At 58.0% G+C, this 55,833-nt stretch carries 57 protein-coding genes (1 of these 57 cut by a window edge); 36 read left to right on the top strand and 21 right to left on the bottom strand.

The features are described from left to right. Positions 1-43 precede the first annotated feature (43 nt). The 3 genes from rnhB (at position 44) to AC2FH9_RS14275 (ending at position 3,399) form a co-directional block, all read left to right on the top strand. Positions 44-661: a ribonuclease HII gene (rnhB, locus tag AC2FH9_RS14265; protein ID WP_496677845.1), complete on the top strand. Its 618-nt coding sequence runs from the start codon at positions 44-46 to the stop codon at positions 659-661. 106 nt (positions 662-767) lie between these two features. After that, entirely contained in the window at positions 768-1,871 is a 1,104-nt protein-coding gene (locus tag AC2FH9_RS14270) for a site-specific DNA-methyltransferase (protein WP_142637139.1), read from the top strand. 145 nt (positions 1,872-2,016) lie between these two features. Further along, positions 2,017-3,399, top strand: coding sequence for an adenylate/guanylate cyclase domain-containing protein (locus AC2FH9_RS14275; RefSeq protein ID WP_496871976.1), 1,383 nt, complete (start codon positions 2,017-2,019; stop codon positions 3,397-3,399). An 84-nt stretch (positions 3,400-3,483) separates the two neighbouring features. On the opposite strand, the gene AC2FH9_RS14280 is transcribed toward AC2FH9_RS14275, so the two are convergent. Continuing rightward, complete coding sequence (locus AC2FH9_RS14280; RefSeq protein ID WP_496871977.1) at positions 3,484-4,620, bottom strand: alkane 1-monooxygenase; 1,137 nt, start codon at positions 4,618-4,620, stop codon at positions 3,484-3,486. Between the two features lie 58 nt (positions 4,621-4,678). Further along, positions 4,679-5,734: an A/G-specific adenine glycosylase gene (mutY, locus tag AC2FH9_RS14285; protein ID WP_496871978.1), complete on the bottom strand. Its 1,056-nt coding sequence runs from the start codon at positions 5,732-5,734 to the stop codon at positions 4,679-4,681. An 81-nt stretch (positions 5,735-5,815) separates the two neighbouring features. Between mutY and AC2FH9_RS14290 the strand changes: the two genes are divergently transcribed. After that, complete coding sequence (locus AC2FH9_RS14290) at positions 5,816-6,322, top strand: DUF721 domain-containing protein (RefSeq protein WP_496871980.1); 507 nt, start codon at positions 5,816-5,818, stop codon at positions 6,320-6,322. A 14-nt stretch (positions 6,323-6,336) separates the two neighbouring features. Next, positions 6,337-6,999, top strand: coding sequence for a DsbA family protein (locus AC2FH9_RS14295; RefSeq protein ID WP_496677840.1), 663 nt, complete (start codon positions 6,337-6,339; stop codon positions 6,997-6,999). Between the two features lie 36 nt (positions 7,000-7,035). Here AC2FH9_RS14295 and lpxK read toward each other — a convergent pair whose 3' ends face one another. The 4 genes from lpxK to AC2FH9_RS14315 are packed head-to-tail and all read right to left on the bottom strand — an operon-like array spanning position 7,036 to position 11,386. After that, on the bottom strand, positions 7,036-8,034 hold the full coding sequence (gene lpxK, locus AC2FH9_RS14300) for a tetraacyldisaccharide 4'-kinase (RefSeq protein ID WP_496871982.1): 999 nt from the start codon (positions 8,032-8,034) through the stop codon (positions 7,036-7,038). After that, the gene (locus tag AC2FH9_RS14305) at positions 8,021-9,256 is read right to left on the bottom strand and encodes a 3-deoxy-D-manno-octulosonic acid transferase (protein ID WP_496871984.1); all 1,236 of its coding nucleotides are present in this window, start codon (positions 9,254-9,256) and stop codon (positions 8,021-8,023) included. Before AC2FH9_RS14305 ends, lpxK begins: the two co-directional genes overlap by 14 nt. Continuing rightward, positions 9,253-10,053 carry an inositol monophosphatase family protein gene (locus AC2FH9_RS14310; protein WP_496871986.1) on the bottom strand — a complete coding sequence of 267 codons (801 nt, stop codon included), beginning with the start codon at positions 10,051-10,053 and terminating at the stop codon, positions 9,253-9,255. The genes AC2FH9_RS14305 and AC2FH9_RS14310 overlap by 4 nt, the downstream gene beginning before the upstream one ends. Then, positions 10,040-11,386 (bottom strand): TldD/PmbA family protein, encoded by a 1,347-nt coding sequence (locus AC2FH9_RS14315; RefSeq protein WP_496871988.1) that lies wholly within the window; start codon positions 11,384-11,386, stop codon positions 10,040-10,042. The genes AC2FH9_RS14310 and AC2FH9_RS14315 overlap by 14 nt, the downstream gene beginning before the upstream one ends. A gap of 164 nt (positions 11,387-11,550) precedes the next feature. On the opposite strand from AC2FH9_RS14315, the gene AC2FH9_RS14320 reads away from it, so the two are divergent. Beyond that, positions 11,551-12,285 carry an FkbM family methyltransferase gene (locus tag AC2FH9_RS14320; RefSeq protein WP_496870303.1) on the top strand — a complete coding sequence of 245 codons (735 nt, stop codon included), beginning with the start codon at positions 11,551-11,553 and terminating at the stop codon, positions 12,283-12,285. 35 nt (positions 12,286-12,320) lie between these two features. Here the strand turns inward: AC2FH9_RS14320 and AC2FH9_RS14325 are convergent, their stop codons facing one another. Beyond that, positions 12,321-13,850: a DUF2125 domain-containing protein gene (locus AC2FH9_RS14325; protein WP_496871989.1), complete on the bottom strand. Its 1,530-nt coding sequence runs from the start codon at positions 13,848-13,850 to the stop codon at positions 12,321-12,323. 139 nt (positions 13,851-13,989) lie between these two features. On the opposite strand from AC2FH9_RS14325, the gene AC2FH9_RS14330 reads away from it, so the two are divergent. The 3 genes from AC2FH9_RS14330 to AC2FH9_RS14340 are packed head-to-tail and all read left to right on the top strand — an operon-like array spanning position 13,990 to position 16,072. Next, positions 13,990-14,733 (top strand): SDR family oxidoreductase, encoded by a 744-nt coding sequence (locus tag AC2FH9_RS14330; protein WP_496750434.1) that lies wholly within the window; start codon positions 13,990-13,992, stop codon positions 14,731-14,733. Continuing rightward, positions 14,730-15,338 (top strand): enoyl-CoA hydratase/isomerase family protein, encoded by a 609-nt coding sequence (locus AC2FH9_RS14335; protein WP_496750353.1) that lies wholly within the window; start codon positions 14,730-14,732, stop codon positions 15,336-15,338. The genes AC2FH9_RS14330 and AC2FH9_RS14335 overlap by 4 nt, the downstream gene beginning before the upstream one ends. Next, on the top strand, positions 15,335-16,072 hold the full coding sequence (locus AC2FH9_RS14340) for a VOC family protein (RefSeq protein ID WP_496750354.1): 738 nt from the start codon (positions 15,335-15,337) through the stop codon (positions 16,070-16,072). The genes AC2FH9_RS14335 and AC2FH9_RS14340 overlap by 4 nt, the downstream gene beginning before the upstream one ends. Here the strand turns inward: AC2FH9_RS14340 and AC2FH9_RS14345 are convergent, their stop codons facing one another. Then, a complete protein-coding gene (locus AC2FH9_RS14345) occupies positions 16,073-16,369 on the bottom strand; it encodes an HNH endonuclease (RefSeq protein WP_496750355.1) in 297 nt (98 codons plus the stop codon). A gap of 47 nt (positions 16,370-16,416) precedes the next feature. Here AC2FH9_RS14345 and AC2FH9_RS14350 point away from each other — a divergent pair, with 47 nt between their 5' ends. After that, positions 16,417-17,589: a TIGR03862 family flavoprotein gene (locus AC2FH9_RS14350; protein ID WP_496871990.1), complete on the top strand. Its 1,173-nt coding sequence runs from the start codon at positions 16,417-16,419 to the stop codon at positions 17,587-17,589. On the opposite strand, the gene holA is transcribed toward AC2FH9_RS14350, so the two are convergent. The 4 genes from holA to AC2FH9_RS14370 form a co-directional block, all read right to left on the bottom strand. Continuing rightward, a complete protein-coding gene (holA, locus tag AC2FH9_RS14355; protein ID WP_496750357.1) occupies positions 17,586-18,614 on the bottom strand; it encodes a DNA polymerase III subunit delta in 1,029 nt (342 codons plus the stop codon). The genes AC2FH9_RS14350 and holA overlap by 4 nt on opposite strands. Beyond that, complete coding sequence (gene lptE, locus AC2FH9_RS14360) at positions 18,611-19,114, bottom strand: LPS assembly lipoprotein LptE (protein ID WP_496697588.1); 504 nt, start codon at positions 19,112-19,114, stop codon at positions 18,611-18,613. The genes holA and lptE overlap by 4 nt, the downstream gene beginning before the upstream one ends. Then, positions 19,101-21,638 carry a leucine--tRNA ligase gene (leuS, locus tag AC2FH9_RS14365; protein WP_496871993.1) on the bottom strand — a complete coding sequence of 846 codons (2,538 nt, stop codon included), beginning with the start codon at positions 21,636-21,638 and terminating at the stop codon, positions 19,101-19,103. Before leuS ends, lptE begins: the two co-directional genes overlap by 14 nt. 71 nt (positions 21,639-21,709) lie before the next feature. After that, positions 21,710-22,198 carry a DUF3576 domain-containing protein gene (locus AC2FH9_RS14370; protein ID WP_142637277.1) on the bottom strand — a complete coding sequence of 163 codons (489 nt, stop codon included), beginning with the start codon at positions 22,196-22,198 and terminating at the stop codon, positions 21,710-21,712. A gap of 283 nt (positions 22,199-22,481) precedes the next feature. Between AC2FH9_RS14370 and AC2FH9_RS14375 the strand changes: the two genes are divergently transcribed. Then, positions 22,482-23,519: a porin gene (locus tag AC2FH9_RS14375; RefSeq protein ID WP_496692521.1), complete on the top strand. Its 1,038-nt coding sequence runs from the start codon at positions 22,482-22,484 to the stop codon at positions 23,517-23,519. A 102-nt stretch (positions 23,520-23,621) separates the two neighbouring features. After that, entirely contained in the window at positions 23,622-24,281 is a 660-nt protein-coding gene (locus tag AC2FH9_RS14380) for a YggS family pyridoxal phosphate-dependent enzyme (RefSeq protein ID WP_496871995.1), read from the top strand. Here the strand turns inward: AC2FH9_RS14380 and AC2FH9_RS14385 are convergent. Both AC2FH9_RS14385 and ribA read right to left on the bottom strand, forming a co-directional pair. Beyond that, positions 24,265-24,765, bottom strand: coding sequence for a L,D-transpeptidase family protein (locus tag AC2FH9_RS14385; RefSeq protein WP_496694165.1), 501 nt, complete (start codon positions 24,763-24,765; stop codon positions 24,265-24,267). The two genes, AC2FH9_RS14380 and AC2FH9_RS14385, sit on opposite strands and share 17 nt — an antisense overlap. Next, complete coding sequence (gene ribA, locus AC2FH9_RS14390; protein WP_496871996.1) at positions 24,762-25,856, bottom strand: GTP cyclohydrolase II; 1,095 nt, start codon at positions 25,854-25,856, stop codon at positions 24,762-24,764. The genes AC2FH9_RS14385 and ribA overlap by 4 nt, the downstream gene beginning before the upstream one ends. Before the next feature lie 163 nt (positions 25,857-26,019). Between ribA and AC2FH9_RS14395 the strand changes: the two genes are divergently transcribed. From AC2FH9_RS14395 to AC2FH9_RS14420, 6 genes are all read left to right on the top strand, one after another. After that, complete coding sequence (locus AC2FH9_RS14395) at positions 26,020-26,706, top strand: response regulator transcription factor (protein ID WP_142637092.1); 687 nt, start codon at positions 26,020-26,022, stop codon at positions 26,704-26,706. 228 nt (positions 26,707-26,934) lie between these two features. Continuing rightward, positions 26,935-27,327: a GFA family protein gene (locus AC2FH9_RS14400; protein ID WP_271949675.1), complete on the top strand. Its 393-nt coding sequence runs from the start codon at positions 26,935-26,937 to the stop codon at positions 27,325-27,327. 71 nt (positions 27,328-27,398) lie between these two features. Then, entirely contained in the window at positions 27,399-28,187 is a 789-nt protein-coding gene (locus AC2FH9_RS14405) for an exodeoxyribonuclease III (RefSeq protein ID WP_496871998.1), read from the top strand. Positions 28,188-28,262: 75 nt separating this feature from the next. Next, positions 28,263-29,177 (top strand): thioredoxin, encoded by a 915-nt coding sequence (gene trxA, locus AC2FH9_RS14410; RefSeq protein WP_496872000.1) that lies wholly within the window; start codon positions 28,263-28,265, stop codon positions 29,175-29,177. A gap of 27 nt (positions 29,178-29,204) precedes the next feature. Then, complete coding sequence (locus tag AC2FH9_RS14415) at positions 29,205-29,846, top strand: LON peptidase substrate-binding domain-containing protein (protein ID WP_496689925.1); 642 nt, start codon at positions 29,205-29,207, stop codon at positions 29,844-29,846. Next, positions 29,843-30,028, top strand: a complete 186-nt coding sequence (locus tag AC2FH9_RS14420; protein ID WP_142637084.1) for a Trm112 family protein — start codon at positions 29,843-29,845, stop codon at positions 30,026-30,028. Before AC2FH9_RS14415 ends, AC2FH9_RS14420 begins: the two co-directional genes overlap by 4 nt. On the opposite strand, the gene AC2FH9_RS14425 is transcribed toward AC2FH9_RS14420, so the two are convergent. Then, positions 30,025-31,251, bottom strand: coding sequence for an FAD-dependent monooxygenase (locus AC2FH9_RS14425; protein ID WP_496872050.1), 1,227 nt, complete (start codon positions 31,249-31,251; stop codon positions 30,025-30,027). The two genes, AC2FH9_RS14420 and AC2FH9_RS14425, sit on opposite strands and share 4 nt — an antisense overlap. A gap of 89 nt (positions 31,252-31,340) precedes the next feature. Between AC2FH9_RS14425 and AC2FH9_RS14430 the strand changes: the two genes are divergently transcribed. The 4 genes from AC2FH9_RS14430 to AC2FH9_RS14445 all read left to right on the top strand — a co-directional run bounded on the left by AC2FH9_RS14430 (position 31,341) and on the right by AC2FH9_RS14445 (position 37,497). Continuing rightward, entirely contained in the window at positions 31,341-32,669 is a 1,329-nt protein-coding gene (locus AC2FH9_RS14430; RefSeq protein ID WP_496697603.1) for an amidase, read from the top strand. Positions 32,670-32,776: 107 nt separating this feature from the next. Further along, positions 32,777-33,958 carry an aminotransferase class I/II-fold pyridoxal phosphate-dependent enzyme gene (locus AC2FH9_RS14435; protein WP_496750366.1) on the top strand — a complete coding sequence of 394 codons (1,182 nt, stop codon included), beginning with the start codon at positions 32,777-32,779 and terminating at the stop codon, positions 33,956-33,958. Positions 33,959-33,972: 14 nt separating this feature from the next. Beyond that, positions 33,973-36,861 (top strand): DNA translocase FtsK, encoded by a 2,889-nt coding sequence (locus tag AC2FH9_RS14440; protein WP_496872004.1) that lies wholly within the window; start codon positions 33,973-33,975, stop codon positions 36,859-36,861. A gap of 39 nt (positions 36,862-36,900) precedes the next feature. Then, positions 36,901-37,497, top strand: coding sequence for a LolA family protein (locus tag AC2FH9_RS14445; RefSeq protein WP_496872005.1), 597 nt, complete (start codon positions 36,901-36,903; stop codon positions 37,495-37,497). Between the two features lie 12 nt (positions 37,498-37,509). On the opposite strand, the gene AC2FH9_RS14450 is transcribed toward AC2FH9_RS14445, so the two are convergent. Beyond that, positions 37,510-38,091, bottom strand: coding sequence for a transglycosylase SLT domain-containing protein (locus AC2FH9_RS14450; RefSeq protein ID WP_282021966.1), 582 nt, complete (start codon positions 38,089-38,091; stop codon positions 37,510-37,512). Positions 38,092-38,151: 60 nt separating this feature from the next. After that, entirely contained in the window at positions 38,152-39,033 is an 882-nt protein-coding gene (locus AC2FH9_RS14455; RefSeq protein WP_496750372.1) for an AEC family transporter, read from the bottom strand. A gap of 80 nt (positions 39,034-39,113) precedes the next feature. Between AC2FH9_RS14455 and hspQ the strand changes: the two genes are divergently transcribed. Further along, a complete protein-coding gene (gene hspQ / locus AC2FH9_RS14460; RefSeq protein WP_142637073.1) occupies positions 39,114-39,440 on the top strand; it encodes a heat shock protein HspQ in 327 nt (108 codons plus the stop codon). 34 nt (positions 39,441-39,474) lie between these two features. Here hspQ and AC2FH9_RS14465 read toward each other — a convergent pair whose 3' ends face one another. The 3 genes from AC2FH9_RS14465 to AC2FH9_RS14475 all read right to left on the bottom strand — a co-directional run bounded on the left by AC2FH9_RS14465 (position 39,475) and on the right by AC2FH9_RS14475 (position 42,076). Then, entirely contained in the window at positions 39,475-41,052 is a 1,578-nt protein-coding gene (locus AC2FH9_RS14465; protein ID WP_496872006.1) for a gamma-glutamyltransferase family protein, read from the bottom strand. 212 nt (positions 41,053-41,264) lie between these two features. Then, positions 41,265-41,705: an ATP-binding protein gene (locus AC2FH9_RS14470; protein WP_496692511.1), complete on the bottom strand. Its 441-nt coding sequence runs from the start codon at positions 41,703-41,705 to the stop codon at positions 41,265-41,267. Between the two features lie 32 nt (positions 41,706-41,737). Beyond that, a complete protein-coding gene (locus AC2FH9_RS14475; RefSeq protein WP_142637067.1) occupies positions 41,738-42,076 on the bottom strand; it encodes an STAS domain-containing protein in 339 nt (112 codons plus the stop codon). Positions 42,077-42,176: 100 nt separating this feature from the next. On the opposite strand from AC2FH9_RS14475, the gene AC2FH9_RS14480 reads away from it, so the two are divergent. From AC2FH9_RS14480 to AC2FH9_RS14490, 3 genes are all read left to right on the top strand, one after another. Continuing rightward, entirely contained in the window at positions 42,177-43,349 is a 1,173-nt protein-coding gene (locus tag AC2FH9_RS14480) for a thiolase family protein (RefSeq protein WP_496872008.1), read from the top strand. A gap of 73 nt (positions 43,350-43,422) precedes the next feature. Next, on the top strand, positions 43,423-43,878 hold the full coding sequence (locus AC2FH9_RS14485) for a GAF domain-containing protein (protein WP_496692509.1): 456 nt from the start codon (positions 43,423-43,425) through the stop codon (positions 43,876-43,878). A 69-nt stretch (positions 43,879-43,947) separates the two neighbouring features. Beyond that, positions 43,948-44,472: a GNAT family N-acetyltransferase gene (locus AC2FH9_RS14490; protein WP_496872009.1), complete on the top strand. Its 525-nt coding sequence runs from the start codon at positions 43,948-43,950 to the stop codon at positions 44,470-44,472. A 39-nt stretch (positions 44,473-44,511) separates the two neighbouring features. On the opposite strand, the gene AC2FH9_RS14495 is transcribed toward AC2FH9_RS14490, so the two are convergent. Beyond that, positions 44,512-44,793, bottom strand: a complete 282-nt coding sequence (locus AC2FH9_RS14495) for a DUF1294 domain-containing protein (protein WP_496702681.1) — start codon at positions 44,791-44,793, stop codon at positions 44,512-44,514. A 117-nt stretch (positions 44,794-44,910) separates the two neighbouring features. On the opposite strand from AC2FH9_RS14495, the gene AC2FH9_RS14500 reads away from it, so the two are divergent. The 10 genes from AC2FH9_RS14500 to rarD all read left to right on the top strand — a co-directional run. After that, complete coding sequence (locus AC2FH9_RS14500) at positions 44,911-45,480, top strand: helix-turn-helix domain-containing protein (RefSeq protein WP_281973073.1); 570 nt, start codon at positions 44,911-44,913, stop codon at positions 45,478-45,480. Next, a complete protein-coding gene (locus tag AC2FH9_RS14505; protein WP_281973074.1) occupies positions 45,480-46,103 on the top strand; it encodes a LysE family translocator in 624 nt (207 codons plus the stop codon). Before AC2FH9_RS14500 ends, AC2FH9_RS14505 begins: the two co-directional genes overlap by 1 nt. Positions 46,104-46,108: 5 nt before the next feature. Continuing rightward, on the top strand, positions 46,109-46,489 hold the full coding sequence (locus tag AC2FH9_RS14510; RefSeq protein WP_496697623.1) for a GFA family protein: 381 nt from the start codon (positions 46,109-46,111) through the stop codon (positions 46,487-46,489). A 15-nt stretch (positions 46,490-46,504) separates the two neighbouring features. Next, on the top strand, positions 46,505-48,955 hold the full coding sequence (locus AC2FH9_RS14515; RefSeq protein ID WP_496872012.1) for a GcvT family protein: 2,451 nt from the start codon (positions 46,505-46,507) through the stop codon (positions 48,953-48,955). A gap of 19 nt (positions 48,956-48,974) precedes the next feature. Continuing rightward, positions 48,975-49,451, top strand: a complete 477-nt coding sequence (locus AC2FH9_RS14520) for a cupin domain-containing protein (protein ID WP_281973075.1) — start codon at positions 48,975-48,977, stop codon at positions 49,449-49,451. A 2-nt stretch (positions 49,452-49,453) separates the two neighbouring features. Continuing rightward, a complete protein-coding gene (locus tag AC2FH9_RS14525) occupies positions 49,454-50,506 on the top strand; it encodes an alcohol dehydrogenase family protein (protein ID WP_496872015.1) in 1,053 nt (350 codons plus the stop codon). A 12-nt stretch (positions 50,507-50,518) separates the two neighbouring features. Continuing rightward, positions 50,519-51,409 carry a homocysteine S-methyltransferase family protein gene (locus tag AC2FH9_RS14530; RefSeq protein WP_496872016.1) on the top strand — a complete coding sequence of 297 codons (891 nt, stop codon included), beginning with the start codon at positions 50,519-50,521 and terminating at the stop codon, positions 51,407-51,409. 11 nt (positions 51,410-51,420) lie between these two features. Beyond that, positions 51,421-52,395, top strand: a complete 975-nt coding sequence (locus tag AC2FH9_RS14535; RefSeq protein ID WP_496703330.1) for a GlxA family transcriptional regulator — start codon at positions 51,421-51,423, stop codon at positions 52,393-52,395. Positions 52,396-52,484: 89 nt separating this feature from the next. Then, the gene (locus AC2FH9_RS14540) at positions 52,485-54,938 is read left to right on the top strand and encodes a GcvT family protein (protein ID WP_496750395.1); all 2,454 of its coding nucleotides are present in this window, start codon (positions 52,485-52,487) and stop codon (positions 54,936-54,938) included. 143 nt (positions 54,939-55,081) lie between these two features. Next, positions 55,082-55,833 carry the 5' portion of an EamA family transporter RarD gene (gene rarD, locus AC2FH9_RS14545; RefSeq protein ID WP_496697633.1) on the top strand. The gene runs 151 nt beyond the window's last position, so 752 of the gene's 903 nt are visible here — the first part of the coding sequence; the start codon lies at positions 55,082-55,084; its stop codon lies off the right edge, out of view.

Genomic DNA, 55,833 nt, shown 5'->3' on the forward strand with positions numbered 1-55,833 from the left:
CTTTTTTCTTGCGCAATGGGGGAAAACAGGATTTTCCCAAAACATGACCACACCAGATTATGAGATTGAAAAAGCCGCGCTTGCGCAGGGATATCTGCGGATTGCCGGCGTCGATGAGGTTGGGCGGGGGCCGCTGGCCGGTCCTGTTGTGGCTGCTGCAGTGATCCTGAATCCTGCGGAAATTCCCCAAGGTCTGAACGATTCAAAGAAACTCTCGGCCAAGCGCCGGGCCGCATTGGATACTGCCCTGCGTGGCTGCGCCGAATTCGCGGTGGCCGAGGCTTCGGTGGCCGAGATTGATGAGCACAACATCTTGCGTGCCTCGCATCTGGCGATGGAGCGCGCGGTGGCGGCGCTGGATCCCCCCCCGGATTATCTGTTGATCGACGGAAATATGATTCCGCGCGGACTGGCCATTCCGGCGCAGGCAGTGGTCAAAGGCGATGCCCATTCCGTGTCGATCGCCGCAGCTTCGATCCTTGCCAAAAACTGGCGCGATCAACTGATGGTGGATTTGGCGCAACAGCATCCGGGATACGGCTGGGAGACAAATGCCGGTTATCCGTCAAAACAACACAAGGATGCGCTGCGAAATCTTGGTGTGACCCCTCACCATAGAGTTTCGTTCAAGCCCGTCCACAATATGTTGTATCAAGAGTAAATCGTAAGCCGCTGATTCAAAAAAGAAATTGACGGCGAATCGTCTTTGACTCATCCTTGTCTCAACCAAATGAGCGCATAAGCGCCGTGGAACTTGAGGCAGCGATATGACAACGACCACCAAAAAGGGCGCGACAGCGCTCCCTGTAAACACGATCCTATCCGGGGACTGCATCGAAGTGATGAACAGTCTGCCCGAGGCATCGGTTGACCTGATTTTTGCCGATCCCCCATATAATCTGCAGTTGAAAGGGCAACTGCACCGCCCCGATAACAGCCAAGTGGATGCAGTCGATGATCACTGGGACCAGTTTTCCAGCTTTGGCGTCTACGACCAGTTCACGCGGGAATGGCTGAAGGCGGCCCATCGCCTGCTGAAGCCCAATGGCGCGATCTGGGTGATTGGATCGTATCACAACATTTTCCGTGTTGGGTCTGCGTTGCAGGATGCTGGGTATTGGATCCTCAACGATGTAGTTTGGCGTAAATCGAACCCGATGCCGAATTTCCGTGGCAAGCGGTTCACAAATGCGCATGAGACAATGATCTGGGCCTCCAAGCGTGAAGGGGCGAAATACACCTTCAACTATGAGGCACTGAAAGCGTTGAACGAAGGCGTCCAGATGCGCAGCGACTGGGTGCTGCCGATCTGCACTGGCCATGAACGGCTCAAGGATGAAAACGGCGACAAGGCGCATCCGACGCAGAAACCGGAATCATTGCTGCACCGCGTGCTGGTTGGATCAACCAATCCGGGTGACGTTATTCTGGACCCGTTCTTTGGCACCGGGACTACAGGGGCCGTGGCCAAGATGCTGGGTCGCGAATTCATCGGGATTGAGCGCGAAGAAAGTTATCGCAAAGTGGCCGAAAAGCGCATCGCGAAAGTGCGTAAATTCGACCGCGAGGCGCTGGAGGTCAGCGCCAGCAAACGCGCCGAGCCACGCGTGCCCTTTGGCCAGTTGGTCGAACGCGGCATGCTACGCCCGGGCGAGGAACTCTATTCCATGAACCAGCGTCACAAGGCCAAGGTCCGCGCCGATGGGACACTGGTGGGGCAAAATATCAAGGGTTCGATCCATCAGGTTGGCGCCCATCTCGAGAATGCGCCCTCCTGCAACGGCTGGACCTACTGGTGCTTCAAGCGCGACGGCAAAACCGTGCCGATCGACGTCTTGCGTCAGCAGATCCGGTCCGAGATGCACAACTGATAGACCAATACCGCCGGTGCCTGTGGCCTGACACAAGGCACTAAGCCTTGCCCCGCCGATCAACGGCGGGGTCTTTTGTTTCTTTCCCTGATGAGTTCCGATATGAGCCTATTGAAGCAATCGGCGCAGTGTAGGAGCTTTCGCAATGTCGGACACAGCAGCCAGCGAACCTCGGGCTAGGTGGTTCTTTTTCACCCGTCCGAACGAAGTAGAAATCGAGAATAAATACACCGAAGCTGCGCTGGAACGGCACAAGCGCGAGGGGCTGGAGCTTGCTGTCCGGGCCCGCTGGATCGCAATGGGTCTGACTGGCCTTTTGCTGATCTACCTGAACCCGCATTGGGAGGTCCTTTGGTATCATTTCATCCTTTTGCTGATTTGCGCAAATGGTTGGATGATCCGACGGGCAGGCCGTGTGGGGCAATCTCGGACAGAGTTGCTACTAATCTTTGTTGACCTTTTGATTATGACTTTGGGGATGATCATTCCCAACCCGTTCAGCGATGATGTGCGCCCGTTGGCGATGCAATTCCGGTTTGACAACTTTCAGTATTTCTTCGTCATTCTTGCAGCAGGAACCATGGCCTATTCCTGGCGCACGGTGATTGCCATAGGCACATGGACTGCAATAATCTGGACTACCGGATGGGTGATCGCCTGGTGGGTTGCGTTTCCGATTCCCGGCATAAGTGAGAAAGTGGCCGAGGCCTTGCAGGGGTATCCGGATGTAGCCGAGATGTTGGATCCAAATAGTTTCAGATCTTCGATCCGAATCCAGCAAGTGATTGTGTTCTTGATGGTGGCGGTGACGCTGGGCGTGTCGATGCGGCGGCTCAATCATCTGCTGATGACCAATGCTGGGTTGGAACGGGAACGAGCGAACCTGTCGCGATATTTCTCACCAAATGTGGTGGAGGAACTGAGCCAAAATGATGATCCGCTCAAACAGGTGCGAAAAGAGAATGTCGCAGTGCTCTTCATCGATATTGTGGGGTTCACCAAATATGCGGCGGGTCGTGATCCTTATGACGTGATCGAGGTGCTGCGTGGATTTCACGCCAGGATGGAGACCGAAGTGTTCCGCCATCATGGGACATTGGACAAGTACTTAGGCGATGGTCTTATGGCAACTTTCGGGACCCCGGTGACGACACCGTTGGATGCGACCAACGCGGTATCCTGCGCGCGCGGCATGGTGACTGTGATTGACCGGTGGAACATAGAACGTAGACGTGCCGGAGAGCCCGAGATTCGTGTTGGCATCGGTGTCCATTATGGCTCGGTTGTTTTGGGGGATATTGGCGCCAACCGTCTGGAATTTGCTGTGATCGGTGATGCGGTAAATGTCGCTGCGAAACTTGAGGCAATGACCCGCGAGCTGCAGGCCCGGATCGTGCTGAGTGATGCGGTGCGCCTGCAGCTTGAGCAGGAAGGGAGCAGTGCCTCCGAACTGACAGCCGAATTTACCGAAAACAAGGGCCACCCTGTGCGCGGTGTTGAATACCCGATGGATATCTGGGTGATGTAGCTCAAGGCTCTCTCGTCGATGGATCACGCATCAAAGACGCAGGGCCAGTCGTTGGGCCGGGCAGCGCGCCGAGGCGCGCTGCGGTCAGGACCCTGGCATCGGGTTTTGTGACTTGTTGTAGGGTTGCCAGTCTGTGACTTCGGGGTAGTACCTGCGCCGCCAATCCCGCACACGGGGGTTCATGACACGCCGCCAGAGCGGTGGGATCATCGCGGCGATCGTCATCACTGGGTATCCGTAGGGCAGTTGCGGGGCGGTGTTCTGATCGTGATGTTGAAGCAGTGGAAATCGACGGTTGGGTTTGTAGTGATGGTCCGAGTGGCGCTGTAGATTGATCAGCAGCCAGTTCGACGCTTTTTGCGACGCGTTCCACGAATGACAGGGCAGGGCGTGTTCGTACTTCCCCTGGCCCAGATATTTTCGGGTCAGCCCGTAATGTTCGACATAGTTCACCAGTTCAAGCTGCCAGATGGCGACGCCGGCCTGAATCAGAAACAGGACAAGGCCGGACCATCCGCCAATCAAACCTGCCAACGCCAGCAAGCCGCCCTGTAATATCCAATACCGCCAGAACGGGTTTGTGCGGTCCGTCCAGGGGCGGTCCTTGCGCGCCAGTTTCTCGCGCTCGGCATGAAAGGCGGAGGCCAGACATTGCCACAGAACACGCGGATAGAAGCGATGAAAGCCTTCGTTGTACCGTGCTGTTACCGGATCGCGCGGGGTTCCGACATAGCGGTGGTGAACCAGCAAATGTTCGGACCGGAAGTGCGAGTACAAGACCATGGCCAGCAGGATGTCGCCAAGCCCGCGCTCCAGCCGGCCCTGCTGGTGCATCAGTTCGTGGCTGTAGTTGATTCCAATCGTCCCCGAGATCACACCCATGCCAAAGAACAGGCCGATCTTTTCTGGTGAAGACAGGTGAGAGCTGTGCGTCACATACCAAAGCAGCCCGTAAAGGGTCAGGAACTGTACCGGAACCCAGGCTTTGGTCAGCAGGATATACCAGCGCAACATGCTGTCCGGCGTATCTGGGTCCGCATTTTCGAGGTCGAGCCCGGTGAGCTGATCCAGCGCCGCAAATATCCACCATGTTGACAGCGGCACCAGCAGGACCCACCAGCCACCGGCAAAGGCCGTGGCCCAGATCAGTGGGATCAGCAAAAACGAGACCCAGAATGGAAGGGTAGATTGCCAGCGGGTCAATGTTTCAGATGCGATCATCAAAGGCTCCGGTCGACGCTGGACAGACTATCCGTAGGTCGTGTTTCAGCATAATGTGTTACTGGTTGCGCCAGAGGTCAAATGCCTTGCGCATGACCGTCGGCAGATCGCTGGGTCGAAAGGCATGTTTATCAAGCAAGATCATGTCCTCCGGTGCCGCACCGGGCGGTAAAGAGGTTGCCCAAACCTGCAGGATCAGGTGGAAATGCGTGAACGTGTGGCGCACTTCGCCCGGTAGAACGCGCCAGTCCGCCGCAAACGGCGCGGTGTCAGACGGCGCATCGGACCATTCGGATCCCGGCCATCCCAGCATACCGCCCAAAAGCCCTTTGTCTGGGCGGCGTTCAAGCAACATCGCCCCGTCCGCTGTCTGGGTAATGTAGACATGGCCATAACGTGTGGGTTTTGGCTTTTTCGGTGTTTTGCAGGGCAGATCGGCCTGGGTACCCGCAGCGTGGGAGCGGCAACGCGTGCGCATTGGACATATCCCGCATGCCGGGGATCTTGGGGTGCAGACAGTCGCACCCAGATCCATCACGGCCTGCGCATAGTCGCCCGGACGCACCGCTGGGGTCAATGCAGCTGCCCGTTGCTTGATTTGTGGTTTTGATCCCGGCAGCGGATCGTGAATGTCGTATAGGCGGGCCATGACACGTTCGACATTGCCGTCCAACACGGTTTCCGGACGATCAAAGGCAATGGCTGCAATCGCGGCGGCTGTATACGGGCCTATGCCCGGCAGGTTCAGCAGCTCATCGTGTGAGTCGGGAAAACAGCCATCATGACTTTCAGCCACAACGCGCGCGCATTTCAGCAGATTGCGGGCGCGGGCATAATATCCCAGACCGGCCCATTCCCCCATGACCTGCTCGTCAGGCGCTGCGGCCAGTGATTCAACTGTCGGCCACCGGGATGTGAACCGCAGGAAATAGTCGCGCACCGCTGCCACAGTTGTCTGCTGTAGCATGACTTCGGACAGCCAAACCCGATAGGGGTCAGGACGCATTCCGGAAGACCTATCGGCAGGACCAATGCGCCATGGCATTTCACGGGCATTGCGGTCGTACCAGGCCAGCAACTCATCGCTGAAGTCAATTTCGTGGGTGTCACGCAAGTTTTACATATCTCCTTGTCGGGTTTCGCTGGCGCCCGGTGTTCTGCCCTTTACAATAGAGAGACAGGAGTTGGAAACCAGATGCAGCCCAGACGTTCTTCGACACGCGGATTTAAACGTACTGCGACATTGCTGAACGGCCAGATCAGGCGCGCCGGGGAAAGCCGGGGATTCGCCGTTTCACGCCTGTTGACCCATTGGGCCGAGATCGTGGGGCAGGATGTGGCCTCGATCGCGCGGCCGGTTAACGTGGGCTATGGCAAGGGCGGTATGGGGGCCACGCTGACGGTGCTGACCACCGGCCCGCAGGCGCCGATGCTGGAAATGCAGAAGGAACAGCTGCGCGGTAAGGTGAATGCGGTCTATGGCTATAATGCCATCAGCCGGGTGCGCATCACCCAGACGGCTCCGACAGGATTTGCCGAGGGGCAGGCCAGCTTCGACCACAAGCCGAAACAGGTGAAACCCACAATCGAACCAGAAATCATAGCCGAGGCAGATCGGGCTGCGCAGGGCGTCCATGATGGCGATCTGCGTACAGCCCTTGAACGTCTGGGCCGTAACGTTTTATCCAAGCAAAAACGCTGAGAAAGGGCTGATTCATGAGCCGTATTGCAATCGGAATCTGCGCGGCTGTCGCCATAGCCGCAGGTGGCTATTGGCTGTCGCTGTCAAATTCCTCTCCGTCCAACCCGCTGGTCAGCAGCGCCGAGGCGCAACAGGCCGATCTGGACACTTCGACCATCATCGAAATGGTGCAAGGGTCCGCGGACGCGCCCGTCGAGATCATCGAATATGCGTCCTATACCTGTCCGCATTGCGCGAGTTTTCATCAGGGGCCGCTGAAGAAAATCAAAAAAGACTACATCGACACCGGCAAGGTCAAGTTTACCTACCGCGAAGTGTATTTTGACAAATACGGACTTTGGGCCTCGATGGTCGCGCGCTGTGGCGGCCCCGAGAAGTTCTTCGGCATCTCCGACTTGATCTACAAGGATCAGGCTGAATGGACCCGTGCCGGTGGACCTGCGGAGATCGTGGATGAACTGCGCAAGATCGGACGTTTAGCTGGGATCACCAATGACCAGCTTGATGCTTGCCTGCAGGACGGAAATCGTGCGCAGACCTTGGTGGCTTGGTATCAGGAGAACGCAGAACGCGACGACATCAGAGCAACCCCATCCTTTATTGTGAACGGTAAGAAGGTCGACAATCAGTCTTATGAAGAATTCAAAAAGCTGATCGACGCCGAACTGGGCAGCTAAATCCAAACACGACCGGCCTGTCAGGGCCGGCCGCCTTCAGGGCGAAGGCGCGACCTGCAATAGCAACTGTTTGACCCGGTCGCCCTCGTCCATATTTAGTCGGACGGGCAGGGTGATGACCTTGCTGCGAAACGCGGCTGGCAGACGAACCGCATCTTTTTCCGTTGTGACCATCTGAGCGCCCAGCAGGCGCGCTTCATTCTCTAGCCGTGTCATCAGGGCCGGTGTCAGGGGCTGGTGATCGTCCAGCGCCTCGGCCCGCAGCAGGGTGGCGCCCTGTTGGCGCAGGGTGGCAAAGAACTTCTCCGGATGGCCGATACCGGCAAAGGCCAGAACTGGCGTCTCGGTCCATTCCATTCCGGTCTGCAGCGGCTCGACCGCGCCGGTGGCATGCGGAACCGTCAGCATGTCGCCCCAGCGGGCGGCGAACCTTGTCTGCGCGTCTGTGCCGCCCAGCGACAGCACCAGATCGGCCCGTTGCTGCCCCACATCGACCGGTTCCCGCAGTGGACCCGCAGGCAGGCACAATCCGTTGCCGAACCCCCGCTCGGCATCCACTACGATGACCGAGAAATCCTTGGCGACCGAGGGGTTCTGAAACCCGTCATCCAACAGGATTACCGTTGCCCCGGCCTGGGCAGCGGCTTTTGCGCCCGCGGCGCGGTCCTTGGCCACCCAGACATCCGCAAATGCGGCCAGCAGCAGCGGTTCATCCCCGACTTCTGCCGCCGTATGTTTGCCAGGATCGACGCGCACAGGTCCTGTCAGTGCGCCGCCGTGGCCTCGGGTGACAACATGGGTCTGATGCCACGCGTCCCGCAGCTGTTCGATCATCCAGATCACGGTTGGTGTTTTGCCGGTCCCGCCTGCATTCAGGTTTCCAATGCAGATAACGGGGAGGCCTGGGTTGAAACCTGTTTCCGAGGCCAGCCTGCGGGCTGTCGCCGCCGCATAAACCCGTCCCAACGGGGACAGCAGCCGGGCCCTGAGGTCCAACTGATCCGGAGCGGTGTTCCAAAAGTCAGGTGCCCGCATCGTCGGTGCTCCGTTCGTCCAGATAGTCCTGTACCAGTTCGATCAGCTGATCTGATTGCGGCGCGCCGTCGGTCACGATCTGCCAGCCTGCCAAAGCCATATCCGCCGCGCGGTCAGGCGCAAGTAACTCTACCACGGCATCCCCAAGTTCGGTTGCGGTTCTGACCGTCAAAGCGGCGCCTGCCTGGTCCAGCTGATCGTAGGCTGTCTGATGCTGGTCAACATGTGGGCCATGTATGACAGCCGATCCCAGGGCGGTCGCACCAAACGGATCCTGTCCCCCGTCGCCCCGTTCGAGCGAGTTGCCGATAAAGGACACTGCCGAAACACGGTACCACAAGCCCAAATCCTCTGGGTCCGAGGACAAGACGACCTGTGTGGTATCTTCAATCATGCCGCCATCGTCCCAGTTGATGCAGCGCAAGTCCATGGCTTCGAGCCGCCGATGCAGTGGGGCGGCTTCCTGTATGTCGGCGACATGCAGGATTAAGGTCAACCGGGGCAGCATCCGCATGGCCTGACGGTGGGCGCTGAGGACCGAGATGAACTCTTTATCCTTCACCCAGGCCGCAAGCCATATGGGTCTGCTTGAAAAGGCGTGATTGGTTTCGATCAGTTCGTCTTCGGGCCACGGAGAAGGGTTCGGACTTATCAGCAGAGGAGGCGCCTCGCTGACCTTGGTGAAGGCGATTCCCAGTTTGCGGATCTGCCGGGCCGTTTCGTTGCTGGTAGCCAGAATTCGTTGAAAGCAATCGAGAGTGTACCGGCTGATATCGGGCAGCCACCGGGTCCCACGCGCGGTGTTCAGGTCGATTTCAGCTTCGATCAGGATCAACGGCACTTCGCGCTCGTGGGCACGGGTAATCACATTGGGCATCAGCCCGCCGCCAACCCAAATGCCAATATTCGGGCGCCAATGGTCCAGAAACACCCGCGCGGCGCCGGTTTGTTCCGAAGGTAGGTTCACAAGTATGTATTTCGCGCAGTCCCACTGACTCAGGTCCGCTTCGGGTGGGGCCGACAGGACAACCGACAGGCCCGGGCGCGACTGCAGCAGCCTGTGGCAGAAATCCATCATCGCGCGAAGGCGACCCGGATTGGCGATGTGAATCCAGATCAGATCTCCTGATGGTCGGGGCACATAGGGTTGGTCCCCGTTGCCGGGTACGCCCCACGAAAGCACGCGATAGGCCGCCAGACTAAGGGATCGCGGTTTGCTCATGGCGCAATGCCCGCACTGTCTGGGTCAATCTGATCCGCCAGTTGCCGGTGCAATGGCGGGTTTGCCGCGATGACACCATTCAGGCGCGGATGTGGGTTGTTAAAGCGCAGTGGGGCGCCAAGCCGGTCCGTACATATGCCACCTGCCTCTTGGACGATCAAATCCCCTGCCGCGATGTCCCATTCCCAGCTGGGGCGCAGTGTCAACATTCCGTCAAAGCGACCCTGCCCGACCAATGCCAACCGATAGGCAAGCGACGGGCGATAGTTTCGACGGAATTGAGGAACCCGGCCCTGACACCAGTGCCGGCTGTCCAGATTGGGTTTCGCGGCCAGGATCTCGGCCGTCGTGATGTCTTGGGTGTCCGATACGACAATCGGCGCGCCGTTTAGTGTGGCCCCTTGGCTCTTGGCCGCCGCATACAACAGGTCACGCAAGGGCAGGTAAATAACCGCCGCCGTCACCTGACCATGTTCCGCCACAGCCAGGGAATGCGCCCAGGTCGAGGAACCTTCGGTGAAGCTGCGGGTGCCGTCGATCGGGTCAATGATAAAAACCCGGTCCCGGGACAGGCGATGCAGGGTGTCCTCGGTCTCTTCGCTGAGCCAGCCGTAACCCGGTCTCGCAGAGGGCAAGCGCTGTTCGAGCATCGCGTTCACGGCCAGATCAGCCTCGGTTACCGGGCCTGCACCATCGGGCTTGTCCCAGCGTTGTGCTTTTGACCCGGAATACCGTGTTGCGATCTTTCCAGACTCGCGCGCGGCGTCAATCAGCAGGGGCAGGTCAGTTGCCGGCAAGTGTCATTCCCTCGATCAGCAACGATGGGACCACACGCGACAAATAGGGGCGGGCGTCATTCGCCGGAATAATCCGCAGAAGCATATCGCGCAGATTTCCGGCGATGGTGCATTCGTTGACCGGATGGGTGATCTCTCCGTTTTCGACCCAAAAGCCCGAAGCCCCACGAGAGTAATCCCCTGTATTGGGGTTGATGGTCGATCCGATCATAGACGTTACCAACAGTCCGGTGCCCATATCGCGCAGCAGCTCTGCACGGCTGCGCTCGCCCTGTGTCAGGCTGAGGTTCCAGTTGCTTGGCGACGGAGGCCCAGACACGCCCCGCGTAGCATTTCCTGTCGAGGCCATCTTGAGCTTGCGTGCGCTGGACAGGTCCAATGTCCAGCCCGTCAATACACCGTTTTCGATGATCGCCCGGCGTTGTGTGGGCAGGCCTTCGGCATCAAAGGGGCGCGACCCGGACATGCGCGGGCGATGTGGGTCTTCGATCAGCGAAAGATATTCCGGCAGAACCTGCTGTCCAAGACAATCCGACAACCAGGACGAGCCGCGCGCGATGGAGATACCGTTGCTGGCGCCCAGAAGATGCCCGATCAACGAAGATGAAATCCGTTCATCGAACAGAACCGGATAGACGCCTGTTGCAGGCTTGCGCGCGCCAACCTGCGCAACAGCACGTTCGCCTGCGGTCCGACCAATCTGGTCCGGGTTGCGCAAATCGCTTTGGAATGTGCGGCTGTCGCCGTCATAATCGCGCTCCATTCCGGTACCTTGGCCCGAGATCGCTACGCAGGAGGTCGACCGGCTGCTGCGCTCATACCCGCCGGAAAAGCCGTTGGTGGCGGCCAGATGCACGCGGTGGGTGCCATAGGCGGCTGCGGCATCCGACACTTGTGTGACACCGTCGACCGTAAGCGCCGCGGATTCCGCCGCCAGCGCATCATTCAGAAGATCTTCAGCTGTGGGCTCCGGCGCGGGATCGCACAGTTCCAATGCCTGAATGTCCCAATCCCGGATCAACTGAGCCTCATTCGCCAGGCCGGTAAACGGGTCTTCGGGGGCTTCGCGGGCCATGGCGACGGCGCGTTCGGCCATGGCTGTCAGAGTTTCGGACCGGCTGTCGGAACTAGAGACGATGGCCTGTCTTTGGCCCAGAAACACCCGCAGCCCCAGATCGGTACCCTCGGACCGTTCGGCGGCCTCAAGCGCACCGGAGCGTACCTCGACCGAGACCGAAGACTCGTCCAGCACAATGGCATCCGCGGCCTCGGCCCCGGCCTTACGTGCCGCATCCAGCAGGTGTTGGCTGATCTCTTCGGGTGTGCGCATCATGTGGCCTCCGGTCTTGTTTCTTTGGACCTATCGTCCGCCCGTCCGTCCCGCAAGACCTGCGGTCATTTTCGGGGGTTTGCAGAAAGGCCAGAAAGGCGAATTTCGCATGTGGCTGCAATAATTCCGCTGTTTTGTCCGTAGCCGTAGGTTAGTAGTTGATCCAAGTGGATGAGAATGAGACGACTGGGCAGGAAGAACGGGCAGGCCACAACATGCAGAACAATCTATCGCTGCGCGGGGTTACGATCCCCGATGATCCGCAGATCATTACGCCTAAGGTCAAGCGTTCAATCCTGGCCGAGCGTTACGAAAAAGACGAAGTGACCGGTCTGCCGAAATTCATCGACCCGAAGGATCGCGTGGTAGAGCTGGGCGCTGGGATCGGGTTCATCTCATCCTATCTGGTGACGCAACTTGGTGTACGCCACGCAATGTGCATCGAGGCGAACCCGACGCTGTGTGAATTCATCGGCCGTGTCCACAAGGCAAATGACATTGCGAATGTCGAGGTGGTGAACGCGGTTGCCCTCGGCGATACACGGGTTCCCGGAACGGCCCGATTTTACATACGCGAACCGTTCTGGTCCTCATCTCTGGACCCTGATCCGGACTATGTCAGAGAGGTCAGCGTGCCGGAACGCCCTCTGTCAGAAATTCTGCGGGACTTTGAAGCCAACGTGCTGATCGTCGATATCGAAGGGGGCGAGAAGTTTCTGTTCGACGGGGTCGATCTTGTGAATGTCCAGAAAGTCTATCTTGAGGTCCACACCCGTAAGATCGGATTGCATGGGATCAAGGCTTGTTTCGATCATCTGTCGGCACTTGGGTTTGCCTACGATCAACGTGTCAGCAGCGGTGGGTCGGTGCTGTTTCGGCGTGTTCGCCGGCGCTCGTCGTAAAAGGGAAGGCAGCCGGGCCGCCTTCCCTGTTTCTTTTATTTGATGCGCTGTCCATTGGCCAGAATTTGACCATCTTCCTTGAACTCGATTGTCGAATTCAGCGTGTCGGGCTCTTCCCCTGGCACTGCCATGAGACCCATCATCATTCGCGCGCCCATTGCGTCTTGCTCGGCAATCAGACCCATACCGATCAGAGTGTCGATCAGGGCATTCGCACCAACCAGTTGCAGGTTCGCAACGCCAGCGGGGGTCGGCATACCGCCCAGTTCCTCAGTGTTGGAATTGTCGAAGGTGAAGTCACCATCGCCGGACAGTTCCGCACCGACCATAGAGACCAGCAACTCGTTGATCGTCAGAGAGTGCAATTCACCCGGCGCTTCGTCCGCAAACTCAAGCGCCTCTACGGCCTCGGGGTCAAAGAAGTTGGTCAGCACTTTGGCCGTACCGGAAAGGTCCAGCGCAATCGTGGCCGGATCGCGTGGCAGGGCGGCTGCAGGGTCAAAAATGCTCCACAGCACGTCTGACATAGTGAAGTCCGTCAAGTTTATCGCCAGCCCAAAGGGTTGAATCTCTTCGGATTCCTGTACCGGGAATTCGAACTTGAAACCGCCACTTTCCATGGCAATTTCGATTGGAAAGGGCAGTTCCGCCGTTGTTACAGCAATTTTGGCGCTGTTTTGTTCGACGTCATAAGCAATTCGGTTGGCGTCGATGCTGCCGGAAAGCCGTCCGCCTTCGGATTCGCTGGCCATCGAAAAGTCTTCGCCTTCGCTGCTGCCCGCCATCGAAGACTGGCCCGATCCGTAAGTAAAGAGACCCGAGAAGGCAAAGCCAGCGTCATAGAATGCCTGCGGGTCAGAGAAATTGAAATCTGAAGGGATAATGCTGGTGCCGTCGAAGGCCAGATCGCCAAGCGTGCCGTCGAATTTTCCAGCGTCGTCGCTTTCGGGATCCTGAAATGCCAAGCTGTAGGTCATCTCTGATGCCGTAAAGCTTTGGTCGACATCGCGGTTTTCGCCGATCTTCATTTGCGAGGTGCCGCTCACATCCGCCATTTCAAGGTAGCCACCGACCACTTCGGGCGCCAACGTTTCACCGTCGACTTCGATGTTACCCAGCTTGATTCCAAGGCTGTCTGCAGAGTAATCGTAAGTCACATCATCAGGATCGCCAGAGACGGTCATAACAAGCCCGCTGTGGACGTATTCGATATCGACTGTAAATGACTCGTCCTGACCATCGACATTGCCGGTGACGGTCATGGGGAAACTTTCCGGGACACCAATATTGACGCTCCCGTCGCCATTGTCGGTGAGGGTCATTTCAGGCATGGCCATGCTGAACGATCCCTCTTCTTCTGGGAGGTCCATCGACATTGTCAGGTTTTCGATGGTGATACCATTGCCGGTATCTGTCTGGTCACCTGATACAGTATAGCCCATCTGCGCCAGATAGGACTGCCAGTCATCCCAGACTTCCTGTGGAGTAACGTCGGCAAGCGCCCCCTGCGAAATGACAGTGTAGGCCAGAACTGCGCCGCAGGTGCGGCGGAGAAAAACGGACATCATAGAACCCTTCTTGATCAAATTTGCGCGCATGGTGATGCCGGTGGCGGCGGGCGTCAAGGGGGAAGGGCTGGACCCATTCCCCGTTCGCAGGATAGAGGTTCATAAATTCTCAGGACAATGGAGGTACTGGAACCTTATGCAGGGGAAAACCGTACTGATCACTGGGGCCAGTCGCGGCATCGGGGCCGAGGCAGGGCGCGTATTTGCCGCAGCAGGGGCTAATGTCGTGCTAGTGGCGCGTAATCGGGATCAAATTCAGATATTGGCGTCGTTGCTTGGTGAAAACGCTATTGCACTGGCCTGCGACGTCAGTGACTTCGCCCAGGTCGAGCTGGCCGTGGCGGAGTGTGTGAACAAGTTTGGCGGGCTGGATGTTCTGATAGGCAATGCTGGTGTCATTGACCCGATTTTCCATTTATCCAGCGCCGATGTCGCGTCCTGGGGTCAAGCGATCGACATCAACCTCAAGGGCGTATTTCATGGAATGCGCGCCGCGCTGCCGGTCATGCGTGCCGCGGGTGGCGGCACTGTCCTGACGGTCTCTTCCGGTGCGGCGTCGAACCCAGTCGAGGCCTGGAGCCATTATTGCGCCTCGAAGGCAGGGGCCAAGATGCTGACGGAATGTCTGCATCTTGAGGAATCCTCCCATGGGATCCGCGCCATGGGCCTGTCGCCCGGCACGGTTGCAACCGATATGCAGCGGGTCATCAAGGCCAGCGGGATCAACGCCGTCAGCCAGTTGGATTGGACCGATCATATCCCCGCCGATTGGCCGGCGCGGGCGCTGTTGTGGATGTGTTCGTCAGACGCGGATGAGTTTCTAGGCACCGAAATTTCGCTGCGGCGTGAGGATATTCGGCAAAGGGTTGGATTGACGTGATTGAATTGAACAAAGCGGACGGGCTGTGGACAGTCACACTCAACAACCCCGACAAGGCAAATGCGCTGACCTGTGCGATGCTGACCGAGCTGTGCGAGATTGCCGAGGCCGCTACCGACGCAAGTGCGCTGATCCTGACCGGGGCTGGCAAAGTGTTCAGCGCCGGCGCCGATCTGGAAGAGGCGCGCGCCGGCCTGGCGACCTCGGATCTGTGGGAGCGGTTGTCGGCTGCTATCGCCGCGTTACCCTGCCTGACGGTTGCCGCACTGAATGGAACGCTGGCTGGTGGGGCCAATGGCATGGTTCTGGCCTGCGATATCCGCATCGCCGTACCGGAAGCCAAGTTCTTTTATCCGGTTATGAAGCTGGGTTTTCTGCCACAACCCTCTGATCCCGCACGCATGGCGGCCCTGATCGGTCCGGCTCGGACAAAGATGATCTTGATGGCCGGGCAAAAGATCACTGCGGATGAGGCTTATGCCTTTGGGCTGGTCGATCGCGTGGTTGCACCTGAAGACCTGATGCAGACCTCCCTTGATCTGGTGGCTGACAGTGTCGCCGCCAATCCTGAAATTGCGACCGGTATCGCGCGGTTATGTTCATGAGGTTGTCTGCCCTGCGTCTGCGCGTGGCTGACACGGATCGTCTTGCCGAGTTTTACAGGGATGCAATGGGTATGACTGCACGCCGGCAGGGCGCAAGCCTGCGATTGGGATATGCCGGGCAGGATGCCGATCTGCTTTTGATGCCGGGCGGCGGCGGGTACACACATGATCGGGGCCAGAGATATTGGAAGATCGGCATCACCCTGCCGGATGTTGATCTGGCTGCCGCTTATTTGCGCGAAAAAGGCATCGAGGTTTCAGAGCCGGACCAGTTTCTGGATATTGGCTATATGTGCCACCTGACTGATCCCGAGGGTTTCGTGATCGAACTGCTACAACAGGATTTCCGTGGCAATCGCCCGGACGGTATCGCCGATCCCAAGATCCCTTTCGCGGATGCGCGTATTGGACAGATCACCTTGCGCACCGGGAATATCGCGGTCGAGGATGCCTTTTGTCGTGCACAGGGGATGCAGCTGCTATCTGTGCAGGATGTGGCACAATATGGGTTCGATCTGCACTTTTATGCTTTCACCGACGAGGTTCCCCCTAATGCCGACCTGTGGTCTGTTGAGAACCGCGAATGGCTTTGGAAACGCCCCTATACCACGCTCGAGTTTCAGCACAGCGCAGGTGCTACGTTTGCTCGGGCCCCCGATTTTCGGGGGCTTGAGATGCAGGGCTTGGCCCAGCCCGGCCATGATGCTTTTGGCGACCCTGTCCTGCCGGGCTGATTACCGACGACGCCGTTTTCCCGGCACTTTGGATCGAAAATCAGGGGGCCGTTTGCGAATCCAGTTCAGAAATCTTTCTAGGCGAGGGTGGGCGCGCAAAGCTTCGATCGTATTGAAATCCCGTGCCAGCTCCGCTTCGGTCAGGGTGGCGTGGATCTCTTTGTGGCAGATCAAATGCAGAAAAACCGTGGGGCCGCCCTTGCCCCCTTTCAGTTTTGGGATCAGATGGTGCAGGCTGCCGTTCCCATCGGGGATCGGCCGGTCGCAGAGGGGGCAGATCGGGTCGCGGTCGGTCATATCAGCGTAACGTCGCGCCGCAGGGCGCGAAAGGCAAGAGGACAGCAATGGCACAAGCCGTCGTGATCGGAGGCGGGCCAGCGGGCCTGATGGCGGCGGGTGAACTTGCCGCCGCAGGTCATGATGTGCTGGTGGCCGAGGCCAAACCCTCGGTTGCCCGAAAACTCTTGATGGCAGGGAAGTCTGGCCTGAACCTAACCAAGAATGAACCGCTCGAAACGCTCTTGTTGTCTTATGGCCCCGGTGCTGAGTGGCTGCGCCCTATGGTGGCGGAATTTGATGCCGCCGCCGTTCAGGACTGGGCGCGTGATCTGGGACAAGAGGTATTTACAGGCTCAACGGGGCGGGTGTTTCCAAAGGCTATGAAGGCCTCACCTCTGTTGCGGGCTTGGCTGGGGCGTCTTGATGCGGCTGGTGTGCAAATCAAAACCCGATGGCGGTGGACCGGATGGAACGGCGATGCTCTGGAATTCGATACTCCGGAAGGTCACCGGCAGATTGAGGCTGACACGACGATTCTGGCCATGGGCGGCGCAAGCTGGGCGCGATTGGGATCGGATGGAGCTTGGGCCCCACTGTTGCAAGGGGCGGGTGTCGACCTGTCGCCATTTGCCCCGGCGAACTCGGCCCTGTCAGTGGATTGGAGCGCACATATGCAGCCGCATTTCGGCGCTGCGATCAAATCCGTTGGGTGGACTGCCGGGGATGTGATCAGTCGCGGCGAGGCGACGATTTCATCCAAAGGCCTTGAAGGCGGAGGGCTCTATTCCCTGACGCCCGCTTTGCGAGAAGGAGCGCCGTTGAGTGTTGATCTGGTTCCCGATCTGGATGCAGCTACCTTGCAGCAGAAAATTGTAGCCAAGAAATCCAAGATGACGCAGTCGCAATGGATGAAGAAATCTCTGCATCTGTCTCCGCAAAAGATCGCTCTGTATCACGAGATGAACAGGGGAAGCGGTCTGAGTGTCGAAACGTTGAAATCTCTGCCCCTCAGCCACGCGGGGTTGCGGCCAATGGATGAGGCAATCTCAACCGTCGGAGGTGTTCGGCAAGGCGCTTTGGACGAAGGGTTGATGCTGAAATCCAGGCCCGGAATGTTCTGTGCCGGCGAGATGCTGGATTGGGAAGCTCCGACTGGTGGGTATCTGCTAACTGCCTGTCTGGCGACAGGGCGATGGGCTGGGCGATCAGCTGCAAACTGGCTGGCGCGGACCGCTTAACGCGACTTTGCCAGCATCGCCAGACGGATCATGGCACGTTCGACCAAAGCCATGGCTGGGGCCGTTTGCCCAGCTGACCGCAATGACAGATCCGTATCAGTCAGAACGGTCAAAGCGGTCTGCAGTTTGGGTGCCCCCCATCCCTGTGCTTGTCGCAGAATACGATCACGCCGCTTTCCATAGACGGGTGGGCGCAGCTTGCCGACGCCCTGTGCCGCGCCACCAGGATCAGCGGCACAGGCGTAAAGCGTTCGAAAGTGCCGGGTTGCTCCGATACACAGGCTGACCGCATTTGTACCTTGCGATTGCAGCCGTCGTATCAGCGGGCTAATCTCTCCGGCTCTGCCTTCGGCGACCACGTTCAGGACATCGTCCAGGGCGGCCTCGGTCGAGCTGGGTGCACAGGCCTCGATATCTTCGAGAGCCAATTCAGTATCGTCTCCGCGCTTGTAAAGAGACAATTTTTCAATGGTTTGCGTAAAGTCCCCGGGGCTGATGGCCGTGGCAAGTTCGGTGATGGCCGACATTGCATCCGGTGGAATGTTTTTGACTCCGGCCTGTGCCAGAACCCGTTCAACCTCGGCCCTAGAGGGCGGATCGTCATAGACCCCAACGGCATAGGCTGCGGGATGCGACTCGAATGCCTTACGGATCTTTGAGCTGGGTTTGAGCTGCCCAGCAGTCACGATGATCTGAGCGTCGCCCGTTGCCCAATCCTCGAATGCGGTAATGATGGCAGGGGCGGCGACATCAGTTGCATCTTCGACGAAAACTGCACGTGGGCCGGGGAAGAACCCGACAGCCTTGACCGCGTCCAGCAACAGTGCCGGTTCCCCGCGTAGATCACCACCTGGCATTCGGGTCAGGCGCATTTCCTCTTCGGCGCCTTCTCCCAGCAGGGCTGACAAGACCTGTTGCCGTTTCAAGGCCACACGCATCGCATCGGATCCGTAAATCAACAACCCTGCCTTGCCCGCGTCTGGTTTGGCGAAATACCCCTCAGCCTCGCGCGGGCTGAGCTTCATTGGGTCAGGCCCGGTGCTGCATAGAGGCGGTTCACGATCTGATCGGACAGGATGACCATCAGCCGTTCGGTCGCGTCACGCTCATCCGCAAGCGTCGAAACGGTTGAGCCCGCGGCGGAATAACCCACGAAATCATGGACATTTCCCGAAGCCACAATCCGCCCGGTTTCGGTGGATCTGAGGGCAAATTCCGCGCGCCCTTCGATGGTGTAGCGGTTGGTCTCGTTCGTTGTGGTGATCGCGGCAGATCGTGTGGCCGTCGAAACCGAGACATCCAGATCATAAAGCTTTTGTGCGCTCGCATCCCGGCCCAGCCGCTGCTCCAGATTCTGGACAAGCAGATAGCTTTCCACGGAATTCGGCTCGGATACGGCAACTTTGCCATACAGGGCCGACCCGGTTCCGCCCGGCGCATAGACGGGTTGGAACCCGCAGGCGGTCGCCAGCAAGCAAGCTGCCAGCGGCATCATCAAAAGGCTTCTGCGATTAAACAACGACATTCACGATCCGACCCGGGACAACGATCACTTTCTTCGGTACGGCACCGTCCAGCGCCTTTTGCACAGCTTCGGTGCTGAGCGCGATTTTTTCAACCTCTGCCTTGTCCATATCTTTTGGAACGCTGATTTCCGCGCGGCGTTTGCCGTTGATCTGGATCGGCAGGGTTACAGTGTCATCGACCAGCATAGCTTCGTCCGCGACGGGCCAGGGGGCTGTTGCGATCAAACCTTCGCCGCCCTGATGCGCCCAGATATCTTCGGCCAGATGTGGTGTCATCGGCGACATCAACTGTGCCAGCGTCTTTATCGCCTGCTTTTGGGCCGCTGCACCCGCTTTGGATTTTGCCAGCGTATTGGTAAACGCATAGAGCTTTGCAATGGCGGCATTAAAGCCGAAGCTATCAACACCAAGCGTCACGTCATGGATGGCTTTGTGCATCTCGCGCAGCAGGTCTTGATCCCCGTCGCCTTTTGCCTCGGGGTCCATCGCGCCGATCTTGTCGCAGAGGTTCCAGACACGGTTCAGGTGCTTGAATGCAGCCTCTGCGCCTGATGCTGTCCACTCCACATCCCGCTCGGGCGGTGAATCGGATAACACGAACCAGCGCGCGGTATCCGCGCCGAAGGCCGAGATGATGCTGACCGGGTCGACCACGTTTTTCTTGGATTTCGACATCTTGGCGGAGGGGATGATTTCGACCTCAGTGCCATCGGCGAGTTTGCCGTCGGTCACATCCTCGGGCAGGTGATAGACCGGACGGCCATTGGCGTCGCGGGTTTGATAAATCTCGTGCGTGACCATGCCTTGGGTGAACAAGGCATCAAAGGGCTCGATGGCCTTTTTCGGCAAATGGCCAGTGATCTGCATCGCCCGCGCAAAGAAGCGGGAATAGAGCAAGTGCAGGATAGCGTGTTCGATGCCGCCGATATATTGATCGACATTCATCCAGTATTCAGCCTCGGCCAGATCGGTCGGCGTTTCCGCGTGCGGAGCCGTAAAGCGGGCGAAATACCACGACGAATCGACGAACGTATCCATCGTGTCGGTTTCTCGCTTGGATGGCGCACCGCAAGACGGGCAGGCGCAGTCGCGCCAGGTCGGGTGGCGGTCCAGAGGATTGCCCGGTTTGTCAAAAGTGACATCGTCGGGCAGGCGGATCGGCAGGTTCTCTTTCTTTTCGGGCACCACGCCGCAAGAGTCGCAATGCACCACGGGAATCGGGCAGCCCCAATAGCGCTGACGGGACAGACCCCAATCGCGCAGGCGATATTTGGTGACACCTTCACCCCAGCCCGCCTTTTCCGCGAAATCGACGGTGGTGTTGATTGCGTCATCACCCGTGGCCTCGGTCAGGCCGGCGAAGTGGTTTACCCAGCGGACTTTCTCGGTTTTCGGCGGCACGAATGCGGTTTTGTCGACCGGCGTGTCATTATCAAGCGCAAAGAACGTGTCGACGACGGGCAAACCGTACTTACGGCAGAAATCCAGGTCGCGCTGGTCGTGGGCCGGGCAGGCAAAGATGGCGCCGGTGCCGTAATCCATCAGGATGAAATTGGCGATCCAGACCGGCAGCTCCCAATTCGGATCCAGCGGGTGTTTGACCTTGATACCAGTGTCATAGCCCAGCTTTTCGGCGGTCTCTATGGCCTCTTCCGTGGTGCCGCCCTTGCGGCATTCGGCAACGAACTCAGCAACTTCGGGGTTTTCGGCCTCAAGTTGCTTGGCAATCGGATGGTCCGGCGAGATGCCGACGAAAGACGCCCCCATCAGCGTATCGGGGCGCGTTGTATAGACGGTGATTGGCTCACCACTATCGACGCGTTCAAAGCCAAACTGCAATCCACGCGACTTGCCGATCCAGTTTTCCTGCATCAGGCGCACTTTTGCCGGCCAGTTCTCCAGCGTGTCCAGCGCATCCAGCAATTCCTCAGAGTAATCGCTGATCTTGAAGAACCATTGCGTCAGCTCGCGCCGTTCAACCATTGCGCCCGAGCGCCAGCCGCGCCCGCCTTCGACTTGTTCATTGGCCAGTACGGTCATATCGACCGGATCCCAGTTCACCACGGCGTTCTTGCGGTAAACCAGACCGGCCTTGAGCATATCCAGAAACAGCGCCTGCTGCTGGCCGTAATATTCCGGGTCGCAGGTGGCAAATTCGCGCGACCAGTCGATGGACAGGCCCAGAGGCTTCATCTGGCTGCGCATGTCGGCGATGTTGCCATAGGTCCAGTCTTTCGGGTGACCGCCAATAGCCATCGCAGCGTTTTCTGCAGGCATCCCGAACGCGTCCCATCCCATCGGGTGCAGCACGTTATGGCCGGTCGCAAGCTTGTGGCGCGCGATTACGTCGCCCATCGTATAGTTGCGCACATGTCCCATATGGATGCGGCCAGACGGGTAGGGGAACATTTCAAGCACATAGTATTTCGGCTTGTCCGCCTTGTGGTTGGCGGTGAAGATTCCGGCCTTGTCCCAGGCCTCTTGCCATTTTGCTTCGATTTCGGTGGCCGAATAGCGCGACATCGTGCGGTCCTTCGTAATGAAAACGCCGGGCATGAACCCGGCGTGGTAATATTGTGATTTGAAGCGGGTTGCTAGAGCTTGTTGTCCGCAATGCGCAGCTGACGGGCGCGGGACAGGATTGCATCTTCGATTGCGCGTGTGGTTGCCGCGCTGACTGGGGCACCCCCGCTGGTCTGCAGTGCAACCGACAAGGATCGTGCCGCCAGGGCGGGATCGCTGATGTGAACCGTGGCTCTGTATTGCCGCCCACCACCAGGAGGCGTGCCGTAACCTGTTACGATTACACCGGTAAAGGGATCGACTTCCTGCACGGGCAGAAAGTTAAGGACATCCAGCGAGGCAGCCCACAGATAGCGGTTCACATTGGTAACCTGCTCGGCGTCTGCGGTGTTGAATACATCCCAGATCGTTGAGCGATTCGGATCGTTCAGCTCACGCTCGTCCGAGCGACCGCCATCCACATTGAGTGGCGTTGCACTGGGTTCTGCGTTGCGATTCTGTCCGCAAGCCGACACCGCGGCTGTCACTATGATCAAACCGAAAATTGTCTGCAGGCGCATGTTGGACAGGTTCCGTTTCGTTGGTTTTAGGTTATTCACGTTACTCCTAGACAAGGTCTGGTTCGTCAACAAGCTTAATCTTGTCACATCCAGAGCAGGCTTCGGGGTTGATTCAGTGGGCAAATCAGACTGTGGCATCCTTGCACCAATTCTAGGCCAATGCGCGTCAGTTTTTATGCCAAGCTTGCGTGACAGGGGCAAAAAGGGCGAAACGGTTCCCGTGCTGAGACATGTGCCTAAGCACGTGTCGAGTTAAAAAACTTTTGAAACCGAGGGAAACAAGATGAAAAAAGTTCTCTTCGCATCGACCGCACTGATTGCAACCGCAAGTGTTGCAGCGGCCGAAGTTAAGTTCAGCGGCTACGGCCGTTTTGGTATTGGTTATCAGGAGGACCGCACAGCGGCCACCACCACCACCACTACCACCACCACTACTGCAAGTAGTGCAACTGTTCAGAACGTTAACGTGTTCGCGAACGACACTGACGACGCAATCCTGGTCTCGCGCTTCCGCTTGAACATCGACGGCACAGCCGAAACCGATGGCGGCGTTGAGTTCTCGGCTCGTGTACGTCTGCAGGCTGACGAAGACTCGTCCACCGGCGAAGCCAACTCGGCTGGCCTGAACGGCGCGCGCTTCTCGGTCATCTACGGTGGTCTGCGTGTTGACGCCGGCAACGTTGCTGGTTCTTTCGACAACTTGGCAAACTACTACGGTAACGAGCCTGGCCTGGAAAACTTCATCGGTCAGTATTCCGCCGTTGACTATAGCTTCCTGGGTTACTCGTCGACCGGTTCGGGTTCGAACGCTGTGTTCTTCCAGTACGCAGTTGGTGACTTCGCCTTTGGTGCGTCGTACGACCAAGCAACTATCTTTAACGGTGGTGGCAGCACAACCGACGCGGATCGTTGGGACGTAAGCGCGACTTACACCTTCAACAACATCACTGCAGCGCTGGCCTATGGTCAAACTGACGCGGGCACTGGTGGCGACGATCCAAGCCTGCTGGTCTTCACCCTGGGTGCAGAATTCGGCGACTTCTCGGGTACGCTGTTTGTTGCTGACGATAAAACCGAAGTTGACGCCACCGACGGCACTGCTTGGGGTGTATCGGGTGCCTACAATGTTGGCGCCGCGACCACTCTGACCTTCGCCTACGGTGACGGTAACGCTGATGCGGACACGCAGCAGTACGGCATCGGCGCCATCTACGACCTGGGTGGCGGTGTATCGCTGCGCGGTGGTGTAGGTGTCAGCGACTGTGACGTCTGCGACGACTCGACCACACGTGCCGACTTTGGTGCACAGTTCAACTTCTAAGTTGATCTGAGCCGCAAGGTTTAAGGGCAGGTCTTCGGACCTGCCCTTTTCTTTTTGTCCGGCATAGTGTTTTTCTTCGCCCATAACTGATCGAGGACCCAAATGTCGCTGCAAGAAATATCTGCCCGGATAACCAAAGCCGAAACTGCCTCGGGGCGGGACGTCGGGGCCGTGAAGCTGATCGCCGTGTCAAAGGTTCAGCCGAATGAGCGTGTAGCGGGAGTGCTTGCTTTAGGGCATCGCTGTTTCGGTGAAAACAGGGTTCAAGAAGCCGTCGGAAAATGGCCGGAATTCAAATTGCAGTACCCGGATGTCGATTTACATCTGATTGGGCCGTTGCAAACGAACAAAGCCCGTCAGGCGTTGGATCTGTTCAGCACGATCCATTCCGTTGATCGTCCGAAACTGGCCAGCACTCTGGCCCGGCTCGCGCAAGAGGTCGGCACTTGCCCGGACCTGTTCATTCAGGTCAATACCGGTGAAGAGGATCAAAAGGCAGGAATTCTGCCCGCCGAGGCGGATGCATTTATTGCCGATTGCCGCGGGCTCGACCTTCCGATTCAGGGCCTGATGTGCATTCCACCTGTCGAGGAAGAGCCATCTCTGCATTTCGCCTTGCTTGCCAAGATAGCTGAACGCAATGGTCTGAAAGGGCTATCCATGGGGATGAGCAGCGATTTCGAGCAGGCCATTGCACTTGGCGCGACCCATGTGCGCGTCGGCTCGGCCATTTTCGGCGAACGAGTTAAGCCTGAGGGATAATCAGCCGCGTGCCTGGCTCGATTCGACGTGCGATCCACCGCAGATGGTCGCGCCGAAAGGCAACGCAGCCTTCTGTAGGAAAACCAGGCCGTCGCCATTGATGCAGGAAAATTGCTGAACCGCGCCCGGCCACCGCATTGGGCCAGTTCCAGTCAGTGATCAGAACCAGATCGTAAAGCGGGTCCGCGCGGCGGAGTTTTTCGTGGCTGAAAGGATAAGGTGCGCTGACCATATGATTGTACTGCGTGTCTTGCACATCATCTGACCAGAGGTCCTGAGGACCGATTGGGATGGCCCAAGGCGACGGTCTTGCGAGCCGGTCGGGCCGGTACAGCATACCAACGATGTTGAGACAGCCGGTCGGCGTGGCGCCGTCCCCCTCACGCTTGCTGTTGCTTAACCCACCTTTCCCGATCGAACAGGGGAAATACCCGCCGCGAAAACGAACGCCGTGTCGGGTTAGAACCAGATCTGCGGGTGTCACAGCAAATGTCCCGACTTGGCTGCTTTGGTGGCCAGATAGTCGCGGTTATGGGCAGTTTCGCCGACTTTCAGCGGGACGCGCTCGGTGACGGCGATGCCGGTCTTCTCCATCATCGCGATCTTGGCGGGGTTGTTGGTCAACAGCCTTACGGAACTGAAGCCGAGCAATTTCAGGATGTCCGAGCCCAGACGGAAATCGCGCTCGTCATCCTCGAACCCGAGACGGTGATTGGCCTCGACTGTATCGAACCCTTGATCCTGCAGGAAATAGGCGCGCATCTTGTTGGCCAAGCCAATCCCGCGGCCTTCCTGATTCAGATACAGAAGTACTCCTGCCCCTTCAGACCCCATCTGGGCCAGGGCCCCACGCAGTTGTGGCCCGCAATCACATTTCAAGCTGCCCATCAGATCACCGGTGAAGCAGGCCGAATGCAGCCGAGCCAATACCGGTTTGCTGCGGTCGGGGCGGCCGATCTCTATTGCGTAATGTTCCTCGCCGCCATCTTCAGGGCGAAAAACGTGCAGGCGCCCGGCTTCGGATACCTCCATCGGCAGTCGGGCGGCCACGACCTCATTCAAAAGGCTTCGATCCGACAGATGTGGCGCGGCGCGGGTATGGTCAATACATGTCAGGCCATGTGCAGTAGCGAAGGTTCGACCATCTTGAACAGGAACAACGATTGCCGCCGGCAGAAGGTGGGCTGACTTGGTCAAAGCAATGGCAATGCGATGCAGATTGGCGTTGCCCTGACGCTCTGTCATCAGTGGGCCTTTCATAGGCGCGTTCAGATCGTCCGAGGGATCGGCCACCGCCTGCACCCAGGCAACATCGGCATCTGCCGGAACGATCACACGCGCCAGGTCACCGTCATAGGCCCGTGCCTTTAATGTCTCGGCCCGTCGGACAGTCACTGCGACTACAGGATCGCCACCCAGACCTTGCAAGTCGGCAAGCCGCTGTGCGCTCAGCGTTTCCGACGCAATGGCCAGTACGCTAAAGCCGGTGTCATCCGTCAGGGCGACCGGCAAGCCCATGCGCAGGTCAGCCCGTGCCCGAGCAACCAGTTCCGAGATATCCGGGATAAGACTCATCTATTGTTACCCTGTAACGATCAGCCCTTCATGTAGCCTGATCAAAAGGAAATGTGAAACAATTCCTCATCCTGAGACACGAGGGCGTGAAACGGTTGCAGCAAACCTTGTTGATTGCATCTTTCGCGCGCAAGTGGTGGAAAAGGGCTTAGGAGGACCGGATATGGCACAGCTAAAAAAAATCCTGCTAGTGGATGATGATGAGGATCTGCGCGAAGCGTTGAGCGAACAGCTCGTGATGACCGAGGATTTTGATGTATTCGAAGCGTCGGACGGGGCATCAGCCATGGAGCGGGCTCGCGAGGCGATTTACGATCTGGTCATTCTGGATGTTGGCTTGCCCGACACGGATGGGCGCGAGCTGTGCCGCCTGATGCGCAAGCAAGGTGTGAAAAGCCCGATCCTGATGCTGACCGGTCATGACAGTGACGCGGACACCATCCTGGGTCTGGATGCCGGTGCCAATGACTATGTTCCCAAGCCGTTCAAGTTTCCGGTCCTTCTGGCTCGTATCCGTGCGCAGCTTCGCCAGCATGAACAATCAGAAGACGCGGTATTTGTGCTCGGGCCTTATACGTTCAAGCCGGCGATGAAGATGCTGATCACCGACGAAGACCGCAAGATTCGCCTTACCGAGAAGGAAACCAATATCCTCAAGTTCCTGTACCGGTCCGCCGACGGTGTCGTCGCCCGTGACATTCTGCTGCATGAGGTCTGGGGCTATAATGCCGGTGTCACCACGCATACGCTGGAAACTCATATCTATCGCCTGCGTCAGAAGATCGAGCCCGATCCATCCAACGCGCGCCTTTTGGTCACAGAATCGGGTGGATATCGCTTGGTATCGTAACTTGATGTGGATTGACTTGGATCAAAGTGATACCCTGTAGACATCTTTAAGTTACTCCCAACCCGTACATGTCCGGGTAATGACATGTACCTCCCTGTTGGACTGCCGGGCCTGATGGCCCGGCCTTTTTTGTTTGTGCTGCAAAGTGTTTTGCGGCTCCTAGCGGATTGCGACAAAGTGTATGTTCATGTAATGTTCTATTTCTGGAGTGCAAAATTGGAGGCGAAAGTGATTCATGGAAGTTGCCTGTGTGGCGCCGTAAAATTCCAACTTACCAGTGAACCTTCGGTTATGGGAACATGCCATTGTTCGCGTTGTCGGAAGGCAGGTGCAAGCACTGTTGTCTTCGTCAAGAAAGATGATGTTGTTTGGCTGGACGGTAAGGACCGAGTTGTCACTTACCAGCCTGAACCGCCCTATAAATATGGCAGGTGTTTCTGCGATACCTGTGGGACGTCGCTTGGTGAAATTCTGGCTGATGCGGACAGTTTTCCGATTGCGGCCAATGCGCTGGACACTCCGTTTGATCTGAAAGTCCAGTTTCACGAATCCGTATCTGAGAAACCGCATTGGTACGAGATTTGCGATGATGCGCCCCAATCCTCAGGGCATCCGTCCTGATAATTTCTTTTACGATGGTACCTGTGAAAGCACCGCGTTAGGGTGCGCCAACCGCGACAGAGGAATTCCCTATGCCTTTTACTCTTGCCACATGGAACATCAACTCGGTCCGTCTGCGCGAGCCTATCGTGCTGAAATTGTTGCGCGAAGAGGCGCCGGATGTTCTGTGCCTGCAGGAATGCAAGTCTCCGGTGGACAAGATCCCCACCGAAGGGTTTGCCGAACTGGGTTACACTCACATGGTTGCGCGCGGGCAAAAGGGCTACAACGGCGTTGCGATCCTGTCTCGCCTGCCGATGGTCGAGGCGGGTGACATGGATTTCGCAGATCTCGGCCATGCGCGCCATATCGCGGGGCGGCTGGAAAACGGCGTGACGATTCACAATTTCTATGTCCCTGCGGGCGGTGATGTGCCGGATCGTGAGGTGAATGAGAAATTTGGCCAGAAGCTGGATTACCTGACCGATATGCGTGACTGGTTCCACGCGGAAAAGCCGGAAAAATCCATTCTGGTTGGTGATCTGAATATCGCTCCGCGTGAGGATGATGTCTGGTCGCACAAACAGTTGCTCAAGGTCGTTTCGCATACACCGGTCGAGGTCGAGGCTTTGGCCGAAACGCAGGACGCAGGCGGTTGGGTCGATGTCACCCGGCAGGACATCCCCGAAGGGCAGCTTTATAGCTGGTGGTCCTATCGCGCGCGGGATTGGGACGTGGCCGACAAGGGGCGGCGGCTGGATCACGTCTGGGCGACCCCGGATATCTCGAATGCAGGCCATTCCAGCCGCGTTCTGCGCAATGCGCGCGGGTGGGAAAAGCCCAGTGATCACGCCCCGATCTTTGCGACCTTTGACGTCTGACGTGAAACTCTGCCCTTGGTTTCCGGGTCAAGCGACTGCATATAGAGCGCAAGTTTAATCGAAAGAGTGACAGCCATGGACCTTCTGAACGGCGCAGACACCCCCGCCACCGATCTGATCAAGGACGGGACCGAAGCCACTTTTATGGCGGATGTGGTCGAAGCCTCGCAGGACGTGCCGGTAATCGTTGATTTCTGGGCACCGTGGTGCGGCCCATGCAAAACGTTGGGCCCGCTGTTGGAAGAGGCTGTGACCGCCGCCAAGGGTGCGGTCAAGATGGTCAAAGTCAATGTGGACGAAGCACAGATGATCGCCTCACAGATGCGCGTTCAGTCTATCCCGACCGTGTATGCCTTTCACAAAGGCCAACCGATCGACGGATTTCAGGGCGCAGTGCCCGGATCCGAGATCAAAGCATTTGTAGATCGCGTGATCGAGGCGACAGGTGGCGAAAGCCCGGGTGGTCAACTGGACGATGCTGTCGAGGCTGCCGAGGAAATGCTGACCGAAGGTGCCGCAGCGGATGCCGCTCAGACCTTTGCTGCCATTCTGGGTGAGGATCCGAACCACGCCATCGCTTATGGTGGGCTGGTACGCGCGCATATCGCCACTGGCGATTTGGAGCAGGCCGAGGCAATTTTGAACGGTGCCCCGGCGGAGATTTCCACATCGCCAGAGCTTGAAGCGGCAAACGCACAGTTGGAACTGGCCAAGCAAGCGGCAGATGCCGGCCCGGTGGCCGAATTGACCGCAGCGGTTGAGGCCGATCCTGACAATCATCAGGCACGGTTCGATCTGGCGCAGGCCCTGCATGCCAATGGCGAGGTTGAAGAGGCGGTGGCGCAGCTGCTGGAAATGTTCCGCCGTGACCGTGAATGGAACGAAGGCGCGGCCAAGTCTCAGCTGTTCACGATATTTGATGCGCTCAAACCCAATGATCCGATTGTTCTGAACGGGCGGCGCAAGCTCAGCTCGATGATATTTGCCTAATTCTGGATCAGGGCTACACTCGGGTACATGATGCATCCCGCTGATCTGCCGGAAACGGTATCCGTTTTCCCTTTGCCCGGGGCGCTGTTGCTGCCCCGATCGCGCTTGCCGTTGCATATATTTGAGCCGCGCTATCTGCAGATGTTGGACGACGCTTTGAAAACCCAGGAACGATTGATCGGGTTGGTCCAACCGAACCCCTGTCAAAGCAACGAAAACAAGCTGCACCAAATTGGCTGCGCGGGGCGGGTGACGCAGTTTTCCGAAACTGAAGACGGCCGCTATCTGATCACTCTGACCGGCATCTCCCGGTTCCGTATTCAGGCCGAGTTGGATGCATTTACCCCATACCGCCGTTGTAACGTGGCCTGGCGCGGGTTTGACCGTGATCTTGGCAAGGTCGAGCACGACGAGGGTTTTGATCGGGTGGGGCTTTTGAAGCTGTTGGAAAAGTTCTTTTCGTCGCGAAAGTTGTCGGCTGATTGGGATATGTTGAAAGACGCGAATGATGAACTGCTTGTGAATTCGCTGTCGATGTTGTTGGATTTTGATCCGGAAGAAAAACAAGCCTTGCTAGAGGCTCCCTGTTTGCGCACCCGACGCGAGACTTTGGTGACACTGATTGAATTCGCCATGCGCGGCGGAGCGAATGAGGAAACACTACAATGACCACCGTTGAACACGCTTTTGACCGCCACATGCTTGAGGCGCTAATTTGTCCAAAGACGCATACAACGCTGCATTATGATGCTGAAAAACAGGAACTGGTGTCAAAAGCGGCGGGTTTGGCCTTTCCGATCCGCAATGGCATTCCCGTCATGTTGGTGGATGAGGCGCGAGAGCTGGACTAGATCGCCCGACCCTGCAGTAGTTTTGGCAGGTCCCCAGTCAGGCCAGCGGCCTCGCGCACGAAACCGCGACGCAGGCCGGGTAGTGACCCGACGACGCCCATCCCGATATCCCGTCCGATCCGTAGTAGAGGATTGTCGTTGGAAAACAGCTTGTTGAACACATCCGTCGCCATCGCCAAAGACGCGGTATCAAACCGTCGCCATTCCTGAAAACGCTCCAAAACCAGTGGCGAACTAATATCTTCCCCGCGCCGTCCGGCCAGGGTCAGCACCTCGGCCAGGGCGCCCACGTCGCGCAGGCCCGCATTCAGGCCTTGGCCTGCAATCGGGTGCATTCCATGGGCTGCGTCTCCGACCAGTGCCATCCGTTCTCCGATGAAAGAGTTGGCGATGGTCAGGTTCAGCGGATAGGTAAACCGATCTCCGGCCAGACGGATTTCGCCCAGGAAATCGCCGAATCTGGGGCGCAGGACCTGCAGATAGTCCTCCTCGGGCAGGGCGTTGATGCGCTTGGCCATTTCTGCTCGCTCGCTCCAGACGATAGAGCTGCGATTGCCGGTCAGAGGCAGAATAGCCAAAGGGCCGGGTGGCATGAAGAACTGATGCGCGATGCCGTGATGCGGCAAGTCATGTTCGATGGCGCAGACCAGCGCGGTCTGCCCGTAATCCCATCCTGTGCGATTGATCCCGGCACGTTCCGCTGTGCCGCTGCGACGCCCATCGCATCCGATCAGCAGCGCACCCTTGACGACCGCGCCATCATCCAATGTCAGGCTGACGCCTGTTCCCGAGGTCTGCTGTGACACTACCGTCTTGCCGCTGATCTGGGTAATGGCCTTTTCCGCGGCCATCGCGTCCAGAAAGGCACGGCGCAGGTGGCGGTCTTCGACCATAAAGCCCATCGGACCTTCTTCGATCTCGGCATGGTCGAAATGCATGAAAAACGGCGACGGGCCAGCGCCTGCATGGCCATCGGTGACCTTGATTTCGAGCATTGGCTGCGCGTGTTTGGCAACCCGTGTCCAAACCCCAATCGCCTCTAGCAGGCGCTGCGAGGCCAGGGCCAACGCATAGGCTCTGCCGTCAAAAGCCGCATTTTTGCGAACCTTTTCGGCCAGCGCGTCAATGACGGTAACTCTGTGCCCTGTTTGTGCCAGTGCCAAAGCCAAAGCGGGGCCATTCAAGCCGCCGCCGACGATCAGGATATCCGAGCTCTGTTCCATGCTGCGCACTATGCGCGCCCATTCGGGATTGTCCATGTGCGGTCCTGTCGCTACCGTCGCTGGGAATGCAGAAATTGAAGGGGGCAGTGATGCAGGATTGGTTGTCGATGACGGCTTGTGATCTGGGTCGGGGCATTGGCATGGGCCAGATTGACCCGGTTGAACTGACAGAGACCTTTCTGACTGCGATAGCAGCCCACCCGCATCGCGACCGTATCTATGCTCGCGTGACCGAAACGCGCGCCCGAGCCGAGGCTGAGGCGGCGCAGGAGCGGGCCAAGCTGGGATTGCGCCGATCATTGTTGGATGGGGTGCCGATCAGTTGGAAAGACCTGTTCGATACTGCCGGGACTGCCACCGAGGCAGGAACGGTACTGCTGAAAGACCGGGTTCCCAAAACTGATGCAATCGTGCTGCGAAATGCCAGTGCCATGGGCGCTGTATGCCTTGGCAAAACCCATATGAGCGAGCTGGCCTTTTCCGGCCTGGGTTTGAATCCAATCACCGGAACGCCGCCCTGCATAGATGATGAGGATGCGGTTCCCGGAGGATCATCTTCGGGGGCTGCGGCATCCGTGGCTTGGGGATTGGCGGCTTGCGCGATCGGCTCGGATACTGGTGGGTCAGTGCGGATACCGTCAGCCTGGAACAATTTGGTTGGGCTGAAAACCACCGCCGGGCGGGTCAGCCTGGAGGGTACAGTCCCGTTGTGCCTGCGGTTTGATACCGTTGGACCGCTGGCCCGCTCGGTCGAAGATGCGGCCCATATGCTGGCCATGCTGGAGGGCGGTACGCCAGCTGATTTGCGCGGAGCCAATCTAAAGGGGCGTCGTTTCGCGGATTTACAGACTGTCGCCAAGGATGATTTGCGCGCAGAGCCGCGTGTCGCTTACGAGGATGCCCTGGATCGGTTGCGTGAGGCCGGTGCAGATATCCTGCCTCTTGAGGTCCCTGAACTGACCGACGCGATGGGGCTGTCGGGGGTTCTTTACACCACCGAAGCCTATGGCCTGTGGCGCGATGTGATCGAGGCCAACCCAGATGTGATGTATCCCGAAATACTCGAACGGTTCCGTGCCGGACGAAATGCTTCGGGCCCCGATTATGTTGCAGCCTGGTCAAGGCTGAAGGCGTGTCGCGGTGCATGGGACGTAGCCACTGCCGGGTTTGACGCCGTTTTGGCCCCAACTGCACCGATCCTGCCGCCCAATCTTGAACGGCTGATGAGCGATCATGACTATTACGTTACCGAAAACCTGCTGGCTTTGCGGAACACCCGGATCGGCAACCTCATGGGGCTGGCAGCGCTGACCTTGCCGACCGGAAAACCGGGCTGCGGGCTGATGATGATGGGTTATCCGGGGTCCGAAGAGGCGCTTTTGCGGCTTGGTTCCGCGGCCGAGGCCGCATTGGCCTGAATGCCACAATCCCCTGATTCGGCACCGCTTTGTCTGGACGAAGCCCCGCCCGGCCTGTAACCTGCTTGAAAACGGGGCGAAATGATCCCGATATTGAGGCAGTAGTTATGAATTTCCCCGAGCGGTTTTCGAACCTTCCGGAATACGCATTCCCGCGCCTGCGCACCCTGTTGGATCATCACCAACCGGGCGGTGAAGTGATTCACATGACCATTGGCGCGCCGATGCACGCTTTTCCGGCCTGGGTCAGCGACGTGATTGCGGAAAATGCTGCCGGTTTTCAGGGATATCCGCCGAATGAGGGTTCGGCCGAGCTGCGCGGTGCGATCACTGACTGGATTGCACGCCGTTATGGCGTCACGATGGATCCGGACACGCAGGTTATGGCCCTGAACGGGACGCGCGAAGGGCTGTATAACGCCGCCATGGCGCTGTGCCCCGAACAGAAATACGGACAAAAACCGGTCGTTCTGTGCCCGAACCCGTTCTATCAGGTCTATATGGTTGCCTCGATCTCGGTCGGGGCTGATCCGGTTTTTGTCCCGGCCACGGCGGCCACAGATCATCTGCCGGACTATGCGGGATTGCCCGCGGATGTGCTGAACCGCACTGTCGCCGCTTATATCTGCTCACCGGCCAACCCGCAGGGCGCAGTTGCCACGCGTGAATACTGGGTCGAGCTGATCCGGTTGGCTGAAACATATGATTTCCGCATCTTCGCCGATGAATGCTATTCCGAGATTTACCGCGACACAGCGCCTACAGGTGTTCTGACGGTCGCAAAGGAACTGGGCGCTGATCCTGAACGGATCACCCTGTTCAACTCGCTGTCAAAGCGGTCGAACGTGGCCGGGCTGCGGTCTGGCCTGATTGCAGGCGGGCCGGAAACGATCAAGCGGGTCAAGCAGTTACGCAATTATGCAGGCGCGCCATTGCCGCTGCCGTTGCAGGCCGCCGCCGCAAGGCTCTGGGCCGATGAGGCGCATGTGGACGAGAATCGCGCGCTCTATCAGGAAAAATACGCCATCGCAGACCAGGTGTTTGCAGGCATCCAGGGCTATATGCCGCCCGAGGCAGGGTTCTTTCTGTGGCTGCCGGTCGAGAATGGCGAGGAAACCGCATTGAAACTGTGGCAGCAGACCGGAGTTCGGGTGCTGCCGGGCGCATATCTTTCTCAAGGTGATCCGGGGAAAAACCCGGGCGAGCAATTTATCCGGGTCGCGATGGTGGCCCCAAAAACAGAGATGCGGCAGGGGCTGATCACGCTCCGCGACTGCATCTATTCGTGAGGTACGAGGGCAAAATGGCATCATATAACGCGCGCAACCGCGATCCATTGCTGGACAGCACGACTCAGGCCGCCATCGAAAGGCGCAGCAAAGAGTTGATCGGCATCGCCCTGATCCTACTTGGGTTGGCTTCGGCGGCAATGATCTGGTCCTACACACCGGATGACCCGAACTGGATGGTGTCGACGGATGCACCAGTGCAGAACTGGATGGGGCGTGTTGGTGCCTCGATCGCGGCGCCATTGTTCATGATTGTCGGTTGGGGCAGTTGGAGCATCGCGTTGGTGTTGATCGGCTGGGGTGTGCGTTTTGCCGGGCATTTCGGTGAAGATCGTGCCGTCGCCCGCCTGATATTTGCACCGATCTGGATCGCCATTGTCTCGGTCTATGCGGCGACATTAGTGCCGGGTGAGGCTTGGCGCGTAACGCATAGTTTTGGTCTGGGTGGATTGTTTGGGGATACGGTCATGGGTGCCTTCCTGACCTTGTTGCCCATATCCTCGCATTTTATTGTCAAGCTGATGTCTCTGGCGATGGCTATTGGGATGCTGACGCTGGGCGTGTTTGTTCTTGGTTTCACCAAGGACGACGTGAGCAAGGGGTTCCGTGCCTTCCTGCTGGGGCTGGTTATGTCCTATGACATACTGATGAATCTGCTGGGCCGTGGGGCTGCTGCAACAGCGGAGGCTGCGCGCGAACGTCGTGCCCAATGGGACGAACGCAAGTTGGCCCGCGCCGAAGGGGCCGTGTTCGACGACGAGATTGCCTTTGCCGACCCTGTTTATGACGAGCCGCTTCTGGAAGCGCCCGAACCGGTAAAGACCGGCCTTCTGTCGCGCATTCCTGATCTGATCCGTCGCCCGGACCCCATGCCCGAACCCGAGCTGATCGACCGTGAACCTGTCGCGGGTTACGAGGAAATGCCGGGCGAGGACCGAATCCGTTCAAAGATTTCTGCCGCTGTGCGCAACCGTAAGGTTGCAGTCGGAGAGATGGATCCTGAGCCCGATCCCGATCTGCCGCTGACCAAAGGGCGGGGCCGTGGACCTGATCCGTTGATCCTGAACGCAGGGCCTGCGGACGATCTGCCGCCAGAGCCGCCAGTGACATCAACCGGGCTGCCGCCCGAGCCGATGCTGTCAGCGCAGCCTGAAACAGAATGGCAGGAACCGCTGCATCAGGATTTTGCGCCCGAGCCGGATTTCGATGACGAGGCCGTTTTCGAGGATGACGCCGATGAGATGCCGCAAGTCCGCCCGGCGATGAAAATCCCCGTGGCCGAGCCGCGCAAGCCGGTGGTAGCTCAACCCGTGCGCCGCACCCCGCCACCCTCGCGCCGGGCCCAGGCCGAGGCCCAGCCCGCGTTGTCGTTCGAAGAAAAGCACTCCGATTTCGAACTGCCTCCGCTGGGCCTGCTGTCTAACCCCTCCAGCATTCAGCGCCATCACCTGAGCGATGAGGCCCTGGAAGAGAATGCGCGGATGTTGGAAAATGTGCTGGATGACTATGGCGTCAAAGGTGAGATCGTCAGCGTCCGCCCCGGTCCGGTTGTCACCATGTACGAACTTGAGCCGGCTCCGGGTTTGAAAGCCAGCCGTGTTATTGGTCTGTCGGATGACATTGCCCGCTCGATGTCGGCCCTCTCGGCGCGGGTTTCGACCCTGCCGGGCCGCTCGGTCATCGGGATCGAACTGCCCAATGAAAACCGTGAAATGGTGGTACTGCGCGAAATCCTTTCGAGCCGTGACTTCGGAGACGGCAATCAGGCGCTGCCTTTGGCGCTGGGCAAGGATATTGGCGGTGAATCCGTTGTGGCCAATCTGGCCAAGATGCCCCACCTGCTGATCGCGGGGACCACCGGTTCCGGTAAATCGGTGGCGATCAACACGATGATCCTGTCGTTGCTGTATAAGCTGACGCCGGATGAATGCCGCCTGATCATGATCGACCCCAAGATGCTGGAATTGTCGGTCTATGACGGCATCCCGCATCTGCTCTCACCCGTGGTGACCGACCCGAAGAAGGCGGTTGTCGCCTTGAAATGGGTCGTGGGAGAGATGGAGGATCGCTATCGCAAGATGTCCAAGATGGGCGTGCGTAACATCGCGGGCTATAACGGCCGCGTGAAAGACGCGCTGTCCAAGGGCGAAATGTTCAGCCGCACGGTCCAGACCGGTTTTGACGACGAAACGGGTGAACCGATGTTCGAGACCGAGGAATTCGCACCCGAGTCGATGCCCTATATCGTTGTTATTGTCGACGAGATGGCCGACCTGATGATGGTCGCTGGCAAAGAGATCGAGGCCTGCATCCAACGTCTGGCGCAGATGGCGCGGGCCTCGGGTATCCACCTGATCATGGCCACGCAGCGCCCCTCGGTCGATGTGATTACCGGCACGATCAAGGCGAACTTTCCGACCCGGATTTCCTTCCAGGTGACGTCAAAGATCGATAGCCGCACCATTCTTGGTGAAATGGGCGCCGAACAACTGCTGGGTCAGGGTGACATGCTGTATATGGCGGGTGGCGCGAAGATCACCCGTTGCCACGGTCCGTTTGTCTCGGATGAAGAGGTCGAGGAAATCGTCAACCATCTGAAGCAATTCGGCCCGCCGGATTATATGAGCGGTGTGGTCGATGGACCGACCGAGGAAAAGGCTGATAATATCGACGCTGTTCTGGGTTTGAACACCGGGGGCAACACCAATGGCGAAGACGCCCTGTACGATCAGGCCGTGGCGATTGTGATCAAGGATCGCAAATGCTCGACCTCGTATATCCAGCGGAAACTTGCCATTGGCTATAACAAAGCTGCGCGTCTGGTTGAGCAGATGGAGGACGAAGGCATTGTTTCATCGGCAAATCACGTCGGAAAACGCGAAATCCTGGTGCCAGAGCAATAGGATATTTAATAACAAGGGCAGAGCGCTTATCTGGGTCTTATGAAACAGATTGCTTTTGCCCTTGCACTGACACTGGCCACACCCGCCGCCTGGGCTGCGGACAAGTTGCCGCTGTCGCAGATATCGAATTACCTGAATGGTCTGAAAACTGTCGAGACGACATTTACACAGGTCAATGATGATAGCTCACTGAGCACAGGAAAGCTGTGGATCGCACGGCCTGGAAAGATGCGGTTCGAATATGACCCGCCAGACAGCGCCGTTGTGTTGGCGCGCGCTGGCACCGTTCAGATATTCGATCCGAAATCCAATCAACCGCCCGAGCAGTATCCGTTAAAGCGAACACCTCTGTCTCTGGTTCTGGCACGGAATGTCGATCTGGGTCAGGCTAATATGGTGGTTGGGCATGACTTTGACGGAACGGCCACTGTCGTGACAGCACAGGACCCGAAAAACCCTGACTCCGGTCGAATTGAGTTGATGTTCACTGGCGATCCGGTTGAGCTGCGAAAATGGGTGATCCACGATAATGCAGGCGGACAGACAACGGTTCTGCTGGGTCAGCTTGAGACCGGAAAGAATCTAAGCAGCAACTTGTTCTCGAATAAGAACAGAAGCGGGTCAGGCAATCGCTGACCCGCTGTTTGTTCAGTAACGACAGCCTGACAGTTGCGCCTGGTACATCCGGGCGCGCGCATCCACATCATTGGCCACGTTCAGCAACCACGTCTTGCTGTAATGGCTGCCGCGGGCATAACCGGTATGGCCTTCATGATAGGCCAGATACTGATTGCGCGTGTCGCTTGGCTGGATGCCATTCCGCTCATAGCTTTTGTTCATGTACCAGCCGATGAAATCCGAAGCGTCCCGAATACGATCCCGCTTGGCCCGGCGTTTGCCGGTTTCGCGCTGATACTCATCCCATGTCCCGTCCAGCGCCTGGCTGAAGCCATAGGCGCTGCTCTGACGGCCCATCGGAATCACACCCAGAACATATTGATGGGGCGTTCGCGCATCGTGGCGATACCGGCTTTCCTGATAGATCGTTGCCATCTGAACGTGAACGGGGATTCCCCATTTCCGCTCGGTGCTTTTGAACGCCTTGATATATTCGGGCCGTTCACGCGCAATGCTGCATGCATCATTCAGCTTGCTGGGTGGCTGGTTGGAACCACCCCCGCAGGATGCCAAAAGCAGCACCCCGAAGAGTACGATAAGAATTCTGCTCATGTGCCTCGTGCCTTTTTTCTTCATTCTAGCGCAGATTGAGCGATTAGGAAATCACAATCGCTACAGAACAATAGCTAGAATTATAGGCAAAGCGCCGACGGACATCAGGGTTGAGACCATAACCAGCCCCGCAACCGCGTCAGAATCCGCCTCGAACCGTTCGGCTAGCAGGTATGAGGTTACGGCAACCGGCGTACACATCTGCACCACCAGAACGCCGAACGCGACGTTATCCAGATCAAACCCTTTTGCGATTGCCCATGCCAGGGCAAAACACACGACCAGTTTCAACGCCGATAGCCAGACCGCTTGCCCTAGCTTTCTGGTGGTCAGCCGCGCAATCGCAACACCAAGCGTGATCAGCATCATCGGAATCGCCATCTGTCCCAGCAGGTCCAGCGTATTGGTCACGAAGACAGGTGTTTGCCAGCCCTGCCACAGAAACAGCGCCCCCAGCAGAGTAGCCCAAACCATGGGTTCACGTGCTACCTTGCCGAAAGCGCCTTTTCCCGCCACCAGGTAGATCCCGTAAGTAAAGGAAAACAGGGCGGTAACGGCCAGAAATATCACCGCGAAACCCAAGCCTGCCTGCCCAAATGCGAAAATGGCCAGAGGCAGGCCCAGATTCCCCGTGTTGCCGAATATCAGCGGCGCCAGATAGGTGCGCCTTTCCAGCTTGCTGGCCCGGACAAATACGCCAAATGCGACCGCCAGCCCGACATGGCCTGTGATGGCGGCCAAAGTGAACCGGGTCAGCTCTCCGGGCGGGATCTGGGTTTGCATCAGGGCTACGAAAATCAGGCTGGGCACGGCGAGCGTCACCGCAAGGCGGGTCACAAATTGCAGCCTGAATTCAAAGCCAAGTTTGACCCAGGCAAACCCGATCCCCGCCAAGAGGAAGACCGGGGCCACGATTTCAAGCACTGTCAGTAAGAGGTTCACAGACTGTTTCCCATTATTTTAGATCAATGATTGGCATTCCTATGAGGAAACGGGTAGTAAGACCTTTGGGGGCAAACGTGATGCTAAAGACACAAGCAAAGTACCGGCTGGGCCAAGTCGTCCGCCACAAAAAACATCCCTTCCGAGGGGTGATTTTTGACGTGGACCCAGAGTTTTCAAATACCGAAGAATGGTATCAGGCCATTCCCGAAGACAGCAGGCCGATCAAAGATCAGCCGTTTTATCATCTGTTGGCGGAAAATGACCAATCCTTCTATGTTGCTTATGTTTCTGAACAAAATCTGATTGCTGACCAGTCCGGAGAACCGGTCGAGCATCCGGATATCCCCGATATGTTTGGTCCGTTTGAAAACGGCGCATATCCGTTGCATTTCCATTTGAACTAAAAATGGAAGCGCGGGTGAAACCGGGCCCATACTGTCAATAACCAAGCGCGCACCCATCTTTTCGCGGATCGCTTGCGCCTTGCAAAACGCCGCTCTTCTGGATTCGGATCGCTTGAGCCCCGCCAAGAGGTGTTTCTGAAATCAGAACTTTGTGGCCGATTTCAGATAATTGTTGCGCGACATTGCGCGGAATTCCGCGTTCCAGTTTCAAGACAGGTCCGTCTGCAAAGGCGCGCGGTGCGTCTATGGCCTGCTGCAGCGCAAACTCATCGTCAGTTAGCAGCGAGACCAGCTTTGCATGTCCTGTGGGCTGAAAGGCACCACCCATCACGCCGAAGGGCATCAGGATTTTGCCTTTCTGTTTCAACATGCCGGGAATGATCGTGTGCATCGGACGTTTGCCGCCGCCAAACTCGTTCGGATGGCCTGATTGCAACGTAAATCCAGACCCACGGTTTTGCAGCAGAATGCCGAATTTCTCAGAAGCGATACCGGATCCAAAGCTATGAAAGATCGAATAGATCAGCGATACCGCCATCCTGTCCCTGTCGACCACCGTGATATAAACAGTGTCCTTGTGGATGGCTTCGGTCAGTGGGGCAGCAGCGGGCATCGCTTGGTTTGGGTTGATAAGCTCTGCCAACCGATCGGCTGTTGTCTGGTCCCAAAACCTGTCTGCGTGTGTCGTATGATCCGGATCGGCGATGAATCTGTTGCGGGCATCGTAGGCGAGTTTTGAGGCTTCGGCCTCGATATGCAGACGCTCTGCGGATAGCGGATCCATGGATCCGAGGTCAAAGTTCTTGAGGATATTCAGCAGCAAAAGGGCGGTTGCACCTTGGCCATTGGGCGGATGTTCCAGCAGGTCCAAGCCACAATAGTGCCCTGCGACCGGAACTGTAGGTGTGGCAGCGGTCGCGTCCAGATCTTCGGCTGTGTGTACCCCGCCCATGGCCGTCAGGGTCGAGATAATATCTTCAGCGACCTCGCCCGCGTAAAACGCCTCTCGTCCGTATTTGGCGATTCTGCGCAGCACTTCTGCCTGCCCGGCGGACCGGAACATGTCTCCGGTCTTTGGAACGTCTCCTTTCAGCAGATAGTGGTTCCTGGCTGCCCCCTGCAACGTGTTAGCACCCGGGCCCCAATCAAAAGCCACACGTGGGGCGACCGGCACGCCCTGGTCTGCATAGCGGATGGCGGGTTGTAGGATGGCGTCCAGCCCTAGTTTGCCCTCGGTTTCGGCCAGCTGGCAGAACGCCTCGACTGCGCCGGGAATGGTGACCGCATCCGGTGTATTGAGCGGAACTGCAGTCAGTCCCTTATCGCGCAAGCTGCCAGCGTTGGCTGCTGCCGGTGCCCGGCCAGAGCCGTTGAGGGCCCGAACCTCATCTTCTCCGGCGCGGTTGTACAGAACAAAGCAATCTCCGCCCAGGCCGGTCATTTGTGGTTCGCAAAATCCCAAAAGCACTGCCCCGGCGATGGCTGCGTCCATCGCGTTGCCACCTTGCTGTAGGATGCCAAGGGCCGCTTGGGCTGCCAGCGGGTGAGATGTGGCGCACATCCCTTCGGTCGAAAAAACTTCGGATCTGCCTGGTGCCTGAAAATCCCGCATTGCGCTGCCTTCCCGTGTGATCGCGCAGAAGGTATCGCGCGTCCGGGTATTGTCCAGTCAAATCAAAGGGGAAGTTCCTCGGCATCGTTCACTGGGTGGGGGCTGTGACATACGACGCCGAGGGAAGCTATCTGAGCTACAGTTAAGACTTTGATCTTTGTTTGCGGCGCTACAATGGTTCGAAAAGGGCCTTATTGTGACGTTTTATAGCCCTAATCCGCGTCGAGAAAACTGAATCGCAGTGACAACCGGTTGCAGCCTTCGCTACGGTCATAGCGGATTTCACTGGTCAATTGGTGGATCAGAAACCATCCAAATCCCCCCTCGGGCAGGTCTTCACGTCTTTCCCCCAGAGGTGCAGGTGCACCTTCTGGTACGCGAAAGCCAGGAAGGGGATTGCCGGTATCCGAGATGAGGATTTCCAACCAGTTCTGATGCAGGCGGCAGTGTACCTTTACGCTGGCGGGCGTGGTTCCGGCATAGGCGTGTTCAACGACATTGTTAATGGCTTCGGCCAGGGCAATTCTGACATCAGCCGCTTTGTGTGAAGGCAGCCCTTTAGACGACAGTGCCTGGCTCAACTTGGCAATGCCAGAGCTTGCCTCGACCTCGGTCGCAGCGAAGCTCAAATCGAAACTGATGCCGTTACACATTAGCCTTGCGCCTGTTCAGTTTCTCCTTGTGTTCAATCCGGCGCACCGGACAGTGCGTCATCCATCGTTGGGTAAAGCTTGAACACTGTGTCCATGCGCGTAAGACGAAACACCTTTTCCACAAAAGGCTGAAGACCTGCCAGATCCAGGCGTCGTTCAGCCCCGAGTTGTTTCATGGCGGCGACAATGGCGCCCAAACCACTGGAATCGATGAATTCGACGCCGCTGAGGTCCAGAACCACACGCACAGCCCCACCTTCGGTTTCCGTGCGCATGTTTTCTTTGAACTGAATGGCCATTGCCGCATCAATCCGGTTGGATTGTACAGTAATTATTTGAATATTGTTGGTCGTAGTACTGGACAGGCCCATACGTGACGGTCCTTTAACTGAAATCGCTCGTAGAAATACGCTAGACGGGAATTCTTACCATTCGGTATCCATCGAATGACAAGAATTTAGGAGCGCCCAGATGAAGCAAGTTGTAATCGCCGGAGCAGCACGTACCCCGATGGGTGGATTTCAAGGAATGTTCGATGGTGTTTCTGCCGCCGATCTGGGCGGAGCCGCGATCCGGGCTGCGCTGCAGGGTGCCGGTGCTGATACGGTTGACGAAGTGCTGATGGGCTGCGTTCTGCCAGCCGGGCAGGGTCAGGCCCCTGCACGTCAGGCTGGGTTTGCAGCCGGTTTGGGCCAAGAGGTCCCGGCCACGACGCTCAACAAGATGTGCGGATCGGGGATGAAGGCTGCGATGATGGCCTTCGATCAGATCGCATTGGGCCATGCCAACACAATGATCGCAGGCGGGATGGAGAGTATGACGAACGCGCCCTACCTGTTGCCCAAAATGCGTGACGGTGCGCGCTTGGGGCACGCTCAGGTCGTCGACCACATGTTTCTGGACGGGCTGGAGGACGCCTACGACAAAGGTCGTCTGATGGGCACTTTCGCAGAAGACTGTGCCGAGGCGTTCCAGTTCACCCGCGAAGCGCAGGACGAGTACGCCCTGCAGTCCCTATCTAACGCGCTGGCCGCGCAGGACAGCGGCGCGTTCGACGGTGAAATCACTCCGGTAACCGTCCGCACAAGGAAAGGCGAGGTCACGCAGTCCGCGGACGAGCAGCCGAAAACCGCCCGCCCGGAAAAGATACCTTCGCTGAAACCGGCTTTTCGCAAGGGTGGAACGGTGACGGCGGCCAACGCGTCGTCGATCTCTGATGGGGCGGCAGCTCTGGTTCTGGCGTCAGCTAAAGCCGCCGAAGCGCAAGGTCTCACGGTTCGGGCGCGCATTCTGGGTCATTCCAGCCATGCACAGGCTCCGGGATTGTTCACGACTGCGCCAGTTCCCGCTGCGCAAAAGCTTTTGGCCAAAATCGGCTGGTCCAATGATGATGTGGATCTGTGGGAGGTAAACGAAGCCTTTGCCGTGGTGCCGATGGCATTCATGCATGAGATGGGTCTGACGCGTGACAAGGTAAATGTGAATGGTGGTGCATGCGCCCTGGGTCATCCTATCGGCGCTTCGGGGGCGCGTATCATGGTCACCCTGCTGAACGCGTTGGAAAAGCGGGATCTGAAACGCGGCGTGGCGGCGATCTGCATCGGTGGTGGAGAGGGCACTGCAATCGCGATTGAGCGCGTTTGACGCGGGGCCGATTCCACCATAGGTCCGGTGCTGTAGAACCTGTTTACAAGATCACTGACCGGACCCGCCCCCCATGACCGTTGATTACGATACGCTGACCAAGACAATCGTCGCCCTAACCGCAGGCGAGACAGATCAAGTTGCTCTGATGGCGACAATCGCCTGTGAAGTTCATCACGCCGATGATCGGTTTGACTGGACGGGGTTCTATCGCGTAACAGATCCGGGCATTTTGAAAATAGGCCCCTATCAGGGTGGTCACGGGTGTCTGGTTATTCCCTTCGGGCGCGGTGTCTGTGGTGCCGCGGCGCGGACCGGAAAGGTACAGTTGGTGGCGGATGTGCATGCGTTTCCAGGTCACATCGCCTGCGCCTCGTCTACGCAGTCCGAACTGGTGCTTCCGGTGCGCAATGCCTCGGGCGAGGTCATCGCGGTTTTTGACATCGACAGTGACCAGCCGGATGCGTTCACGGATGAGGACGCAGAAAAGCTGTCTGCCATATTGTCAAAGGCGTTTTCGGGCGAGTAAAGAGGGGCCTGACGCAAAATCGGCCCGTCTGTTAGACTGGAATGGACACTAATTGCGACTGGCCAAGGCATGATCCCGGACCAATTCACCACAGAGCGGCTTGCCGTCTGCCACTGGCAAGTGGAAGTCTCTGAAGCTGGTCGCCTTTCAGCGTTGACGGCCGAGTTGGCAGCCGTCCTGACACCAGCGGTTCTTGAGCCCCTGCCGCCTTCGATGCAGGTCGAAGAAACGCCCAGCGGGATGACCGACTGGATCGCGGCACGCAAGACCGAAAGCGATGTTCTTCTTGTTCGGCTAAGGCAAAATAATCAGCTGATCGGACTGCTGATACTGGCCTCAGAACCCGAAGATCAGGCCGCACCAACCATCCACCTTGGATATCTGTTTGCCGAACGAGCCTGGGGCTGTGGCTATGCAACCGAACTTGTGTCCGGCTTTATCCCGGCCTGCGGCACGGGTCGCGCCATTCGGGTTTTGGCCGGGGTCGAGCACAGCAATCCCGCCTCTGCTCGTGTGCTACAGAAATCGGGGTTCACGCGATCCTCAGGTCACTCCACCGACGATACCGATATGTATGTCTGCGACATTTCCTAGATCCCATCGGGATCTTACGTGGCCTGCGGATCAAGCCAACTACAGAATGTCAGGCAGAATTTCCGTGATTAGGAAATATGCCAGCCCGACCTGAGTCGCAAAGATCGCAAACAGCGACAGGGAAAACCGGCCTTTTCGGGACTTGTGATTGAAAATCCAACGCCCGACCAGGGCACCGGGACTGCCGCCCAGTGCAGCCAGCCACAATAGCCTGCGTTCCGAAACCCGGCTTTTTCTGCGTCTGGCGCGCAGTTTGTCCCAGCCAAAGGCCAACAAAGTCAGGCCGTTGATGACCCACAGGTATATAACCGCAATCCACATAGCTGACGGATAGCTAAATGCGTCGATTTTCCCAAGTGAAAAAATGCTTGGAATTTTCACCGATTCGCGGCATCGTGAAAAACACGAGGAAAATTTCACCAGATATCGGAGAGTTCGGTGAATAGCCAAGCCCCCCACAGTGCAACGCTCGGAGCCGACATTCGCGCATTGCGTAAGGCGCGTGGGTTGACGCTGACCGAGATCGCAGAGCGGTTGAACCGGTCGGTCGGATGGCTCAGCCAGGTTGAACGCGACAAGTCCGAACCGTCAATTTCAGACCTGCGTCAGATCGCGGAATGTCTGGGTGTGCCGATGTCCATGCTGTTCGCCCATTCTGCCGCCCCCGCCAATGAACAAGGCTATGTCGTGCGCGCCGGGTCGCGCCGCCCTATGGGGTCGGGCGAAGAAGGTCTGATCGAGGAACTGCTGTCACCCGATCTGACTGACGATTTTGAGATGGTGCATTCCACCTTTAAGCCGCATTCCAAGATGCAGAACCCGGCGGACCGCCCCACGCAAGAGGTTGGCTATGTGATTTCCGGTCAGTTGAATCTGACCATCGGCGCGCAAAGCTTTTCGGTTGGGCCCGGTGACAGTTTTCGGATCAAGAACGAACCCTATATTTGGGCGAACCCTCATGATGAGCCTGCTGTGGTCATCTGGGTCATCGCACCTCCGGTGTACTGATGAGTTTCGAGGCCTGGACCATATTCGCGCTGTTCTGGGTGGTGTTTGTAACTACACCGGGGCCTAACGCGGTGAACTGTATCTCGAACGGGATGAGCCTGCCCTTCGCAAAAGCGATGCTGGGTGTCTTGGCGATCCTGACCCAAGCCAGCGCCTTTTTGGTTTTGTCGGCACTTGGGGTGACGGCCTTGATCGCGGCCTCACCCACTGGATTCTTCATCGCCAAGCTGGTGGGCGCAGGGTTTCTGATCTGGCTGGGTGTCCGAGGCTGGAAGGCTGCAGCAAATCCCGCCCCTATTTCCGAACGCCCTGCACGGCATGTCTATCTGCACGCGCTGGCCGTCGCGACAATCAACCCCAAAAGCGTCGCGGGTTATCTTGCTGCATTCTCGCAATTCGTGCAGCCGGATGTGCCGATCTGGGAGCAAATGTTGGTCATCATGCCAACGGCGCTGATCATCACAACGCTCAGCTACATCGGGTTCACTCTTCTAGGTGCGCTTATGGGGCGGGCCGCGCTGGGGGCCGTGTTCAACATCTGGGTGCGCCGGGTCATGGCCACCTGTTTCATCATTTATGGCGTGTTGCTGGGCACCACCAGCGCGCCAGCAGCAAGGGGATAAGCGAAATGCATACAGGTTCCTGTCTGTGCGGCTCGGTTGCGTTCAAGATCGAAGGCGATCTTCCTGCCGCCTCGGCCTGCCATTGCGGTCAATGCCGCAAACAGTCGGGTCATGTCTGGGCCTCGACCTCGGCCCATCAAGACGACATCACCTTCACCGCCAGCGATACGCTGAGCTGGTTTCGTGCTTCCGACATCGCCCGACGGGGATTTTGCAACGCCTGCGGCTCTTACCTGTTCTGGCAGCATAAGGACGAAGACCGGATTGCCATTGCTATGGGGGCGCTGGATGCACCCACCGGACTGACCCTCGCCCGCCATATCTTTGTGGCCGACAAGGGCGACTATTACAACATCACGGACGATCTGCCTCAAGAGGCACAGTAACAGGGACTGAAAGACATGAGTGATTTTCCGACAAAAGCCCGCGTGGTTATTATCGGTGGCGGAGTGGTGGGGACATCGTCCCTGTATCATCTGGCCAAAAAGGGCTGGACCGATTGTGTTCTGCTGGAGAAAAACGAGCTGACCGCCGGGTCGACCTGGCATGCAGCTGGCAACGTGCCGACCTTTTCGACCTCTTGGGCGATCATGAACATGCAGCGCTATTCGACCGAGCTTTATGCGCGGCTGGGTGAAGAGGTCGACTATCCGATGAACTATCACCAGTCCGGCTCAATCCGGTTGGCCCATTCGAAAGAGCGGGTGCAGGAGTTCGAGCGGGCAATGGCGATGGGCCGTTATCAGGGCATCGAGATGGAGATGTGGTCACCCGAACAGGCCAAAGAGCATTACCCGTTCCTGGAAACTCATGACCTTGAAGGTGTTCTGTTCGACCCGACCGATGGCGATATCGACCCGGCGCAGCTGACCCAGGCACTGGCCAAGGGTGCGCGCGACATGGGGGCGAAGATCCTGCGTTTCTGCCCGGCCACGGGTGTGACCCAGAAGGAAGACAAGACCTGGATCGTGCATACTGACAAGGGCGATATCGAAGCGGACCACGTGGTCAATGCCGCCGGGTATTACGCCCAGCGTGTGGGTGAATGGTTCAAACCCTTCGGCGGTCGCACCGTTCCGGCCATGGTGATGAGCCACCAGTACCTGCTGACCGACGAAGTGCCCGAGATCGAGGAATGGTCTAAGGCCAATGGCGGTAAAAAGCTGCCGCTGCTGCGCGACGTGGATATCTCGTATTACCTTCGGCAGGAGAAGAACGGATTCAACCTCGGCCCCTATGAGCCCAACTGCAAGGGCCACTGGATGACCGAGGATGATCCGATGCCCGAGGATTTCAGTTTCCAGCTATGGAATGATGATCTGGACCGGATCGAAGACATCGTCACCGACGCGATGGAGCGGGTGCCGCTGATGGGGACCTCGGGAGTGGGCCGGGTGATCAACGGGCCCATCCCCTACGCGCCGGACGGGCTGCCGCTGGTTGGCCCGATGCCGGGCGTGGCCAACGCGTTTGAGGCGCATACTTTTACCTTCGGCATCGCGCAGGGCGGTGGTGCCGGCAAGGTGCTGGCCGAATGGATCGTCGATGGTGCAACTGAGTGGGATATGTGGGCCGTCGATCCGCGCCGTTACACCGATTACACCGATCAGGATTACTGCAACCAGAAGGGGCTTGAGGTCTATGGCAACGAATACGCCATGCATTTCCCGCACCATGAATGGCCCGCCGCGCGCGACAAAAAGCTGTCGCCTGTCCACACCAAGGTCAAGGAATTGGGTGGCGTGATGGGGCCCTATAACGGCTGGGAACGCGCCAACTGGTTTGCGCAACCGGGCGACGATACCTCTGAAGAAGCGACCCATACCTGGGGCCGTTCGGGGCCATGGGAGAAGCGGATCAAGGAAGAGTGCGAGGCTGTCCGTGATCATTGCGGCGTATTGGACTTGCCCGGATTTTCGCGTTTCATCGTAAAAGGTGAGGGTGCCGCCGAGGCGCTGCGGTCGCTGGTCACCGGCGGTTTGCCCAAGGTGGGTCGCATCAACCTGGTCTATATCTCAGATGGTCGCGGCCGGATCCTGACCGAAATGTCCTGTATCCGCCTCGGCGATGACGAGTTCGTCATGATTACGGCCGCTACAGCGCAATGGCATGACCGCGATATCCTGACCGAGGCAATGCCCACTGGCGTCACCGTCGAGGATGTCACCACCACTCGTGACACGCTGATCGTGACAGGTCCAAAATCGCGCGACATTCTGGCGGGGCTGAGCGATGCGGACCTGTCCAGCGGCTGGCTGACCCATCAATCCGCTACCGTCGCAGGCCAGCCCGCCTTCCTGATCCGCGTCTCGTTTGCAGGAGAACTTGGCTGGGAGGTTCACGCGCTGAACGACCATATGCCGGCGATCTATGGCTCGATCCTTGACGCTGGTGCCAAACCGTTCGGGATGTACGCCCTGAACTCTCTGCGCATTGAAAAGGGTTATCGGGCTTGGAAAGGCGATCTGTCCACTGATTACTCTCTGTTGGAAGGCGGGTTGGAACGGTTCGTCAAACTTGACAAACCGCAGGACTTCCCCGGCAAGGCCGCGATCCTGAACGAAAAGCAGCAGGGCGTGAAAAAGGCGTTTGCCACCATGCTGGTCGATGCTGGTGACGCGGACGCACCCTACATGTCCTGTATCTGGCACAACGGCGAGATCGTTGGCGAAACCACCTCGGGCGCTTGGGGGTATCGCGTTGGCCAATCCATTGCGCTGGGCATGATCCGTCCCGAATTGGCGGTGGCAGGTACCGAGCTTGAGGTTGAAATCTTCGGTGAAAAGCGGCGCGCCGTGGTACAGGACGATAAACCGCTCTGGGATCCAGAAAACGAGCGGCTGCGCGCCTGATCGCCCGAAGGAGACCTGCATGAGCACGCGTTATTCAAAACTGGGGCCCGGAGAGGGCCTCAATTACGACTGGGAAAATGACCACACATTTGTGAAGGTTTCGACCCGGGATACTGATGGCGCCTATACGCTCATGGAAGACAATCTGAAGGCCAGCTTTGCACTTGGCCTTCATCGCCATGAAACCCATGCCGAAAGCTTCTATTTTCTGGAAGGCGAAGTGGACTTCTACGTTGATGGCGACTGGCATCGCTGTGGGCCGGGCAGCACGATGCATGTGCCGCCCGGTATGCCGCATGCCTGCCGCGTTGCTGGTAAAGCACCAGCCAAGATGCTGATGATTTTCCAGCCTGCCGGTTTTGACGGCTTCCTTGCTGAGCTGGCCAAGATGACCGAGGCGGACTTCGCCGATGAGGTGAAAATGGCCGAATTGAACGCGCGGTATGACATTGTCCCGATGGGCTCTGTGCCGCCTCATCCCGATGACGAGGTTTGATCATGACACTGCCTAAAACGATGTCCGGTGTATTCCTGACCTGTCACGGCGGGCCCGAGGCGCTGGAATGGCGTGACGATATACCCGTCCCAACCCCTGCGCCGGGGCAGGTTCTGGTCCGTGTGGCCGCAGCCGGGGTGAACAACACCGATATCAACACCCGTATCGGCTGGTATTCCTCGGACGTGACCGGCGCCACAGATGCCGTGGATCAAGAGGTCGAAGCCGGAGGCTGGGGCGGCGCGTTGAACTTCCCGCGCATTCAGGGCGGCGACCTTTGCGGCATCGTCGAAATCGCGGGGCCCGAGACTGGGTTCACCTCGGGCCAGCGCGTGACCTGTCCGATCAACCTGCCACGTCCGCGACCGGGCAACCCGACAGGCTTCATCGTGCTTGGGTCCGAGATTGACGGCGCCTTTGCGCAATATTGTTTGGTGCAGGCCGATGACCTTTACGATGTCAGCGCCTCACCCCTGTCCGACATTGAAATCGCTGCCATCCCCTGCGCCTTTGGAACCGCCGAGGCTATGCTGACCCGATCCGGTGTGACTGCCGGGCAAAAGGTGCTGATCACCGGCGCATCCGGTGGCGTCGGCCTTGCCGCTGTGCAACTGGCGGCGCTGCGCGGTGCCTCGGTTTGGGGCGTGACCGGTGCGGCCAAGGCCGAAGCGGTGAAAAGCCAGGGCGCGACCGCCACGTTCAAACGGGATGCGTCGCTGCCCACCGACATGTTCGACGTGGTCATTGACGTGGTGGGCGGGCCTGCATGGGCTGATCTGATCCTGGCGCTGAAACCGGGCGGTCACTATGCCGTTGCGGGTGCGATTGCTGGCCCGATTGTTCAAGCCGATCTGCGGGATATCTATCTGCGCGACATTACCATTCACGGCAGCACCCATCAGCCGTTTGAGGTCTTCGGTCGCCTGGTCGAACTGATGAATGCGGGGCGGATCAAGCCCCTGATTTCAAAAACTTATCCGCTGAAAGACATTGCGACGGCGCAAGAGGATTTTCAGTCAAAGATGTTTCCGGGAAAACTGGTTCTGGTTCCCTGAGGAGGTTCATCAATGGCAGACATAACCCTTCTGGATGGGTCTATCGGACAGGAACTGGTCAAACGCAGCGGTGATGCGCCGACGCCTTTGTGGTCGACCCGGGTGATGATGGACCATCCCGAGTTGGTCGGGGATGTGCATGCGGATTATTTCTCACGCGGTGCAACTGTGGCCACGACAAATACCTATGCTGTTCACCGGTCGCGTCTGGACCGTGTCGGCTTGGGTGATCAGCTGCCAGATCTGATCGAGTCGGCCCTGTCGCAGGCCGAGCGTGCGCGCCCCGCGGGTAGGCGCATCGCTGGGGCTTTGGGTCCGCTTCTCGCCTCTTACCGGCCGGACCTGAATCCAGAGGTCGAAGAGGCGGCAGAGAAATTCGCCGAACTGGTGACGATGATGACAGATCGCGTTGACCTGTTCCTGATCGAAACCGTGTCGTCGCTGCAAGAGGCCGAAGGCGCATTGCGCGGGATGGAGCAGACAGACAAACCGGTCTGGCTGGCGCTGTCCGTGATGGATGATGATGGGACGCGGCTTCGGTCGGGTGAGCCATTGTCGGGAATAGCATCTTTGGTTGATCGCTTTACGCCTGAGGCCGTGCTGATCAACTGCTCGCGCCCCGAGGCGGTGCCCGCTGCGCTGAATATTATCGCCACCTTCGGGCGTCCGTTTGGAGCATATGCCAATGGCTTCACCGGGATTACCCAGGAATTTCTACAAGACGTCCCAACCGTTGATGCGCTGCAACAGCGCCACGACCTTGGGCCGGATGAATATGCTGATCAGGCGATGGGGTGGGTGGCGCAGGGTGCAACTATCATCGGCGGATGCTGCGAAGTCGGTCCCGATCACATTCAGCGACTGGCAGATCGGCTGTGCGCTGCTGGCCACAGCCTCGTCTGAAGGGGGTAAAGATGCGGCAACGACCAGATAGCTTGACCGACAAGGCGCAGACACATTTCGATGTTCTGGTCGCGCCGGGCTATGTGCTGTTGGAGCTTGCCGCATTGATTGAGGTTCTGAGGCTGGCCAACCGCGTCTGCCCCAACCCGCCCTTCAGCTTTACCTATCGGTCTCTGAAAGGTGGGCCCGTTGCCAGCAGCAGCGATGCGACGGTCCAAACGGAACCTGTATCAACCCATCCGAAGGCGGATTATCTGTTTGTGATCGGAAATTCCGACCCTGACCACCCCGATCTGTCCATCGGACGGGTTGTATCGGACTATACGTTCCGAGGCGCTCAGGTCTTTTTGCTGGCCGAAGCTGCCAGCCGCTATATTGACGAATTCGGCTCCGCAGACATGGCGACCCATTGGGAAAACGCCTCTTTCCTGAGTGAACGCGGGGCCCGGTTCGAGGCGAAGCTGTCGATAGCCACAGAACAGGGCCAGGTCGTGACCTGCGCAGGGATGGAGGCGACAACCGATATTGCTTTGTCCGTGATCGGACGCCACATCTCGGGGCCTGCCAAGATGACGGTGGCCAATATCATGCTGCACGAAAACATCCGCGACTTTTCATCGATGCAGCCTTTCTCGGGGGCGCAACTGACAGCAACTGGGGACGCCAAGCTGGATCAATGTATCAAGCTGATGCAGGCCAATATCGAAGACCCCTTACCCATCCAGCAAATTGTCGAGGCGTTAAATCTTTCGAACCGATCGCTTGAGCGAAAATTCAAAGCTTTCTTTGGCACCAGTCCAAACGGTTTCTATCGCGAGATGCGGCTGGCGAAGGCTAACAACCTGCTGCTGAACACCACGATGAGCGTTCGGGAAATAGGTCTGGCCTGCGGCTTTCCGAACGGTTTCTCATCGGTCTACAAAAGCTTTTTCGGGGTCACGCCCTTTGTTCTGAGGCGCGAAAGACGGGCTGCGTCACATAGGTGAAAATCGCCTATAACATGACGCTTTTGGTGCATTTATTGTCGATCTTCCATGGCAACGTGCCCAAAACCTGATTCAGCGGAGACCTCAGGATGGTTGATCTTCCAAACAAAGCCCGAGTTGTCATCATCGGCGGCGGCGTCATCGGATGCTCGGTCGCCTATCATCTGACCAAGAAAGGTTGGAGTGATGTTGTGCTGCTTGAACGCAAGCAGTTGACCAGCGGCACCACATGGCATGCGGCGGGTCTGATCGCTCAGCTGCGGGCCTCGTCCAACATGACCAAACTGGCAAAATACACGCAGGAGCTTTACGGCGCGCTGGAAGAGGAAACCGGCGTGTCCACCGGGCTTAGGCGCTGTGGATCGATTACCGTGGCACTGACTGAGGAACGCCGTGAAGAGATCTATCGCCTGGCTGCCATGGCACGTGCCTTTGGCGTTGAGGTCGAAGAGATTTCCAATGAGCGCGTCAAGGAAATGTATCCGCATCTGAATGTCGAAGACGTCAAGGGCGCGGTCTATCTTCCGCTGGACGGGCAGGGTGACCCGGCCAATATCGCGCTGGCCCTGGCCAAGGGCGCACGGCAACGCGGTGCCATTACCAAGGAACGGGTGAAGGTCACCGACATCACCAAACAGGGCCGTACCGTGACGGGCGTGGACTGGGTTGCCGATGACGGCAGCGCCTCGGGCCATATCGAATGTGATATGGTGGTGAACTGCGCCGGCATGTGGGGGCACGAGGTCGGCCGGATGGCCGGTGTGAACGTCCCGCTACACGCCTGCGAACATTTCTACATCGTCACCGAAGGCATTGACGGGCTTTCGCAACTGCCGGTTCTGCGAGTGCCGGATGAATGCGCCTATTACAAGGAAGATGCCGGTAAAATCCTGCTGGGCGCGTTTGAGCCCAATGCCAAACCTTGGGCGATGAAGGGCATCCCGGACAGTTTCGAATTCGATCAGTTGCCCGAAGATTTTGATCATTTTGAGCCCATTCTAGAAGCGGCGTGTAACCGGATGCCGATGTTGGCCGAGGCGGGCATTCATACCTTTTTCAACGGCCCTGAATCCTTTACTCCGGATGACGCTTATCATCTGGGTCTCGCGCCCGAGATGGACAATGTCTGGGTCGCGGCGGGCTTCAACTCGATCGGCATTCAATCTGCGGGCGGTGCGGGCATGGCGCTGGCGGAATGGATGGATAGCGGCGAGAAACCGTTTGATCTGGGCGATGTGGATATCAGCCGGATGCAGCCGTTTCAGGGCAATAAGCAATATCTGTTTGAGCGTTCGAAAGAGACGCTGGGCCTGCTGTACGCCGACCACTACCCCTATCGCCAGAAAGCCACTGCGCGCGGTGTTCGGCGCACCCCGTTCCATCACCATCTGAAAGAGCAGGGCGCGGTGTTTGGTGAACTGGCGGGCTGGGAGCGTGCAAACTGGTACGCAAATCCGGGGCAGGAGCGCGAATACCAGTACAGTTGGAAACGTCAGAACTGGTTCGAGAACTCAGCTGCTGAACACCGCGCGGTGCGCGAGAATGTGGGCATGTACGACATGTCTTCTTTTGGCAAGATTCGCGTTGAAGGACCGGATGCCGAGGCGTTCATGAACTATATCGGGGGCGGCGATTATTCGGTGCCGAACGGCAAGATCGTCTATACCCAGTTCCTAAACCGCACCGGCGGGATCGAGGCGGATGTGACGGTGACCCGTCTGACCGAGACCGCCTATCTGGTCGTGACCCCGGCGGCGACGCGGCTGGCGGATCAGACCTGGATGATGCGCCATGTGGGTAGCTTCAACGTGGTCATAACCGATGTCACCGCTGGCGAAGGCGTTTTGGCCGTGATGGGCCCCAATGCGCGCGCTTTGCTGGAAAAGGTCTCGCCGGCGGATTTCTCGAACGCGACCAACCCCTTTGGCACCGCACAAGAGATTGAGATTGGCATGGGCCTGGCCCGCGCTCATCGGGTGACCTATGTGGGCGAGCTGGGATGGGAGATCTACATGTCCGCCGATATGGCGGGCCATGTGTTCGAGACGCTGCATGAGGCCGGTCAGGACATGGACCTGAAACTCTGTGGCATGCACATGATGGACAGTTGCCGGATCGAAAAGGGCTTTCGCCATTTTGGTCATGACATCACGTGCGAGGACAACGTCGTGGATGCCGGGCTTGGTTTTGCGGTCAAGGTGGACAAAGGCTGTGACTTTATCGGGCGCGAGGCAGTGATTGCCCGCAAGGAAAGCGGGCCGAAAAGCCGCCTGGTTCAGTTCCGCCTGACCGACCCGGAACCGCTGTTGTTCCATAATGAACCGATCGTGCGGGACGGGGAATATGTCGGTTATCTCAGCTCGGGCAATTATGGTCATACTTTGGGTGGCGCTATCGGTATGGGCTATGTGCCCTGCGAGGGTGAGAAGGCGGCGGATGTTCTGGGGTCAACCTATGAGATCGACGTGTGCGGCGTGAAGGTAATGGCCGAGGCGTCGTTGAAACCGATGTACGATCCGAAATCCGAACGCGTCAAAGTGTAATCAAATTGTCGGAGCGCTGCGGCGCTCCGGCTTTGTTCTGGTCTCACATATCAAATATCCTGATGGGTTGCTTCACAGTTTTCGCGGTTCCCAAGTATGTCCGGGTTGCCGTAAAGACGACCGGTACCCCCCGGAGACCCGCAATGGCCAACGCAACACCCACACAGAATGCCGATACGCCAAAAGGCCTTGTTCTGGCGGTTACGGCCTATGTTTTGTGGGGCTTCTTGCCCATATACATGAAGGCGATGGCCCATATCGCGCCGGTTGAGGTTGTGGCGCATCGTATCATCTGGTCTGTACCCGTTGCCGGACTATTGCTGATCGCACTGGGGCGGACGCGGGATCTGAAGTCAGCTTTGCGCGATCCCAAGATGCTGGGCATGGCCTGTCTGACGGCTGCATTGATATCGGTGAACTGGGCGATCTATGTCTGGGCCATAGCCAGTGGGCATGCGCTGGACGCAGCGCTGGGCTATTACATAAATCCGCTGTTCAGTATCGCGCTGGGCGCGGTGCTGCTGCGCGAACCTTTGAACCGGACGCAGCTGATTGCTGTTGGGTTGGCCGCAGCCGGGGTGGTGGTTCTTGTTGTAGAGGCCGGAAGCCTGCCTTGGGCGGCGCTGGGGCTTATGTTCAGCTGGGGGTTCTACGCCTTCTTCAAACGCTCACTCCCGATCGGGCCAAATCAGGGGTTCTTGCTGGAAGTGCTGATCCTGCTGATCCCCGCATTGGTTTATGTGACTTGGCTGGGGGTCAACGGGACGGGGCATTTCGGGCTGGTCGCAACCGACACCATGCTGCTGGCCGGGGCAGGGGTGGTGACCGCAGTGCCGTTGCTGATCTATGCCAATGGTGCCAAACTGGTGCGCCTGTCGACGATGGGTATCCTGCA

The organism is Ruegeria sp. CDSC081 (assembly GCF_059610485.1).

What these genes read in the sequence shown, in the direction of transcription:
- rnhB (WP_496677845.1), top strand. Translation starts at nt 44, where the DNA reads ATGACCACACCAGATTATGAGATTGAAAAAGCCGCGCTTGCGCAGGGA.
- AC2FH9_RS14270 (WP_142637139.1), top strand. Translation starts at nt 768, where the DNA reads ATGACAACGACCACCAAAAAGGGCGCGACAGCGCTCCCTGTAAACACG.
- AC2FH9_RS14275 (WP_496871976.1), top strand. Translation starts at nt 2,017, where the DNA reads ATGTCGGACACAGCAGCCAGCGAACCTCGGGCTAGGTGGTTCTTTTTC.
- AC2FH9_RS14280 (WP_496871977.1), bottom strand. Translation starts at nt 4,620, where the DNA reads ATGATCGCATCTGAAACATTGACCCGCTGGCAATCTACCCTTCCATTC.
- AC2FH9_RS14290 (WP_496871980.1), top strand. Translation starts at nt 5,816, where the DNA reads ATGCAGCCCAGACGTTCTTCGACACGCGGATTTAAACGTACTGCGACA.
- AC2FH9_RS14295 (WP_496677840.1), top strand. Translation starts at nt 6,337, where the DNA reads ATGAGCCGTATTGCAATCGGAATCTGCGCGGCTGTCGCCATAGCCGCA.
- lpxK (WP_496871982.1), bottom strand. Translation starts at nt 8,034, where the DNA reads ATGCGGGCACCTGACTTTTGGAACACCGCTCCGGATCAGTTGGACCTC.
- AC2FH9_RS14305 (WP_496871984.1), bottom strand. Translation starts at nt 9,256, where the DNA reads ATGAGCAAACCGCGATCCCTTAGTCTGGCGGCCTATCGCGTGCTTTCG.
- AC2FH9_RS14315 (WP_496871988.1), bottom strand. Translation starts at nt 11,386, where the DNA reads ATGATGCGCACACCCGAAGAGATCAGCCAACACCTGCTGGATGCGGCA.
- AC2FH9_RS14325 (WP_496871989.1), bottom strand. Translation starts at nt 13,850, where the DNA reads ATGTCCGTTTTTCTCCGCCGCACCTGCGGCGCAGTTCTGGCCTACACT.
- AC2FH9_RS14330 (WP_496750434.1), top strand. Translation starts at nt 13,990, where the DNA reads ATGCAGGGGAAAACCGTACTGATCACTGGGGCCAGTCGCGGCATCGGG.
- AC2FH9_RS14340 (WP_496750354.1), top strand. Translation starts at nt 15,335, where the DNA reads ATGAGGTTGTCTGCCCTGCGTCTGCGCGTGGCTGACACGGATCGTCTT.
- AC2FH9_RS14345 (WP_496750355.1), bottom strand. Translation starts at nt 16,369, where the DNA reads ATGACCGACCGCGACCCGATCTGCCCCCTCTGCGACCGGCCGATCCCC.
- AC2FH9_RS14350 (WP_496871990.1), top strand. Translation starts at nt 16,417, where the DNA reads ATGGCACAAGCCGTCGTGATCGGAGGCGGGCCAGCGGGCCTGATGGCG.
- holA (WP_496750357.1), bottom strand. Translation starts at nt 18,614, where the DNA reads ATGAAGCTCAGCCCGCGCGAGGCTGAGGGGTATTTCGCCAAACCAGAC.
- lptE (WP_496697588.1), bottom strand. Translation starts at nt 19,114, where the DNA reads ATGTCGTTGTTTAATCGCAGAAGCCTTTTGATGATGCCGCTGGCAGCT.
- leuS (WP_496871993.1), bottom strand. Translation starts at nt 21,638, where the DNA reads ATGTCGCGCTATTCGGCCACCGAAATCGAAGCAAAATGGCAAGAGGCC.
- AC2FH9_RS14370 (WP_142637277.1), bottom strand. Translation starts at nt 22,198, where the DNA reads ATGCGCCTGCAGACAATTTTCGGTTTGATCATAGTGACAGCCGCGGTG.
- AC2FH9_RS14375 (WP_496692521.1), top strand. Translation starts at nt 22,482, where the DNA reads ATGAAAAAAGTTCTCTTCGCATCGACCGCACTGATTGCAACCGCAAGT.
- AC2FH9_RS14380 (WP_496871995.1), top strand. Translation starts at nt 23,622, where the DNA reads ATGTCGCTGCAAGAAATATCTGCCCGGATAACCAAAGCCGAAACTGCC.
- ribA (WP_496871996.1), bottom strand. Translation starts at nt 25,856, where the DNA reads ATGAGTCTTATCCCGGATATCTCGGAACTGGTTGCTCGGGCACGGGCT.
- AC2FH9_RS14395 (WP_142637092.1), top strand. Translation starts at nt 26,020, where the DNA reads ATGGCACAGCTAAAAAAAATCCTGCTAGTGGATGATGATGAGGATCTG.
- AC2FH9_RS14405 (WP_496871998.1), top strand. Translation starts at nt 27,399, where the DNA reads ATGCCTTTTACTCTTGCCACATGGAACATCAACTCGGTCCGTCTGCGC.
- trxA (WP_496872000.1), top strand. Translation starts at nt 28,263, where the DNA reads ATGGACCTTCTGAACGGCGCAGACACCCCCGCCACCGATCTGATCAAG.
- AC2FH9_RS14415 (WP_496689925.1), top strand. Translation starts at nt 29,205, where the DNA reads ATGATGCATCCCGCTGATCTGCCGGAAACGGTATCCGTTTTCCCTTTG.
- AC2FH9_RS14420 (WP_142637084.1), top strand. Translation starts at nt 29,843, where the DNA reads ATGACCACCGTTGAACACGCTTTTGACCGCCACATGCTTGAGGCGCTA.
- AC2FH9_RS14425 (WP_496872050.1), bottom strand. Translation starts at nt 31,251, where the DNA reads ATGGAACAGAGCTCGGATATCCTGATCGTCGGCGGCGGCTTGAATGGC.
- AC2FH9_RS14430 (WP_496697603.1), top strand. Translation starts at nt 31,341, where the DNA reads ATGCAGGATTGGTTGTCGATGACGGCTTGTGATCTGGGTCGGGGCATT.
- AC2FH9_RS14435 (WP_496750366.1), top strand. Translation starts at nt 32,777, where the DNA reads ATGAATTTCCCCGAGCGGTTTTCGAACCTTCCGGAATACGCATTCCCG.
- AC2FH9_RS14440 (WP_496872004.1), top strand. Translation starts at nt 33,973, where the DNA reads ATGGCATCATATAACGCGCGCAACCGCGATCCATTGCTGGACAGCACG.
- AC2FH9_RS14445 (WP_496872005.1), top strand. Translation starts at nt 36,901, where the DNA reads ATGAAACAGATTGCTTTTGCCCTTGCACTGACACTGGCCACACCCGCC.
- AC2FH9_RS14450 (WP_282021966.1), bottom strand. Translation starts at nt 38,091, where the DNA reads ATGAGCAGAATTCTTATCGTACTCTTCGGGGTGCTGCTTTTGGCATCC.
- hspQ (WP_142637073.1), top strand. Translation starts at nt 39,114, where the DNA reads ATGCTAAAGACACAAGCAAAGTACCGGCTGGGCCAAGTCGTCCGCCAC.
- AC2FH9_RS14465 (WP_496872006.1), bottom strand. Translation starts at nt 41,052, where the DNA reads ATGCGGGATTTTCAGGCACCAGGCAGATCCGAAGTTTTTTCGACCGAA.
- AC2FH9_RS14470 (WP_496692511.1), bottom strand. Translation starts at nt 41,705, where the DNA reads ATGTGTAACGGCATCAGTTTCGATTTGAGCTTCGCTGCGACCGAGGTC.
- AC2FH9_RS14475 (WP_142637067.1), bottom strand. Translation starts at nt 42,076, where the DNA reads ATGGGCCTGTCCAGTACTACGACCAACAATATTCAAATAATTACTGTA.
- AC2FH9_RS14480 (WP_496872008.1), top strand. Translation starts at nt 42,177, where the DNA reads ATGAAGCAAGTTGTAATCGCCGGAGCAGCACGTACCCCGATGGGTGGA.
- AC2FH9_RS14485 (WP_496692509.1), top strand. Translation starts at nt 43,423, where the DNA reads ATGACCGTTGATTACGATACGCTGACCAAGACAATCGTCGCCCTAACC.
- AC2FH9_RS14490 (WP_496872009.1), top strand. Translation starts at nt 43,948, where the DNA reads ATGATCCCGGACCAATTCACCACAGAGCGGCTTGCCGTCTGCCACTGG.
- AC2FH9_RS14495 (WP_496702681.1), bottom strand. Translation starts at nt 44,793, where the DNA reads ATGTGGATTGCGGTTATATACCTGTGGGTCATCAACGGCCTGACTTTG.
- AC2FH9_RS14505 (WP_281973074.1), top strand. Translation starts at nt 45,480, where the DNA reads ATGAGTTTCGAGGCCTGGACCATATTCGCGCTGTTCTGGGTGGTGTTT.
- AC2FH9_RS14510 (WP_496697623.1), top strand. Translation starts at nt 46,109, where the DNA reads ATGCATACAGGTTCCTGTCTGTGCGGCTCGGTTGCGTTCAAGATCGAA.
- AC2FH9_RS14515 (WP_496872012.1), top strand. Translation starts at nt 46,505, where the DNA reads ATGAGTGATTTTCCGACAAAAGCCCGCGTGGTTATTATCGGTGGCGGA.
- AC2FH9_RS14520 (WP_281973075.1), top strand. Translation starts at nt 48,975, where the DNA reads ATGAGCACGCGTTATTCAAAACTGGGGCCCGGAGAGGGCCTCAATTAC.
- AC2FH9_RS14525 (WP_496872015.1), top strand. Translation starts at nt 49,454, where the DNA reads ATGACACTGCCTAAAACGATGTCCGGTGTATTCCTGACCTGTCACGGC.
- AC2FH9_RS14530 (WP_496872016.1), top strand. Translation starts at nt 50,519, where the DNA reads ATGGCAGACATAACCCTTCTGGATGGGTCTATCGGACAGGAACTGGTC.
- AC2FH9_RS14535 (WP_496703330.1), top strand. Translation starts at nt 51,421, where the DNA reads ATGCGGCAACGACCAGATAGCTTGACCGACAAGGCGCAGACACATTTC.
- AC2FH9_RS14540 (WP_496750395.1), top strand. Translation starts at nt 52,485, where the DNA reads ATGGTTGATCTTCCAAACAAAGCCCGAGTTGTCATCATCGGCGGCGGC.